Here is a 57,671-nt window from a genome sequence, read left to right as displayed (position 1 = left end):
TTGGCAATAGTTCAACGAGCCGAGTATCCATACAGCTTATGATGACCATACGTTTCTCAGGGAACTTATCCGTTCTATACTTAACATAATCACCTTTTTCTACAAACTGTTCATTAAAATTAAGAATCTCATTAAGTAAACTCATATTTACCACCTTTTATTATGTAATCAATCTATGTATCCTTCTATAATTATATCAAATATTAAAAGGATTTGCTAAAGGATAACACTAGTCAATTTGAACGATGATTTAGAGTGGCTGCACAAAACCCAAAGACGATGATTTTAGGGATTTCATCAACATTGGATGAAAAAGAAAGTATGGGGGTATTTGTCTTGAATCGTCTCCCCCATTCCATAGGCATCCAACCTTCTTGGTATGAAACGATCTTTTCCCCATCTTTTGTGGCTATCTCAAAAGAATTCACACTCCCCGGCGTTTGAATGGGCATCCATTCTGTGCCGTCTTCCTTATATATCATTCCATTGATCTTCACGAATGAACGATTTTCTTGATACGATCCAATAAGGCCGCCTTGATCATCCATGATCGTCATTTTATTGAAAAGCCCTCTTTTGATATGGTACTTGGCTAACAAGCGCCCCTCATTGTCCACCAGTTCATATCGCTTGGCCAGGAGCATCGACAAGAAATTGGGAATCATCCACATGAACCACTTCATATTCAAATCACGTATCTCGCCCATTAGAGACCCATCAGGTGCAAAGAGAAGCAGCCGCAATGTCGGTGCTGGCATAAAAGTCAATAAAACATGTTCATTTTTTAATAACCCGTCATTCGTCCCGACGAATTCATCAGGCAATTCCTTAATTCTACTTTCATATATCCTGTGACTGATAAATTGGACAATACTAAATAAAATAAAAGGAAACGTTATCAATAATATATTGCCAGGTATCAACGAAAAAATATGGCAAATGAAAAATACAACGGCCAAAACAAGAGATATCCAAGAGGCATTGAAATTTGAATTGCTCGTTTTTTGATAATATTCACGTATATTCATATTCTGCTCTTTTCCTCACCCCTTACAAGAAAGTTTGCCGCCTTAAGCGAACATTAATTAGCAGTACTACAAGCCGCCCGTCTTTCACTTAATAAAGTGCATTGAAGTTGTTATCATATTACTTTATTCGCTTTAATATGATCTATTCCCTTTTTAATGAAGGGCAATTCCCAACATGGTTCATATAAAAAAGGACTCCGAATACGGAATCCTTTTACATCATTCTATAAAATCCTAAAAATTAAGGGGAACCTGTAATCCGTTCCTTCATAGGCCCTTACAGCAGCAATGATGGTGAATACGACTAAAGCTATCCCGATAACCGGCAATAGCAAGAATCCAATCAATACTATAGTAAGTATCCCTGCAACTATTGAATATACAGTGTAGGAAATGAAAAAATTCAGGTATTCCCTTCCATGATAATCCACAAATTGTGACGAGTCCTTTTTCAATAACCAAATCACTAAAGGACCGATAAATGCTGTAAAAAAGCTGATTACATAAATAAGGGCAGCAAACACTTTCTCATCTTTAGTAGGCATAGTGTCTTCTCCTCCTCTCTCATATTAATAATTACGAATCAGTTGAAAAATAGTTTCATTTTCCTTTCATTATATTCGAAAAAAGTAAAAATGGACTGCCTTTTCTTCATGAAACCCCATTGGCAATACATTTAACGAAAAATCCGAACATGTTCATCCGTCTTGTGCATACAGATTAAATAATGGATTGTCCCATACCTTCTAGAATGGAGTGATGTTTTTTTGCTGAACGATTTTCAAGCCTTCATCCTTGGAATCATTCAAGGCTTGACTGAGTTTTTACCTATTTCAAGTACTGGACATTTATATTTAGGACGGCATATATTCCATCTTGACGAGGCCGGCATTTTTCTTGATACCATGCTCCATATCGGTACATTGCTGGCATTATTGGTCGTCTACAAGAATGACATTATTTCGGTTTTGAAAAACCCTTTCTCCAAAATGACTCTGCTTCTCATTGCAGGGACGATCCCTGCAGTGATTGCCGGCATTTTACTTGGGGATTGGTTTGATGGCCTTTCAAAAACAGGGGTGACCATTGGCTGGGAATTTTTAGTGACCGGGCTGATTTTATGGGTAGCGGACGGTGTAAAAAAAGGTGGCAAGTCAATTAATGAAATTTCCATTAAGGATGCCCTGATCATCGGTACTTTCCAAGCTGCCGCCATCATGCCTGCTCTTTCGCGTTCCGGCCTAACGATAGCCGCAGGGCTCTTCTGCAGGCTTGATAGGGCCACGGCAGCTTATTTTTCCTTCTTGCTTTCAATTCCAGCCATTACGGGGGGCATTGTATTTCAGATGAAACCAATAATTACAGGAGAAGTTCAACGGCTTCCAGTCACTGCGCTTTTCGTTGGTACCCTAGCCGCAGCAATCTTTGGTTATATTGCTGTAGTATGGATGATTGATTTCTTAAAAAAGCGTTCACTGAAAATATTCTCCATTTATGTATGGGCCCTCGGGGCAATCATTTTATTCATGCAATTCACAGGGAAGTTTTAAAGGAAGCATCAAGTTACCCTTGAAAAATCGGGCGAAGAAATCAGTTTTTCATGAAAAAAAGCAAGCGTTTGCCTTCAAATTTCACCCTTCATAAAAAAGTTGAAATTTGACGAAAAAAAAAGGCAAAAAACCTATTCCCAAACCGATTTTTTTTTAGTATTATACCTTCGTAAGGGTCTTTTGATTTGTATAATTTCTGACAATAAAAATAGGGAAGGCAAATGGTGCGCCACCGGTTTCCGGTTCTAGTGGGTTCGATTCCCACCCCGAAATTTTTTGATGAACGACTTAAAAAATTTCGAGGGTGGGCAGCGACTACGCATAAGAACTGCCCTCAAACGGAGGGACGGAAATGTTAAAAAAGAGAGATTTCACAGATTGTTTTTCTCTTTATGAACAAATGACGCATCCAGATGTCTTCCCTTTCGTGCGCCATAAAGTAGATTCATATGAAGAATATGTTTTCATTACTAAGCAAACGATCGAGGCAGAAGATTCTGGGGAACTCATTTCACGAACAATCTTGGATGAATGGGAAAATCCCATCGGTTGTATTTCTTTATACGATATTGAAGATGGTGCAGGTTTCTTAGGCACATGGCTTGGCAAGCCTTTTCACGGGAAAGGGTATAATGCCATTGCAAAGGACGCTTTCTTTAAAGAGCTTTTTTTCGAGCTCGGTTTGGAAACAGTATTCATGCGTATTCGCAAAAAAAATATTCGCTCGATTAAAGCCGCGGAAAAGCTTCCCTATGCTGTTAATGCCAACGAAACAAGAAAGTCCCTCTATGATCAGATCAATCATGAAGGAGATATCTTCGATTTGTATGAAATCCCGAAAGATTTATACACCTTTCATATCCTTAGACAGCATGATGATGACGAACAGCAGTTACTTGAAGCATAAAACGAAAAGCATTTTAAGATGGCTTTGTTTATCTTTTCATATAATGGTCAGGAGCTTCCAATATTGGAAAGCTCTTTTTTCCATTTTCACAGGATGTTTAGGAAAGATTACTACAATTCCCTATTCATTTCAGGGATATTTTTTTATAATGAATACAATTGACCCATTCCAAAATATATTCAAAGAGTCATTGAAAGGACCTAATCATGAAAAAAACATTTGCTTTTATCGTGCAGCTTATCATGCTGCTCATCATTTGCAAGCTCGGCTATTATTTAGCCCCTTTACTTCATTTACCTATTCCAGGCAACGTCATCGGCATGATTCTGTTATTTAGTTTATTACAGATGAAGGTTATAAAAGTTGAGTGGATCGATCTTACTTCAGGATTTTTGGTAAAGCACCTAGCCTTTTTCTTCATTCCAATTTCAATCAGTTTAATGACCATGGGATGGCTTTTCATTGAATTCGGTTTGCCATTGGCACTTACATTGGGAGTCAGCCTGATATTTGGATTCATCGTTTCGGCTTGGGCTGTTCAAAAGTTATCCAATAGAGGAGAGGTTAAGCGACATGACAGCGCTCATCACAACATATAGCATCTTGATAACCATCCTTTCCTATTACATAGGAAGGAAAATATATGCTAAACATCCATCACCTTTTACTACGCCAGTATTTTTCAGTACGGTTACAATCATTCTCGTACTGCTGATCAGCGGTTTGAACTTCGAAGATTATTCACCGGGAAAAGACATCATCACCTATTTCTTGGGGCCAGCTACCGTTGCTTTGGCCGTACCACTTTATAAAAACAGGAAGATAATCGTTAAATATGCAATGCCGGCAATCAGCGGCATGATTTTTGGTCTTATGGTCACATTGATCATTGCCTTAGCCATTGCTAAAGCATTTTCACTTCCGCAGTTCATACTCCAAGGATTGGCGGTTAAATCAATTACAGTGCCAATCGCAGTAGAAATCACGGAACTTTATGGTGGTAATTCTAATATTTCAGCAGCCTTCGTCATTTTGACTGGGGTGCTGGGTACGATGATCGCTCCAAAAATGATGGATAAATTAAACATTACGATGCCCTTTGCGCGTGGTATCGCATACGGTACGATCGCTCATGGCCTTGGAACGGCTCAAGCCGCTCAGGAAAGTGAGTTTACTGGGGCAGTCGCAGGTGCGGCAATGGCTATTGCAGGTATCCTCATTTCCTGTTTCTTTCCGTTTATAAGTCATTTCCTATAAAAGAACCGCAACGTCAATGACGTTGCGGTTCTTTTATGATTTATCCTTTTGCAGGTCTTCATATAAACGTCTTAGAATATATGATTTATACAGCTCCAGCTTTTTTTTCTCGATTGGATGATAGTTAATCCCTGCGGCTTTTAATTGCTGAATGAACCATCCTTTAGAATATTCATAAGCCATTCTACCCCCTCCTCTGTTCGAAAAAGATATGCTTCAATGAGGGGATTGATACTTATTTTTTTGCAGTCATTACTTCAAGTAATAATTCATACATTTCCGCTGCCGTTTTGAATGGGCGTTTTTGACGCATTTTCTCCTGATAACCTTCCGATTGATTCACTAAATCCGCTAATGTAGCATGAAAGATCCCCTCATTTAGATCCTCTTCTTGAATGACTTTACAAAATCCCTGTTTTTCAAAGCTTGAAGCATTTAAGATTTGATCTCCACGGGATGCATTGGCACTTAGAGGGATAAGCAACATAGGCTTTTGTAAACCTAGGAATTCAAATATTGAATTTGAACCTGCCCTTGATACGACGACATCAGCAGCAGCCAATAGATCGAATAATTCTTCATGTACGAATTCAAAGGGAGCATATCCCCTTTGTTTCAATTCGTTTTTCACATTTCCCTTACCACAAATGTGAATAATTTGGTATTCCTTTAGTAGGGCATCAAGGTTATCTGTAATCAAGTTATTGATTTTTACAGCTCCTAGGCTGCCGCCCATAACGAGTAAAACCGGTTTGTTATTCGTGAATCCACAAAATGCCTTTCCAGCGGAAGGATTTCCCGTAAAAATCCCATCGCGCAATACAGCTCCTAGATACATGGCCTTCTCCTTCGGAAGATCTTTTTCCGTTTCCTGGAAGGTAGTGAAAATCTTCGATGCAAGTGGCATGGCAATTTTATTGGCCAGTCCAGGTGTATAATCCGATTCATGGATTGCAATCGGAATTCTGAGCATTCTGCCTGCCAAAACGACCGGAACGGATACGAATCCACCTTTAGAGAAAATGAAATCCGGCTTGGTCTTTTTTAGGATTTTTCGTGCATCAAAAATCCCTTTTATGACCCGGAAAGGGTCTTTCATATTTTCGACAGAAAGATAACGTCGGAATTTCCCGACTGAAATCGTTTCATAACGGACCTCGGGAAATTCCTTTTCGATGATATTTTTTTCAATGCCTTTTTTTGAACCAATATAAGTAACATCCCAATCATGCTCTAAAAATTCCGGGATGATTGCTGCATTAACAGATACATGACCGGCAGAACCGCCTCCGGTAAATACTATTTTCTTAGTCAATATTTCCACCTTCCAAACTTAAAAAATCACTTTGCATCCATATTACCATATATCCATGCCATTAATAACTTGAAAAAGCAGTAAGTGAACCTTAAAATACCATGATGAATGTAATTATCGATTATTTTTTCCTTTTTTAACATGAATATATTATAATCTTAGTATTCTACAATACTACAAGATACATTGGAGGAGTAATACATTGCAAGAAGTTTCTGAATCTCTCCATCAATTTGATGGAATCGAAGCCTGGACCCAATTAGGAATTTCCATAGGTATTTTTCTAATCTTCCTTTTGCTTCGGAAAGTATTTACTAAATATATATTCAAATTCTTTCTTCGAATGGCAGAAAAACGTAAAGTTGAATTTGCGGCCAACTTAATGCTCGCTATCGAACAGCCGGTAAGATTGCTTATCGTTTTGATTGGTGTTATTATTTCGATGCACTATTTCCCGCTTGACTCGCCTTCGACTGAATTAAGATTGAAAATATACAGATCATTTTTTGTCTTCTTATTCTTTTGGACGATTTTCAATATCAGTTCGATCTTAACTATTTTATTTCCGAAATTAGTAAGTAAATTTGGACTTGAAGTCGATCAAATCGTCATGCCGTTCTTTACGAAAATCATAAAGTTAATCATCATTGCTTTTGGTGCCTCCATTATTGCGGAGGAATGGGGTTTTAATGTCGATGGATTTGTTGCAGGGCTTGGTTTGGGCGGATTGGCTTTCGCTCTTGCTGCTAAAGATACCGTCAGCAATTTTTTCGGGGGTATCGTCATCGTCACCGAAAAACCTTTTACAATAGGGGATTGGATCAAAACTCCAAGTGTGGAGGGAACCATTGAAGACATCACATTCCGAAGTACCAAAGTTCGGACTTTCGCCCAAGCTTTAGTTACGGTTCCAAATGCGACCCTTTCGAATGAACCGATCATTAACTGGTCAAAGATGGGTAAAAGACAGATTGCCTTCCATTTGGATGTGAATGTTACAACGCCAAAAGAAAAATTGGAAAATGTCATTAGAGGCATAGAAAAAATGCTGATTGATCATTCAGAAGTACATCCGGAAACGATTCTTGTTAAGTTTGATGAGTTTAGTCATTCCGGCTTCAACCTTTACCTCTATTTCTTCACGAATGCGACTGACTTTGGAGGATATTTATCAATTAAAGAAGATGTGAACTTTAAAATAATGGAGATATTAGAGCAGGAAGATGTGCAAATTGCCATCCCTTCCCAGGCTTTCATTCTTCAAAAAGATTCAAATATAGAAGCCATGAATGATTTTGAATCCATGCGCGACTGACAAAAAGACTTGCCCTAAAACGGCAAGTCTTTTTCATTTCAAATAAAAGCTTAAAACATCACGCGCTTCTGTGATATAATTCTTTCATTGTGTTGAAAATTTCAAATATTTATATTGAGGTACTTTGATGAACCAGACTTATACTAAATCGCAAAAGATCCGTATGTTATTTTATATATTGATACCTATCCTGATAACTCAAATCGGCCTATATGCCATGACTTTTTTTGATGTAATGATGTCAGGGCAATACAGTACGCAGGACGTTGCTGGCGTCTCGATCGGCAGTTCGCTTTGGACACCCGTGTACACGGGGCTAAGTGGGATATTGATTGCCTTAACGCCGGTGGTTTCACAGCTCGTTGGTTCCAGGCAGTCCAAATCCGTTTCCTATTCTGTGATGCAGGCCATTTATTTAGCTGTCGCTTTAGCCTTGGTCATTTTAATCATTGGGGCGTTTTCATTGAATCCCATATTGAATGCCATGGATCTTGAAGATAATGTCCACCGGGTGGCGCATGATTATTTGATCGCCCTTTCTATCGGGATCATTCCTTTATTCGTTTATAATGCGTTGAGGTCATTCATAGATGCACTCGGGCAGACGAGGATCTCCATGATCATTACCTTGTGTGCACTTCCAATTAACGTCATATTTAATTACCTGTTAATATACGGGAAGTTTGGATTCCCGGAACTTGGAGGAGTCGGTTCCGGATACGCTACTGCCATTACTTATTGGTTAATTGCACTGGTTGCCATCATTGTAGTGGTGAAAATCAACCCATTTTCGACATATAAGGTTTTCAATGAATTTTTCCGGGTTTCCTGGAAAGAATGGCGTGCCCTATTATTGATTGGGGTGCCTATCGGTCTGGCCATCTTTTTTGAAACTAGCATTTTTTCGGCCGTTACCCTTTTGATGAGTAAGTATGATACCGTGACAATTGCTTCTCATCAGATTGCCATGAATTTTGCGTCACTGCTTTATATGATGCCGCTAAGTATATCCATGGCATTGACGATCGTCATTGGATTCGAAATTGGGGCATCCCGTTATAAAGATGCCAAAGAGTACAGCTGGATTGGCATCTCGATGGCATTGACGATGTCGCTCGTTTTGTCGACCATCCTATTCCTCTTCCGCGAACCTGTCGCCTCTGTTTACACTAAAGATCATGAGGTAATGATGCTGACATCACATTTTTTAATCTATGCCATCTTCTTTCAGATATCAGATGCCCTGCAGGCACCTATACAGGGTATATTGCGTGGATATAAAGATGTAAATGTCACGTTTGCGATGTCCCTTGTCTCATATTGGATTCTTGGGCTTCCCGTTGGCTATTTCTTTGCACAGTATACGGATATGGGGGCCTTTGGGTATTGGATCGGCTTAATTTCCGGCTTGGCCCTCGGAGCGATAGGGTTGGCTGCTCGTTTAAGGTTCATACAGCAAGTAAAGTATAAAAAAATGGCATAAAAAAGAGTGGGGCTGGATTACACCGGCCCCACCTTTTTACCCTAAACCACTAGGCTTTATATAATTTCCCAAGAACATCCTTAGCTCCTGTTACCGGTATGACGCTACCGGTAATGAAATCTGATTTTTCATCACATAGGAACGTGATGACCCTCGCTATATCCTCCCCTGTACCTGGTCTTCCGACTGGAACCGTATCATCCTTTTCTCCTCTTGCGACCCTAATTTCCTCTTCTTTCCAATCACCTATGATATCTCCAGGACAGACCATATTCACGGTGATCCCATGTTTAGCTTCTTCGGCAGCCAAAGTTCTAGTTAAGGAGGTCAACCCGCTCTTTGCAGCGGCAAAAGCAGAACGATATATCCAGCCTGGTGCAGTTTCACACCTCTCAAACCCTAAAGTGATGACTCTGCCCCATCTTCTACTGCGCATTTGCGGAATAAGCTTCTTGGCAAAATAGAAAAAACCATTTAAATTTCCATCCATGATGTACTTCCATTCATCACTGTCATATTCAGACATGGGCTTGCGATCATGCATATAAGGCCCTGCGTTATGAATGAAGATATCAACATGGCCAAAAGCCTCCAAGACCAACTGCAAAATATTTCGGCAATCTTTCTCACTCGACGAGTCACCTTGAATCGCAAGTGCCTTTACATTGTACTTTTCCTGCAATTCATCCACTAATGCTAAGGCTGCCTTGTTACTTTTTCGATAAGTAATGATAATGGACATACCATTATCCGCAAGTGAAATTGCCATCCTTTTGCCGATTCCCGTTGCTCCACCAGTAATAAAAGCTACTTTTTCATCCACAGGATTACCCTCTTTATCTAATGGATTTTACTTAATTATACATAAGTTTGACCCGTTTTCTATAATTTAGTAATTATAAAAACGAACCTATAGGCTTTAGCCTGCATAAAATATAAGAAATAAACCTGTCAGCCAATAAGCAGGAGAGAGGAATTCAATATGTTTCCCTGGAATTCACTTTTTTCTTTAAAAAATAACCCGAACCAAAAGGACTTCATGAAAAATATGCAGCAAAGTGATGTACAATCGTTCATTGAAAAAGTATTTTCACAGGTCATCCCTGACAATATGCAAGGTATGATGAACCATAGTGAAGGCGGGGCACAAAAAGAACATGCCAAATCCGAACATCCTTTACATGCAGATGTTTTTGAAACCCATTTAAATGTCTTTGTAAGAATTCCCATAGAAGATGAATCTTGGCTAAAGAAAATGAAACTTTACCATACCTCTAACCAATCCATCATTGAGGGGATTCCAGAGGAGTCAGATCGGCATGTCATAACGCTGCCCGCTCTTGTTAAGAAAAAAGGGGCATCTGCCCAATATAAAGAATCAACATTGGAAATACGCCTTCAAAAAAGTTTCAATACCCAGTATTCAGAAATCGATGTATCCGAGATTTGATTTGGCTTCAAGGGACCACACTAATTTTCTGGTGCGGTCCTTCTTTCTCTTGTTGCCAACAACCACTAGTCCATACAATTAGGTTTCGGCACATTACAAAAATCAATGGCACAAATCATGCCATTCCATTAGAAGTAATTGATCAATTGCGTGCAAAAAAAGCACACCCCATGTTAATGGGATGCACTCTTCTATTAATCTATTATTTTCCGATGAATTGTTGAGTCCAGTAGTTACCAGATGCTACGTAACCTACTCCAATATGAGTAAAGCTAGGATTCATGATGTTTTCACGGTGTCCTTCGCTATTCATCCAAGCTTGTACCACTTCTTCAGGTGTTTGTTGACCTTGTGCGATGTTTTCGCCAGCTGATGTATAGCTGATTCCGAATTGTTTCATCATATCGAATGGTGAGCCGTAAGTTGGGCTATTGTGATCAAAGTAATTTTTATCTTTCATGTCTTGAGACTTGATACGGGCAACTTTGCTCAACTTAGTGTCGATTTTAAGTGCTGCCAAACCTTGTTTTTCACGTTCTGCATTCGTTAATTTAACAACTTCTTGTTCATAAGCACTTAATTCAGAGCTTGTCTCTGCTTTTTTATCAGTAGATTTATCAGGTGTTACTTCTGGTGCTTCAGGTTTTGCTTCAGGTTTTGCTTCAGGTTTTGCTTGGTTCGTTGTTCCAACTTCTTGAACTGGTGTTTGAACTGGTGTTTGTTGTGCCTGTGCTGCAGGTAATGTGAAATTGTATTTAGTTAAGTATTGGTTAAGGACATTTTGCATATCCTCTTTATTCATAGTTTGATAAGTTACTTGTTTTACAGTATCACAGTTGGCTGCTTCTGCTTGGTTAACTCCTACTCCTGTGAATATAATAGCTGCAGCTGCTGCTGCTGACATAAACATTTTCTTTTTCATTCGTATTTCCTCCTGTGATGTTCATTTTGTGTTGTGTTTTGCTTCTGGAATTATCATATCATGCATTTTTCGTAATATATGCACCATCAATTTCCATCAAATTCACAGGATGCGAATGAGAAAATATTTTTATCCAAGTTTCAGAGAAGTCTTGCAAAAATGCTTTAACTATCTATGTTTCTGTAAGTAGTATAAATACCCATATTTTCCTAGCCACTCCTTGTCAATGGTAGTTACATAGAACCATTTCCATGGAATACTAATAACTTTTCGTTGACATATCGTTTCCAAGCTACTTATTATGACTTTCATTACTTTTATGTTACATTTTTTTCGTTTTAAATTCGACATTAGACTTCATCATTCACCCCTATCCCCCCATGAGGATTTTACAAATAAAAAAACAATCCGGATTCCACCGAATTGTTTTGGTTTGGATTTTGCATTCATCATTTCATTTCATCATCATTCATCTCGTCCATATCCTTTTTTCCACCATTTTGTTCAGGAGGGCTTGGTTTGCCTATGACGAATTTTTCCTTTGGCATGTTGTGCATATCCCTTGCTGTTACGTGGGCATATACATAATAGGTTCCTTCTTCTTCAAAAGTCTTTTCCAATTCATAAATGCCGTTTTCTTTATGTTTTGCAGGAATCTTTTCATGGTCTTTGCTATTTGCAAGCCAAATTTCAAAGCTGACATCATCCGCATCTGTCACTTCTTCATCCCCATAAGTAACTTTTGCCTGAAACTTCACAGGCTCATTCACTTTGCCATGAATTGGATCGACAGCTAAATCGACATTCAACATTTTCGGAATTTCCTCTTCCTTGCCGCATCCAGCCAATAAAATTAACGTCATGCAAAATAACATGATTCTTTTCATTTTTGAACGTATCCCCTTTTTATGAATTCAATTCTTCTCCTATTATAGGTAGCACTACCCTGACTTTTGTTCCTATTTTTTCTTTACTTTCTATTTCGATATTGCCATTTTGCAATTCCACCAATTTTTTGACGATGGACAGCCCAAGCCCTGACCCGCCATCAAAACGGCTGCGTGCTTTGTTCACCCGGTAAAAGCGATTCATTACATATGGTAGATCCGCTTCAGGAATCCCATTACCCGTGTCAGTAACCACCAGTTCGCAATTTTCTTTATGCTGAATCAAGGTAATATTGATTGATCCTCCAGGCTCCGTATACTGAATGGCATTGTCAAAAATGTTATGTAAGATTTGTTCCATCCTGCCTTCATCCCCAATAATAATCGGGTCCGGATCCAGATCAATTTGCAAGTCCAATTGCTTTTCTTTTATTATAGGTTCATAAATCACAAGCACATCTTCAATGAATTGAGCAAAGGCAATCGGGGTTTTAAATAACATGAGTGGATCACTATCCATTTTTGATAAATCCATCAAATCTCCTACAAGCCGCTGCAGCCTAAGAGCTTCCCTTGAAATTAGTTGAAGGTATTTACGTTCCTCTTCATCATTTTTCACTACACCATCCAAAATGGCCTGCGTGTATCCCTTTACGTAACTAAGCGGGGTTCTAAGCTCATGTGCAACATTTTCAAGAAACTCTTTTTTTCTTTCTTCTTCCAAATGGATGGAGTTAGCCATATCATTAAAGGCTTTTGCCAGTTTACCTATTTCATCATGACTCCTTACCTGAACCTGTATGTCATAATTGCCCTCTGAGACTCGATGGGCAGCAGTCTCGATGTCCTTGATTGGACTGATTAGCTTTTTCAACCATTTCGTAGTAAAAAAAATCGCGACAATCAAGAATAAAAGAACCGCTGCCATCCACTTTGCAGCAAATTCCTTAAGCAAGACCGTAATAGAATCCACTGGAATATACGTATAGATGATGCCTTCGAGGCGATCTCCGTCAATCAGGGGTATGATGGCCGCTACGATGTTCTTTTTAAACCTTTTCTCGTACCCCTCTTTTTCAACGGCTTTCCCGTCTAAAAGCATTTGCCGTTCCTCTTCAGAAATGAGGGTGTCATAATTGATTTCAAAAGGGAGACAGGCACTCAATTCCCTGGGATTGCTGACGACAAAGACCTCGCTGTCATTCTTACTGTTAAACCATTCAACTTTTTGCTTGAAGTCTTCACTGATTTCACCGCCGGTATAATCCTCACCAAGCAATGACGCTTCATTGACTAAATCTGTTTTAAGCTTCTCCACATAAAGGTTTTTATAATAATATTGGGAAAGGGAGTAAGCGAACAGCACGGACAGGATGATGGCGGTGATGATGGTAAGCCATAATTTAAAAGAGAGGGACCTCCATTTATTAATCATTTCTTTTCCTCTATCTTATACCCGATTCCCCAGACGGTTTGAATGTAATCGGCCGCGCTTAATTTCATTCGTAAAGTTTTGATATGGGTATCCACGGTACGTAAAGACCCCCCATACTCCCCGCTCCATACATTTTCAAGCAGTTGTTCACGGCTAAGTGCCTGACTTTTATGACGCATGAGGAATAAGAGCAACTCGAATTCTTTCAAGGTTAAATTGATAGGGGTCCCTTCCACCAAAACCGTTCTGGATTGTAAGTTTAAGCTAATTTTACCGAATCGCACTTGGTTTAGATCCTCTTCTTTCAATGATAGTTTGCCTGTCCTTCGCAATACCGCTTCGACCCTAGCGACCAATTCTCCTGGATTGAACGGTTTGACGATATAATCGTCCCCGCCGAGCTTCAGCCCTTTCACCATATCCCACTCTTCACCTTTCGCACTGACAAATATTACAGGGATCTCCCAATTATCACGAATCTTTTCACATACCGAGAAACCGTCCATACCTGGCATCATGATATCCAGTAGGATTAAATCCACTTCATGTGTTTCAACCATACTAATGGCTTCTTTTCCATTCGTAGCTTGAAGGCATCGATAACCTGAGTTCAGCAAATACATTTCAACTAGATTCCGCATATCCTCTTCATCATCCACGACTAAAATGGTGTAAACATGCATGTCAACTACTCCCTCAACATCAATTGGAATGGACCTTCGCCGACTTTGATCGTTTTTTTAACATCGACTGTTCCAGCATCCACTACATACACTTCATCACTATCATATCCAGCTACGACCACATCTTCGTTAAAGTTTGCCATTTCAAAAGGGTTGACGCCGACCACCTTGCTTTTCACTTCCTCATATTGATCATTCAATTTATATAAGGAGCTTGTGCCATGACTAAGGACAAAAATGCCTTCAGCATTCTCCAGGAACTTTATCGGCATGGTGGGAGCCTTCAACTTTTTCTTCAACTCTCCCGTTTTTGCCGAATAAATATATAGATCTTCTTCCACTTGATCTCCATGACCGTGTCCTCCGATCCATATTTCATCCTTTTCTTCCCTCAATAATGAGCCAGTGCTGGAACTATGTATGGGAAATTCGAATTCAACCTTTTTCGTTTCAAGATTTATCACTGAACATTTGGTATCCCCAAAATTAATTACATACAAGCGATTCGCTTGCACACCCTGAAGAACGGTCAAAGGGCTTTTACCGACACTGACTATATCCTGTTCCTCACCTTCATCATTTAAAAAATAAATGGAGTGATTCGATTGATTGACTGCCACGATGCTTTTTCCATCATGTAATAACTGCATATTGACGATCCCTTTCCCAATTTCCCAACTGTTTATCAGTTTTCCTTCTGATAAAGAGTACACTTGGACTTTCTCCATATCCTTTCCATAAAGCAAGATAGTATCTTTGTCTGCCAGGAGCAGGGCTCCGGTAAATGGTTCTGAAATATCCCATTTGGCAAATGGATGATAGTTTTCATCTATGAAAGTCAGGGAGGTATCCTTGATATTGACTGTCGCCAAGAAAGATTTACTTTTATTTATTTTTGTAAATGTATTACTGCCATTACACCCAGTAAGCAGTAAGATGGCAAGAAAAAGCCCAATGCCCCACTTCATATTTTAAGCTCCTTATTCATTAAATATCTATTTTTTTAAAATTTTAACAATGATTTGTGAAAAAAGTATGAAGCGGAAAAGAATATTCTCTAAACAAGCATCCGTATCACAACTGGAATCATAACCTTTCCAATTCAGTGACATAGGATATGACGATCGCGTTTTTCATTTCTTCTGAAAGCGCAGAACCCATCACGCGTTTAATACAGAGGTAAAACTTTTCCAGTACTGGTTTCCGGGCACGGGGGTGTGCATTTTCATCTAAAAGCTCGCGGCGAATTAGTTCCGATAATACTTCCCTTCCACCTCCATCCGGCACCTTACGATTATTCCATAAACTTAAATAAGCCTCCAGTACTGCTTCTTGCCTGACATTATCTTTCATATTATCCCTTCCATCCATCACTAATTTATACATATTATTAATCAAGTTTGTAAAGACTAACTTAATATTACGATTACGCAATAAAAAATTCATAAAAAGGAGTGAGTAAATTGTCTCAAGTATACCGCTGTCCGAATTGCCGGACAAATAAATCTCGCTTCAATCTCATTAAGCAAGTATCAACCCCCATTAAAAAGGATCCGCAATCCGGTGAGATCGTTGAACAATATTCGAACGATTCGCTTCAGCCTTTCCATCTAGCATATAATGGTCCAGAAATTCGGGTGCAATGTGCTGCGTGCGGATTAATTGAAGACGAAAAGACATTTGCCGCCTTTGGATTGCAACAATGAAAATGGTCAGACCCATTTATGGTCTGACCATTTTTTCAATCTTTTCCCACCGACATTTTAGCTGCGGTCTATGGCAATTGGAATGAATTTTCCATCCCCATATCCATCATCCAATAATGCATTCTCGATTTCAATGGCCTTTTCCCTAAATCTTCATCTAGATTTTTCATCGAATTCGGATAATCATTCTTATTCCATGGCAATATTACCGCCTCCTTGATAAGAAAGTCTCCTTTTATGTTTCTCTTTAATGGACGGCAGACGTTTATTGGGCCGCTTTCGCTTCCAAAGCCTTCAACTGGCCGATGATAATTTCCCTATCCAACTTTTCACCGATAATGACGATATTCAATGGCATTTTCATCATTTCATTCATATACATCGGCATTCCGTATGAGTATTGGAATAAATGGGGGAGTTGTGAATGTGTAAAGGAAATGTATCCTTTCATTCGATAGACCGTTTCCGGAAGGCCCCTAAGCCAATCTTCAAAGTCAGTTTGTGCCACGGCACCCTCAAATGTGTGGACCACTGCAGTTAAATGCAAATGGTCGTGTACATCAAGCTTTTGATGGCCATTTTGCCGTTTTCTTTGCATCTGCTGCAACGATATCAAGGAAATGGCCGCATACTCCGTCAATAAACAAACAGCATCGGTGTTAAGCGCCTGTATCGAATATATCAGCTGTGCGGCCTCCATCTCACTTACAAGGTCCACTTTATTCAATAATATGAAATCCGCATGGTGGATTTGCTCAGCAAGCAACTGCCGAAGCTGCGGAGACAGTTCTTCCCGATCGCGCCACCGTAGTAAATCGACGACCGTTATAATCCCTTTATAATCCAGTCTTTTGGCGAAAAGCGGCGACATGATGCCATCCAATACTTCAACTGGATGGGCTGCGCCCGTCGTTTCAATATAAACGGCGTCCAGGTTGTTTTCAGTTAGCAATTCATGAAGCTGAACCTCCAGCTTATCCTGAATGGTGCAGCAAATGCACCCGTCAAACAACTCCTTCAATGGCACTTCATCACCAATCAGGCCGCTGTCCACCGATACACTGCCGAGCTCATTCAAAAGGACGGCCACTTTCCTATTTGCTTCACTTTCCTGTTTTAATATATTTCGTAGAAGCGTCGTTTTCCCGCTGCCGAGAAATCCTCCTAATATGTAAACTTCGGTTGTTTTCATTTGTATCTGCTCCCATGATCCTGTAAAATTCGATTCCGTTAAATTTTATCATACTTATCTTTTAAAAGCACTTGCCCGAACCACATAAAAAACCAGCCCGTAAGCTGGTTTTTCGACAATGATTCATGCTTGAACTTCGTCTTTTTCGTAAATCGGCACCCATCCTGCCGCTGTAACGAAAATACGGACAGCTACAGTTTTTCTATCTTCTGCCAGCGTGAAATAATGCCGTGTGGATTCTGGTACACTAATAAGATCTCCTGGATTAAGCCGTACATCAAACCACTGCTTATCCCTGCCCTCAATGGCAAAAATACTGGTTCCGCCTGCTATGAAACGCACTTCATCATCTTCATGGTGGTGTTCCTGCTTAAAGTTTTCAAGCATTTGATCCAAGTTTGGATTTGCATCGGATAATGTGATGATATCTTGAGCTTTATAGCCTCTTCTTTCGGAAATTTCCGCTATCTCAGATTTGAAAGTTAAAAGGATTTCCTCTTTGTCAGCATCTGTCAGATCGTATTTTTCCACAAGATGGGCCGGTAATTTCGAAATGTCCCATTGTTCATAAATAACCCCTTGTGTTTCTAAAAAGCCTTTTACCTGTTCACCGTTTTCAATAACCTCGTTTGTTTCATGGAACCTAATCATCGCCATCATTCATCCTCCTCTAGGATCTTTTATCTTAAAGAACCTGCAAACGCCTTTTGTTGATTAAGCAACAGTTGATATTGAAATAAAAATTCGCAAGCTTCAAGTATTCTTTTTGCTTCGAGTCCGCTTATACCCCAGACCGTAATTCCATGATTGCGGATCAGCACGGCGCCAGAGTCTTCTTCGACATGTTGCTTGAACTTATCGGATAACTGTTGAATGTCAGCGTGATTATATATTATTGGAATCCGAAGCTCTGAATCTTCATCCCACCGTCCGGTCGCTTTTATGATTTCATGATTATGAAAAGAAACCTGACCTTCATCTCCGTACAATTCGGATATCACATTATTTTCAACTGTATGGACATGGAGTACACAGTTCGCATTGGTTTTCCCGTAAATAACGGTATGAAGCAAAGTTTCGGCCGATGGCCTTAGCTCCGTTTCTTCAACTGGTTTTCCTTTTAAATCCACCAATAAAAAGTCCGAATCCGATTGCTTCCTTTTATCCTTACCGCTTGCCGAAATATAAAAGAAAGGACTTTTGGGCTCGCGGATGGACAAGTTCCCGCTTGTTCCCATAAACCAATCCCTTTGGGCCAGTTCAGCTTTAATATCGGCTAGCTCCAGCCATTCTTCAGTATGTGTGTTCACGCCTTTACCTCCTCCCGCCGCTTTAAAATATCAATTACATCATAAAACGTCTCAAAACCTTGATGAGGAATCCCTTCTCTATCACAATTCTCAAGCAGCATGTCACGGGCTATGACAAAATCGGCCTGTTTTGCCGCTTCAAAATCCGTTACTGAATCTCCAATAACGAGCTTAAAATCACCCGCACTCGCAATTCCCCTCATAATTGATGGCTTACAGCAACCGCAATCCTTATTACATTGGTCATCACAAGCGTGGGGCCACTCAATATAAATCTTTTCCTTATTGAAAAATGCATTGTTGCAATAAACGGAATCTGCTGGCAAGATATCATTAAAAAGAGGTGCAATGAAAAAATCCATGCCTCCACTTACAATATATAAAGGGATGTTGGCTTTTTTCGTATACTCAACGAATTCATTAAATCCTGGACGAATGCCGGCCGTCTCGCATACATATTGAATGATGTCATCCTTCAAGCCACTATCAAGCAAGGAAAACATATCACCGACCCCTGAAGATATACTGATTTTTTGCTGAAGGACATCGTCTTTCAACTTTTCCCACTCCGGTGGCGCAAATTTTTTCATGATAGAAATGATATTATCTATGTTGGTGATCGTTCCATCGAAATCGCAAAAGATGATCGGTTTCATTATTTCTTACAAGCCTCCCCATAAAACAAGAGCTTTTTTTAGTCCTTCTTCCTCAGCCGCCGCTTCTGATAGGTCCTTTCCTGCTAGTACGGCTTCAACAGCAGAACGGAAAGCCTTGGCCCCGCCCTCTGCTCCGTCAGGGTGTCCGTGAATTCCACCTCCGGCATTAATGACACTGTCCAGCCCAAAATCCTTGATCAGGTCGGGAACCATGCCTGGATGAATGCCTGCAGAAGGTACAGGGAAGGCCTTTTTCCATGAAAATTCATCTTTTGTAAGAGCTTCAGCAATCGCTAATGTTTCCTTTTTTTCAAGTGCGACATTTCCATAAGGTGATGGGAACAAGGATAAATCCGCTCCTGATAACCTCACTAATTTACCAAGCAATAATGGATAGCCTATCCCATAAAATGATGAAGATGCCAATGCCCCGCTATATGCGGGGTGCGCCATGATCGGTAGTTTGATATGATCATGTTCACTTAAGGCTTGCAATACATCCAAACCATATGTATGAACGTTGAACAATAAAGCATCTGCCCCTGCTTCAGCCGCTTGCTTCGCCTTATCCAATAAATCAAATGTTTTCCCTGATAGATTGACAGCATATAAAGTTCGGTGGCCAGTCGTTTCAAAGACTTCATTCAAAATTCTTTTTCCCGTTTTTATTCTATCGAAAAATGGAGTCTGTTCCTGGTCAAAGAGAATCTCATCATCTTTAACTAGGTCAACACCTCCTACCGCTTGTTGCTTCAGTTGCTCATTATGGAAGGTTAGATCCCTTCCCAATACACCTTTAAAGATGCTCATCACCAGGGGCCTGTTAAATACCTCAATCTTTTCCCTTATGCCTGTAATGCCAAATTGCGGTCCCGGGAACGCTTTTTGAATAGCACCGACAAAATCCAGGTCGATCAGTTTTATTTCACCGTCCAATGAAAGTTTGCCGAAGACCGTCGTAAGGATTGCAGGTAAATCATTAGAGAAATTCCCAGCCGGATAGGCAATTTTAATTAGCGAACGGTACACTTTACGATTAAAGTAGCCGTTTGCCCTCTCTTCTTCAGATAGTGGCGTTACGGATACTACACGTCCCTTATGCTTTTCCAGTTGCTTCTGGACCAATTGGGGCAGGTCCGTCCATGTCCCCACAGTCAAACCTAAGGCAATGCTCTCTGCTTTTTTCTCATGATTTCCATTAAAGTCATGAATTAAATAAGTAGCGACTATCTCGCTCATCTGATCACTCCTATTACACGTTAGTAAACTCTCGAAGTCATTAACCTGGCATTGCTCTAAATGGCAAAAGCCCCTTCATATAAGAAGAGGCTTAAAAAGCCATCTTCTTATCCCCCAGCCATTGGCTGCAAGAATTAGCACCGTGCCTTGTGGATTTCATTAAAAATCCGGCGAAGAATTCCGCCCCATTTTACAATGGAATTACGGTCGGTTGCTGGGCTTCATAGGGCTAGTCCCTCCACCTGCTCAAAATAAGAAAACGCTGATATATAGTTACAAGTATCGAAAGATTTAGAATTTATTTTGTATTCTGACAGGTATTCCATACTTTGTCAATACGTTTTTAACCATTTAACGGTGGGATACATTGGATACCTCAATCCTTCGTTAAAACAAGTTTAGTGTGCGAATTCGTTCCACAGCCTCTTTTAACCGCTCTTCCGAAGTCAGAAGCCCTACCCTTACGTAACCCTCGCCAAATTCACCGAATCCATTTCCTGCGGCAACAGCTACGTGGGCATGCGTTAATAAATAGTCTGCAAAACTCTCTGACGTAAAACCTTTTGGTACCTTGAGCCAGGCAAAAAACGATGCTTCAGGAGCTTTGACTTCCCAGCCGATTGCCCTTAATCCCTCAATGAAAACATTCCTGCGCCCCTCATACATCTTCACTAATTCCTCTACACAGCTCTGCGAGTCAAGCAATGCACTTGCCGCTGCTTCCTGTATCGCCGGGAAGAGACTCACATAAAGATGGTCTTGTAATAGTTCAAGAGCCTCTATGACACTTTTATTCCCCATTGCGAAGCCAACTCTCCACCCTGCCATATTGTATGTTTTCGATAGTGTGTATATTTCTATTCCTACATCCTTCGCTCCCTTTGCCTGGAGAAAGCTTGTCGGTTTTTTTCCGTCGAACCCTATCGCTCCATAAGCGAAATCGTGGACCACACAAATTGAATGCTCTCTTGCGTGGGAGACGGTTTCATCAAAAAAACTTTCAGTTGCAGAAGCACCAGTGGGGTTATTCGGATAGTTCAAGAACATCATTTTGGCTTTATCAAGCACGTCTTTATGTATAACTTTGTAATTCGGAAGAAAACCATTTTCTTCTGTCAAGGGCATGAATTCGGTTTTTGCCTGGGCTAACACTACACCTGAAAGATAATCCGGATAGCCGGGATCAGGAACCAGGATCGTATCACCTGGATTTAATAAACACTGCGGCAGTTCGACAAGACCTGCCTTTCCTCCAAAGAGAATCGCCACTTCACTATTTGGATCCAGCTTGACTCCATATTCACGTTCATAAAAGACGGCAGCGGCATCCTTTAAATATTGATGTCCCCGGAATGGTGAATATTTATGATTAATCGATCTTTCAGCAGCAGTCTGTAAACTTTTCACGATATGTTCAGGCGTAGGTTGATCAGGATTTCCCTGGCCTAAATTAATGACATCATGTCCTTGCGCCGTAATCGCATTGACTTTTGCGACAAGTGAGGCAAAAAACTGCTTTGGCAGGTCCTGAAGCTTTCCGGATTTTTCGAATTGCAACATTTATACACCTTCTCTGAAATTTCTTGAAATTATAGTCACAAATGATATATGTTTATCATAGTCTTGTAAAGCATTTTTTACATGTGGGGGTTTTAAACGATGAAGTGGAAAATAGCCTGTATTCAAATGGATATAGCATTCGGGCAACCGGATATCAATTTTCAGGTTGCTGAACAATGGTTGGAAGAAGCAGCACGGTCAGAACCCGATATCGTCATTTTACCAGAGCTTTGGACAACTGGATACGACTTGACCAGGTTAAATGAGATTGCTGATCAAGAGGCGGAAAAAACGATTGAATTCCTTAAAACACAGGCAAGGAAACACGAGATTCACATCGTAGGCGGTTCCATTGCCAAAAAAACGAGCAAGGGTATCTATAACACCATGATCATCATCAATAAGGATGGAAAACTCATTAAAGAGTATGATAAGCTTCACTTATTTCAATTGATGGATGAACATCGCTACCTGCAGCCAGGTGAAAAAAAAGGTTTATTCACTCTTGATGAAAAAATATGTGCTGGATTCATTTGTTATGACATCCGCTTCCCGGAATGGCAGCGAGCCCATGCTGTTCAAGGTGCCGAAGTTCTATTCGTAACCGCAGAATGGCCTAAGCCCAGACTCGATCACTGGAGAGCCTTATTGATTAGTCGTGCCATCGAGAACCAAGCCTATGTTGTAGCCGTTAATCGTTCAGGTTCGGATATCAATAATATATTTGCTGGTCATTCCTTGATTATTGATCCATGGGGAGTTATCGTAAGTGAAGCGGGAGAAGAAAACGAACTATTGACAGGCACCTTGGACTTCACTAAAGTTACGGAAGCACGTAACAAAATACCTGTATTCGAAGATCGCCGGCCGGACTTTTATTAATTTCCCCATTGACAAACTATTTAAAAAGTTGATATTATTTTCCCGAAGATTAAAATTTCAGAATACATATACTCTTATCAAGAGCAGGCTGAGGGATAAAGGCCCTATGAAGCCCAGCAACCGACTGTAATACCATTGTGAAATGGGGCGGATCCACCGCCGGATTATAAAATCCACAGAGCACGGTGCTAATTCCACCAGAATTCATTTTTCTGGGAGATGAGAGGTCCGAAGCCAAAACTTCTGCCTCTTTCTATATGAAAGAGGCTTTTTTATTCTTATTTTGAACCTGGAGGGAAAAAAATGACTCAAAACCATTCGAATTTTAAAAGATTGACAAACGAAACAGCTATAACCTTTGCAAAAAAACTTGGGTTGGTCAATGCGGATGCCAGTTTAAACTGTAAAGAAATCGGAGATGGTAACTTAAATTATGTTTTTCATATTACAGAAACTGATACAAATAAAGGAATAATAATCAAACAGGCTGTCCCATATGCCAAGGTAATTGGCGAAAGCTGGCCGCTGACATTGAAAAGGGCTGCCATTGAAGCGAATGCACTTATTCATTTCAAAAGCTATTGCCCCGAATTCGTACCGCAAGTCTATTATTCGGATGAACAGCTTGCGATCACAGTCATGGAAGATTTATCGCACTTGAAAATCGTTAGAACAGGATTAATCGATGGTGATCCATATCCATTGCTTTCACAGCATATCGGTGAGTATGTAGCGAAGACGGCATTTTATACATCCGATTATCATTTAGAACCCTCTGCGAAAAAAGAAGTGGCCCGACACTTCACGAATCCGGAGCTTTGCAGAATCACTGAAGTCTACATTTTCACGGATCCTTTTTTCGAGGAGCTCCCCGGAGATTTCGAGGTGGAATTGACTGATGCCGCCAAAAGTATTTGGAATGATCAAGATGTGATACTTGAAGTCGCCAAGCTGAAACAAAGCTTTGAAACCGAGCAGGAATCCTTGCTTCATGGAGATTTACATACAGGAAGTATATTTGCAAGTGAAACTGAAACAAAGGTTATTGATGCAGAATTTGCTTTTTATGGCCCAGTTGGTTTTGACCTAGGTCAATACACAGCCAACCTTCTTTTTCAGGCAGTCACACGTAATGGCCCTGGAAAGGAAGAGATTTTCACACACCTCCATCAATTTTGGAATGCCTTTGAAGAAGCATATACTGAACTATGGAACACCCAAAATATAAGCCCATTCCGCAATGTGAAGGGTTATCTACCTTATTTACTGGCTAAATTCAAAAGGGACGCATTCGGTTTTGCCGGATGCGAATTGATTCGGCGAACCATTGGCCTTTCCCATGTTGCCGATCTAAATGTCATTGAAGATAAAGAATCTAGGATCGCTGCGAAAACGACAACATTGAAGATTGGTGCTTTTTTAATTAAAAAACGGGAAGAATTGGATGTTCCAGCTGTCATTGATGCGTTGAAAAACCATACACTTCCATTTTATTCAACCCTTTAAAAGGAGACCTGTACATGACGACACTAGCACCCTTACCATATTCAGTCCAATGGGATGATACCCATATTACATTATTAAATCAACAGGCCCTGCCTTCCTTAACTGAATTCATTGAACTTCATTCAGTTGATGATGTATACGACAGCATTTTGACATTAAAGGTACGCGGCGCCCCAGCAATCGGACTGACGGCAGCATTTGGCGTTGCACTTGGTGCCAAACAGGAAACAACCACTGAATTAGGGGAATTCAAGAAGAATGTAACGGGGCATATTGAAAAGCTCGCCTCTTCCAGGCCTACTGCGGTCAACCTTTTTTGGGCATTACGGAGGATGGAAAGCACCTTGCAAGCAGCACAAAGCATTTCAGCTGCCAAGGAAGCACTTGTAACGGAGGCCAAAGCCATCTTTACTGAGGATGAAGAAATGTGCAGGAAAATTGGGGAACATGGTTTATCCTTATTCGCTAAAGGTGATTCCATCCTAACGCATTGCAACGCTGGTGGGATTGCCACAGCCCGTTATGGAACAGCCTTGGCTCCATTCCACCTTGCAAAAGAAAGGGGCTTTCCGCTAAAAGTGTACGCTTGTGAAACCAGACCTGTCCTGCAAGGGGCGCGTTTGACTGCTTGGGAACTGATGCAATCAGGGGTTGACGTCACATTAATATCTGATAATATGGCTGCACATACGATTCTTCAGAAACGGATCAATGGAATTATAGTTGGGGCCGACAGAATTGCGGCTAATGGTGATACAGCAAATAAAATCGGGACATTGGGATTGGCCATATTAGCTAGGCACTTTAGTATCCCTTTTTATGTGGCTGCTCCATCAAGCACATTCGACTTTTCTATCAAATCCGGCTCATCCATCCCGATCGAAGAACGGGATGAAGCGGAAATCACCTTCATTCAAGGTGTACGGATCGCTCCGGAAAACGTGAAGACATTCAATCCAGCCTTTGACGTTACACCAAATCAGCTAATTACCGGCATCATTACAGAAAACGGCATCATTGGATCTGATTTTGTAAAAAACATTCCGCATTTTGTTAAGTGATCCAGGTCATTTTATTGATATAAAAAGACGAGACGGATTTAAGTATCCCTCTCGTTTTTTAAAAGAAGATCAAATAGTAATATTCTTGCGAGGTCTATTATAAAATAATTTAAGTGATTTGAACAAATCACCTCTTTCGATTGATGTTTTCGATAACAAATGATGAATAGTTATTCTTATTTTGTAAAAAATTCTTGAAGTGCCTTCTTATTTTTAGTATAGTCCATTTCCAACACGGCTCCGGTATGGGGATATATTTCATCTTTATAGCTTCCTTCTACGGGGATCCTTAGAGTTTCAACGGTGTCCGGTGTATGGAAGACGGCTTCTGGACCCATTTCCATTATCGTTTTCACCCCAATATCAGTATTTAAATAGGAAAGTCCTTGTTCGATTATACTAGGAAGGGCCGCTATACCTTCGAAGGACGAGATTTGATTTATAAACGCTGATTTTAATTGAACCAATACTTCCTGTTGACGCTCTACCCTTCCAAAATCACTTTCATCGTCATGTCTAAAACGGACATATTTCAATATTTCCTCACCATGTAAAACATTTTTACCAACGCTTGCTTGAATACTCATATCATCAATAATTTCCTGATCCACATCCACCACTACCCCCTCAGGGGCAAGCAAATCCACCATCTTCACAAATCCCTGAAAGTCAATTACTGCAACATGATCGACCTTGACATCAAGGTTTTCCTGAATGGTTTTCTTTAGCAGCTCCTTTCCACCATAATAATAAGCAGCATTTATTTTGTTATATGCTGATTTATCCCCAGGGATTTTCACATAACTATCACGCATAATGGAAGCCAGCTTTAGTTTTTCCTGCTCTGGAAAGTATTTTGCCAGTATAATCGCATCTGATCGAGATTTTTCCTCCCCGCGAGAATCAACACCAATTAACAGAAATGTTTTCACGCCTTCTTGGATCATTTCTTTGGTTATCTTTTTTTCCGTACCTGCATTTCCATTTTGTTTGGGTAAAGGCGCATAGGTGCAACCTGCCAGAATCCAGACCATTAGATATATGAACAGTACCTTTTCTTTCATTACCTCACCTCATCGGAAAATTAACCATATCTTTTACCTTATATTGGAATACTATTCATTGAACGACAAAAAAGCCTGCCATCGATAATCGCTGACAGGCTTTTCCATTTATTTGATTTCTTTCTTTAATACTTCAACCGCTTTTTTCACTTGTGTGTCGTTTTTTAGTATTTTTTCCCGTATGACCTGCATCAATTTCACGGTAGTATCATCTTTGATGGTACCAGTTTCTTTAATTTTTTGTTCCCTTTGGAACGCTTTAACCGCATTTGTAGTTGCTTCATCAAAGAATCCATCTATCTTACCAGGATCATGGCCTGCTACCTTCAGCATCTCTTCGGCTGCTTTCACTTCACTGGAGGAATCAGATGCTTTCAATTCCTTATCAGGCGAAATGTACGGAAGGCTGGCATAGTCAGGAAGCTTCACAGTAATATCCGGCTTGATCCCTTTCTTATGAATCCAATTGCCTTTAGGAGTCAACCATTTGGCTGCCGTATATTTGAAGTTAGACCCATCATCAAAGTCTTGGGCAGTCTGCACAGTCCCTTTTCCAAATGATTTGACACCGATCAAAGGAATGTCCGCAGATTCACTGACAGCGGCCGCAACAATTTCAGAAGCGCTGGCACTGCCATCATCAATCAACACGACTACCGGTATCTTCAGCTCTCCATCATTCTTCGATTTATAGACTTCTTTTTTCCCGTTGCGATCCTCAACTTGAAGGACCACTTTCCCATTAGGTATGAACAGGCTTGCCATTTCTATTGCTTGGTCAAGCAGTCCCCCTGGGTTTCCTCGCAAATCCAATACCAGACCCTTCATATCCTTCTTCGACATCTCTTCAAGCGACGTTTTCAGCTCTTGGACTGTATGTTCGGAAAAACTGGTCACTTGAATTTTTGCAACTCCATCATCAAGCATTTCCGCATAAACTGTTTCAATCGGAATTGTATCACGTTTAATCGTGAGCTCAATCGGTTCCGACTCACCAGCTCTTGAGATGGACAAATCCACTTTCGTACCCTTTTTGCCCCTGATTTTCAGGACAGCTTCAGAAGAGCTTAGTCCTTCAACGCTTTTACCGTTCACACTCAAAATGATATCATTCGGCTTTACCCCTGCTTTTTCTGCTGGGGACCCTTTTATTGGTGAGACGACCATGATTTTTCCATCTTGCTCCTGAATCTCTGCACCGATTCCTTCAAAAGATGAAGAGATGCTCTCATGGAAACTAGATGCTTCCTTTTTATCCATATATGCAGAGTAAGGGTCATCCAATGATTTAATCATTCCATTAATTGCCCCGTCAACCAGCTTGTCTTGATCAATCTTTTCATAGTAATTACCCTTTATTGTATCGTATGTAGAATACAGCTTTTCAAATTCCGCATGTTTATCAGGTGCTAATGACTCTACTTTTTCATCTCCAAAGGTCAAGGCTATTGTAGTAATCCCTGCTGTTAGAAATATGACTAAGAAAATCCCCATAATGAACGTAAACTTCTTTATTTTAATGAATTTCCCTGCCTCTTTTGGCTGTTTTTGATTTTCTTCTTCCACTTAGCCTCACCACTTTCATTCTTCATGACGATATAAACGATTTCATTCTATTTTATCAGCTTTCATGCCAATCGAAAAATAATTGTTATCAAAAATAACAACTTATGATCATATGTATTTTTTTAACCCTCAGTAAACGGTAAATCAAATGGAACACTAAGGACACCCAGGCAATTCCTGAATGAGCCTCGACATTACAAAAATGCGGATACCAAGGAATGAATGAGCCTCTATCCCAACTTTCATTATCCAGCATCACTTATTCCTGGTCACCCGCCGTAACACAGCCAATTATCAGTCTTGGATAGCTGCTTCCAATGCCACTTCAACCATTTCGTTAAAAGTTGACTGGCGCTCATCCGACGATGTTTCCTCACCGGTTAAGATGTGATCGGAAATGGTTAATACAGATAAAGCTTGGCGGCCAAATTTAGCAGCAAGCGTGTATAGGGCTGCTGATTCCATTTCTATCGCAAGGATTTGGTATTTTGCCCATTTTTCCAATTCACTATTATCGTTATAAAACTGATCGGCCGTAAATACATTGCCGACCTTCAATTGCAAGCCCTTAGCTGTACCCGCATCATAAGCTTTTCTTAGTAAATCGAAATCCGCGGTTGGGGCAAAGTCCACTCCTCCGAAAGTCATACGGTTCATTTGGGAATCGGTGGAAGCACTCATCGCAAGGATTACATCCCTGACTTTTACATCTTTTTGAATGGCCCCTGCAGTTCCCACACGAATCAGTTTCTGGACATTATAGCTGTTCATCAATTCATTTACGTAGATGGAAATGGATGGGACACCCATGCCTGTGCCTTGGACAGAAATTCGTTTCCCTTTATACGTTCCTGTATATCCAAACATGTTACGAACTTCATTGTAAAGTTTAGCATCTTCTAAAAATGTTTCAGCAATATATTTTGCACGCAACGGATCCCCAGGAAGTAAGACCGTTTCCGCAATTTCATTTTCTTTTGCACCAATATGTACGCTCATACAACTATGTCCTCCTTAACTTGTGGTTGAAATGATATTCAAAAACTACTATACCATATCAGCCACAAGTTAGGAAAATTGAACCTTATCCTAGAGACTTAAAAGATAAGGAAAACTGGTAATCAAGAAAAGGCTTTTGGCACCCTCTTCTAAATTGCAAACAAAACGGCGGAGGTCCGCCGTCTTTTTTTAATGGTTTTTAAAATTAAGGGAAAGGAAGCTGCTAACCGTCGTATGACAGGTTACTCATCGACTTCTTCATCAATTATGCATTTTTCAAGAAGATACTCGAATGTGATGTCAGCAAGATCTTCAACTTCAGCTTCTGTTGGAAGATAGCCCCGTCTTATCAATTCTTGAAAAAAGAATTCCGCTATCTCTTCTGTATCAATAAAAACCTCAATTTCTCGCAAATCATCGCCCCCTTAATTAAAGGTCTATGAGTGTGTAGAGACAAATATTCCAGTAAGGCATTCCATTATGGAAAATCATTTTAAGGACCTACATTTACCATGGTCCCTTCTCGGCCAATTATATGGTTTTTTAAGAAACTTGGAAATTGACCCTTTAAAAGTTTGGCATACTTTTCACTTCGTTTGCTTTTTTTTATGATCTGGGTAAATTTCCTCTGCCGCTTTTTCAATTTTAGCAAGGGCAATCTTCATGATATGACGATATTCATCATCGCCAAAATGTTCATAGAGCTTACAATAATCATTATATAAATCCAACAGTCCATCAATCATTTCCTTTTTTTCATTTTTTGTCATTGTCATTTCTCGCTCACCTTTACCAGGGTTGTTTTGTTTAGCAATGATAGCAAGCTCATTATTCTTTTTAGAAAGGAGCAGTCCTAACTTTTTAATGATCCCATCTGCACGTTTAGCATCGGCTATCAAAGTCAGTTCTTCTTCATGCGCTTCAAGCCATTCACCATCCGAGATTCTTGATAACTCATAGATTACATCCTCCCAGGCATTTTCCTTATAGCGCCAAATCTCCGTTCGATAACCGATTATCTTGAAATAATCCTGTTCATATCCATCTACCTGGACTAAGTCACCTAATAAATATTTATATTCAATATCGATTTGTTCTTTTTGATAAAGGATTTCTCCTTCATATTCATTTATGGATTGCAATGTTTTTTCGATATAAAGACCTTCACTATAGTTCACTTCATACACATAAGCACCATCGAGAAATTTGACATCGGTTATTTTCCCGACTGTCCCATACATTGTTATTACGACTGTATCGCCTAATTTATATTTCGGCTGTTTTTTTTTGCCCATAAGAGACATCCCCCAATATGGTCCTTATCGTTGATTAGTAAATTATATGCACAAACAAACATGGAGGTTAATGGAAAAGAGAGGGCATTTTGCTCATTTAGATAAGTAACTTGCCATTTTATTAAAGAGGAATGAAAAACCCTGTACATTATTTTACTACAACCAAAAAGCCGTCTCATTTTATGAGACGGTTCGTAGTAGGGATTATGAGCGTCACTTTCGTTCCTTCGTCGTAAACGCTCTCAATTTGGAATCTCCCTTTTAATTCCTCCATTATCTGGATGCAGGTCGCTACACCTAAGCCGTTTCCATCAGGTTTAGTGGTATAAAAGGGCATGCCGATTTTTTTAAAATTCTCGGGACTGATGCCTTTTCCATCATCTCTGATCATTAATTTTACATATTGGGACACGGCAGTCAGGTGTAGTTCAATCTGGCCTTTTGCTTCGATAGCTTCAGAAGAATTATTCAGGACATTCAAGAGGACCTGTCTTAACCGGTTTTTGTCTGAATAAACAAAGACGGATTGTGTCACTCCATTAATTAATTTTACAGGAGAACTAGGAATTGAAGAAGTATAGGTATCTATAATTTCATCAAGGAAATCTTTTAAATCTATTTTCTCCCATTCTAATTGATGAGGTTTAGCCAAATCAAGAAGTTGTGTCACGAATACATTGACCCGATCAACTTCATGCAGCATGACATCACTATATTTTTCTATTAATGTTTTATCATGATCCTGGCTCTTCAATAGTTGGAAAAAGCCCTTTATTGTCGTCAGCGGGTTCCTGATTTCATGGGCGACCCCGGCAGCAAGCTGGCCAACATATTTTAATTTTTCTGTACGGACGATTTCCTTTTCACGATCTTCTATCGTTTCCATCATTCTTAGAAAGGCGAGATTCAATTTTTCCATTTCTTCGAAGCTTCTTTTATGGGAAACGACGAATTCCTTCCCTTCAATGAAATCTTCAGTCGCTTCGACAAGATCTTGAACTGGACGCACAAGAGTCTTTGTAAGTAAATAGACTGCCAGAATGATAGAAACAAATACGATGCTGTATATGGTCAGATACCGTGATAAAAGGTCATTCAAAGGCTGAAACACCTGTTTCTTATCTGCCCCAACAACAACAAACCACTTATTCTCCGTTTGTGCTATCGTATGGACAGGCTGGATAGAATGGATTTTTTCCCCATTCTCTGCACTGTACAATTCATCCGATAACGAAGCTTCCATCAGTTGTTCCTTCGTTAATCCCATTTCCTCCAAGGCTGAATCCTGAATGACGCCATGTGGTTTTTTTTTCGAAATCATGGTACCGTCCTGATTAATCATGAATAAGTCCACTGGGTATTTATCGCTAATTTCATTAGCCTTTTTCTCCATCATCTCCCAAAGCCCTTCCAACCGGAAAGCTGGAGACACAACACCGGTCATCTTCCCTGTACTATCATATACCGGCGCACTTAAAGCAATTATGGGTTCTGAGTAAGCCTGGGTTTTATATACGTCAGAAAGGAATTCATGACCTTCTTTGGCCTCTTTGAACCATATTCTCTTCGCGAGGTTATCCCCGATCATTTTATTGGAGGTATCTGCAATGACATTGCCTTCCATATCCAAATGCAAGACACCGTAATAATTTCCTTTTGCATCGATAAACTTTTTTAGTTCAACTGACTTCTCTTCTTTTGAAGAGTCAGGATTGATGATTACCGAATTCGTACTCATTAACTTCACATCACTGATCCGTTCGTTCAAATAGCTATATGCTTCATTTACAATATTCATCGAACCTGCATTCAAGGCATTTTTTGCTTCCTTTTCCAGCAGGGACCGTTGTGATTCATAGGATATGATTCCCAATATCAGAACAGGAACACTTGCTATAAGTAAAGAATAAAGCAAAATTCGGGTTTGAAGGCTTTTAAGCATCCTTCCGATCCTCCCTATTCCTGATCTCCCAATAGGAGTCCTTCTTCTATTTGGACATATTGTTCCCATGCATGATCGAATACTGACATACTTTCGAGATAGTCTGCATTCAATTCTAAATAACTGCTCACTTCATTATAATCAGTCGACTGTTTTGGAAAGCCATGATCCTGATAGGCATGATTGGCAAATTTAGTGATTGAATCAATTTCCTTTGGTTGTCGAAATTTCATTAAATATAAATAAAATGGTCTCATAATGTCGAGCCCCCCTAAAATAACTATGATTTCTGCTTTAATATATCGGAAACTTTCGCTTCCGTCCACTTTTTTAGAAATCAATTTGGTTTTTTCTTCCTCAATTTATAAAAATATACGATTTTTCTACAAGAACCGCATTCGATATAAGCTGAAAATACAATATAAATATCCTTCTCATTCCTTATTAATTCCATCCTTGTAAAGACGGGAAATTTTTTGTACTCATTCACGCTTTAGCCTTTTATGTTCATCATTAAAAGCATGGTCATTCATGCCGCATAATGGGCGGTATTACTTCAAATATTCAATGACCCGATTGTTTACTTTTAGTGATTGGGAAAATCCCCTTCATCAAAGATAGAAAAAGCGATTTACGCTTTTTCTGCCTAAAATGAGGGGATTGGTAATTTATCCTTTATTCTAAAGGCTGTTTTCACATACTTTGTTGCTATTTATCAGGTAGTGAGTTGTGGTTGATTTCCCCTCCAGATGCTCGCTTTCCGCGGGGCGGGCGGTGAGCCTCCTCGGCGTAAACGCCTGTGGGGTCTCACCTGTCCCTCTGCTCCCGCAGGAGTCTCGCACTTCCTCTCCAATCAACCTTAAATAGTTTCGTTTTAAAAACAACAATCTTTACGAAAAGAGCCATTCTAAAAGTCAAAGTAGTTAAGTTTCAACAGCCATTTCATGTTCATTAGCTCACTGTACTTCGTTTGTTTCAAACTGTTTCGAATCAGTTCCCAATACACCGTCCCCTTTACCGATGCAAGCTCCCTTTCTCACACCATGGACACATCTCCATGATATTCATCTCCCTTTGGAGTGCTCTTTTTTGCTGTGCCTGGAATTTCTCTTCTTTTAACATATCTCTCTTTCCAAGCTGGTTTTTCAATGAAGCATGCTCTGGGTTAGTCACGTAATTTTCACGTCGATGCATAGGTTTCAGTCCTTCAGGCACTAAATTGAATTGCTTGTCGTTCATTAAACCGAATACACCTATATCTGATCGTTTATCTTCCATATCAGGATATACCCCAATAATCATCCGCAAGTCCAGGAGTATAATGCTCAGGTTCAGGATATGTTGTTATCGCACCTTCAAAATTTCGCAGCACCGTTTTTGTTGGAGATTGTGAAAGGATATAATTCGGCTGCAGTGTGATTTTCCCTCTCCCACTGGAGCATCAAAACGAATGTAGGGACGCCGTTTTTTATTGTAAGTATGGGATGTGTGTCTTATCTAAAGAAAACATGCGAAAAGAAGCCAAAAGACACACGGTTGTTCAACAGATTCCTTAGTTATTTTGCTAGCACCATCTGTTACTTTAATAAACAAAAAGAACTTAGCTATTGTTTAACTTACTTTATAAGTGAGTACATATAAATTAAAAGGCAAGTATAGAATAATCATCTCTACTTGCCTTTCAATTGGACCTATTGTTAGTTTTTCCATATTATTTATTGCTTTTATTTGCTGTAATAAATCCAGTCTTTTCACTATCGCCTTACACCTACACATTTTTTGATATTGGGGTTCTTACGATTAGTATGAAGAACATATAACTCACGAGTAGGATTTTCACGATGAAGTTCTTGATAAGCTTTCATTGCATCTGGAGAAATAGGAATTTCTTTTTAATACCCTTTACATCAAACACCTTGCTATTACTTTTCCCCAAGCACTATCAGTGGCTATTTCCCCCAGCAAATCGGTTGTTTCTGTCACTAAAGACCCCCATTAGTTAGATTCCATAAGCAAAACATTAAATACAAATACTAAAATAACAATGCATCCATTAGAGTAGAGTGTATTATTTAATTTGAATAGCGAGAATGTTTAAACGTTGGAAATAACCTTAAAAGGGAATACAAAAGCCATACCCTTTAAATGAAGGTCGCTTTTTAAAAATTGGAATTTATCAGCAGTTATATTGTGATAGTGCATTCTAAACTTTTCCCTATTCATGGCTCATTGTCCCTATCTCCAACTTCAATTACTCATCATTCGCCTTCTGTTTCCCAACTGTTTCATATCAATAACTCCAACCCCAGATCATACATAATATTGTACCGAAGACAGTAATTAGAGCTAGGAATATAGCGCAATATAGAGTCATAAAAATTGATTTGCTATCATCAGTTTCTCGAGCGTGCATAAACACAACTAGTTGAACAGCTGCTTGTATGAATGCTGTCAATATAAAAATCGTCATGCCTGTTGCTTTTGACATATTGAAGAAGTAAACCAAAAGAGCTACAACCGTCAAAATCAATGAAAATACAAAACCCCATACTTGTTTAGCCGGGAAAAATTCCTTCATGTTTATGTCATTCCTTTCATGTAGATAAAGGTGAAGATGAAGATCCAAACGATATCCAGGAAATGCCAGTAAAGAGAAAAAATGAAGGATTTATTGGCTGTTTCAGGTGTCAATCCGCGGTTTTTCACTTGAAGGATAATGAATGACCCCCAGAAAAGTCCTAATGTAACATGTGCTCCATGTGTCCCTAATGTTGTAAAAAGCATCGATGTAAATGCACTAGTTTGCAGTGTAGCTCCTTCGCGATAATAGGTAATGAACTCAGTAATTTCAAATCCTATGAATCCTACTCCAAGAAGAAGAGTGATTACGAAGAATGTCAACATGGCTTTCTTGTTGCCAAGTCGCATTGCATGAATTCCAAGCCCGATGACAAAACTGCTTGTTAAGAGCAAAAATGTTTCAGCAAGTACTGGAGTGATTTCAAAAATTTCTGCTCCAATAGGACCGTTACCCGTACGATCAACTAATGTAAAATATGATGCAAAGAGTGTTCCAAAAAGCATAATTTCGGCTCCAAGGAAAATCCAGAAGCCTAAAATATTTAGACGATTTTGTTCCGTACTATATTCAAGAGGTTGCGAGTGATCTATTTCCATTTACTAACACCCCCAAATTTTGCTTCTGTCTCTTTAATTTCTTCTACAGAAATGTAATGCCCATGATCTATTTCGAATGAACGATAAGCCATGCAAACAAAGATACCGATTAACCCAATAATCGCAAGAAACCAGATGCTGAATACTAACGCAAACCCAAAGACAAAGAAGATGCAGGACATGATAAACGGTCCGCCGGTGTTATTGGGCATATGAATTTTTTCATAGTCACCCTTGAATAATTCATGACCCTTATATTTAGCATCCCAAAACGTTTCCCTTGAGTTCACTTGTGGAATAATAGCAAAGTTATATTCTGGTACGGGGTTATGAGTAGCCCATTCAAGGGAACGTGCATCCCACGGATCATCACTAACATCTCTTGGAGCATGGCGAATGCTATAATAAATCGTATATACGATTAATACAAAGCTGATTGCCATTAAAGCTGCCCCGATAAACGAAATCATATTCAATGGTCCAAATCCAGTCGATTCAGAGTATGTGTATATACGACGTGCTTGACCATCTAAACCAGTGATATACATAGGGAAGAATGCTAAGCAAAAACCAATGGTTAGAAACCAGAACGCCCATTTCCCAATCCTTTCATTCAACATGAAACCAAACATTTTCGGCCAGTAGTAAGTTCCGGCACCAAGCACAGCAAATACTACACCCGGAATAATGACATTGTGGAAGTGAGCTACTAAAAACATTGTATTATGGTATTGATAATCCGCCGCTGACATCGCAAGCATAACCCCGGTAACTCCACCGATTGTGAAAAGAGGTATGAAACCTATTGAATAAAGCATAGGTACGGTAAATCTGATTCTACCTTTCCACATCGTGAACAACCAGTTAAAGATCTTGATTCCAGTCGGAATAGCAATGACCATCGTTGTAATCGAGAAAATACTATTAACATATGCTGCTTGCCCCATTGTAAAGAAATGGTGCGTCCAAACGAAGAATGAATATATAGAGATAAATACCATTGAAGCAACCATTGATCGATAGCCATATAGGTTACGCCGTGAAAAGGTTGGGATAATCTCACTAAATAGACCAAATGCAGGCAAGATTAAGATATATACTTCAGGATGTCCCCAAACCCAGAACAGGTTAGCCCAAAGCATATCCATACCGCCATCAGTCATTGTGAAAAACTTGGTTGCGAATAGTCGATCCATTGTTCCCATGATCAGCGCCACTGTTAATACAGGGAATGCGAAAATGATAATAATGCTTGTGACTAAAGCAGACCATGTAAACATTGGCATTTTCATTAATGTCATACCGGGTGCTCTCATTTTAAGAATAGTCGTCAAAAAGTTAATCCCCGTCATTAATGTACCTATTCCGGCTATCTGAATACCAATCATATAATAATTCGTTCCAACATGCGGGCTAAATTCATTACCTGCAAGCGGGAAATAAGATGTCCACCCTGCATCAGGCGAACCACCAATTACAAAAGAGATGTTGAATAGCATCGCACCCATAAAAAATAACCAGAAACTTATGGCATTTAAACGTGGGAATGCTACATCTCGGGCTCCAATTTGTAATGGCACTACGAAATTCATTAAGGCCATAATGTACGGCATCGCCATAAAGAGAATCATCACAACCCCGTGTGTTGAAAAAATTTCATTATAGTGCTGTGAATCTAATAATTTGTTATCCGGTACGGCAAGTTGCGCACGCATCATCACAGCATCTACCCCACCACGAAATAGCATCAACAAAGCAGATATTAGATACATAATACCTATTCTTTTATGATCGACTGTTGTTAGCCAGCCACTCCATAAATAAAACCATTTTTTAAAGTGGGTTAAACCAACAATGATCAAGAGAACAGTAACACCAATGGCCACCATTGATGAGTAAAGAACGGGACTAGGATTAGGTATAAGAAATCTAGAGAAAAAACCCATACTATTGTGTTTCCTTTCTGAAAATATTTTTCTTGAGATAGACTAAGAAATTATTCATGATTGTGTGCTGATTTTTCTTCACTATTACTTGACTTATGATCATGCTCCATATGTTCACCTTTTGAATTCGCGTTAGAGTCACTTGAGCCATGATGATGTCCAGCATTTTCACCTTCTGGAGCTGGTGAGAAGCCTAAATGTGTTCCAGTAAACGTTAACTGTCCCTCATGACCCGGTTTTAATAATTCATTGAATCTTACTTCAGTAATAGGATTCGCAGTTTCTTTAACTTCCTTTACCCATTCATCAAACTTATCTTGAGATATCGCTTCGACGTGGAACGTATTTTCTGCGAAGCCTTTCCCACTAAAGTTTGCATTTCGTCCCATCATTTCCCCTGATTCGTCCGCTGCTAAGTGTAATGTGGTCACCATGTTAGACATGGCATATTTTTGACCGCCAAGTTGTGGAATCCAGAAACTCGTGATAGGTCCGAATGAATAAAGTTTAAATTCAAGTGGTCGATTTGTTGGAATATACAAGTAGTTTATTGTCTCGATATCGTTTTCTGGATAACTAAAATGCCACTTCCAGTCAGATGACGAAGCGTAAATAACTAATGGATCTTGACCTTTGTACCCTTCCGGAGTGGCTTCCACTTTATTGTTGGAAATTACAGAAACAACGGAGAAGAAAATGACGATTAAAATTGGCACCCCCACAATAATCGATTCAACAACATGATTCCCTTCAATGTAGGGTGGTTCATAATCTTTAGGTAGTTTAGAGTCACGGTATTTCGCTAACACAAAGACTAAAATAGCACAAACAACAATAACAATAACCGTCATGATCGCAATTGATAGCCAAATCACATTGGCTTGCGTTTGGGCTTGAGGTCCTTTAGGATCTAAGACCGCTAATGATTCACAGCCAGAAAGCAGATTGACTATGGAAGAAAGAATAGCAAATAAAACCCATTTTGTTTTCATATATGTATCCTTTCATTTAAGATTTAAGATTTCATTTTTAAGTTATCCACAAAAAATGAAGTTATCCCAAAAAATGCGTATTAAGAATGGTAATTTCTCACAATTACATTTTTAGGCGGGATGAATATGTATGAATTCAATTAGAGAATGTTCAGAGAAACAGGTAATCTAAATACCTACTTGCTTTGAAAAGGAATTTGAATATGTGAGGAGTTACTGCATGGATTTTTTTTCCTAGTGGTCATAATAAGGGTAGTGAAGAAGAAAATTTAAAAAGGTGCAATTGTCCTTAATAGGGGTTGGCTGCACTATTTGTACTGGATTTTTTTCGCAGCTATTGGAACCTATATTGTATACAGCTTATTAGCTAAAATGACGGCTGAAGATCCTCAAGTTGGATCTTTCTGCTACTATGCAAACAAAGCTTATGGGCGTTGGGTCAAATTTAGCGCGGCTGGAACTATTGGAGTTCAAACATCCTCATTTTGGGTGGCCAATTAACGGCTCTTTCGACCTTATCAAGATTTTGGTTTCCAAATGTTCCTCTTTGGCTCTTTGCAGCTGGATACGCCATTCTCACGATTATTGTCGTTTTAATCGGCAATGAGGGTTTTATTTACTGACCGTTATCAAAACGGCGGCTATTGTTATTTTTATTATTCTTGCAGCGGCTGCCGTGTCGGATGGATTCACGGGGATGTAAAACATGCTGGGTTGCCTAATTTTAGTCAATGAACTATTTCCCGAAAGGTTGGAAAGGTTTTTGGTCATTCTTAATCTATGACTTTTACGATTATGGAGGAATAGAAGTAATTGGACTTATGGCCATGAGACTTAAAATGAAGGAAGATGCTCCCCAAGCGGTTATCATTATGTTAATAGTACTAGTGGTGATTTATATCATTTCACTCCGACTTGCAGTTTATATGGCTGCACATGGGGCGTTTAATAAAAGGAAAGTCCTTTTGTAACGGCACTGGATAAATAACGCAACTATTATCTTGGCTGGTTTTTCAACGATGACCGTTTCATTTATTTAGGGTAACAACACTCCTTTTGAACCTCGCAGATGGCGGTGACTATTATCACTGCGTTGCTGTTACCTGGTAAGATTTACAAGAACATTACGACAGCCGCATGGATCTTAATTTTGTTAATTAGCCTTTCATTATTATTTCTGCTCTTCGTATTTTGAAAATAAAAATTAGTTGTTTTATTGAAGAAATTTCAAAAGACCTCTCCAAAAGGGGCTTCTAAATAATCCATCTCAATTCACTTCAGAATTCCGCGTCACCACGGAAAGCCACCGCTACTAATGCCTTCACCGTTCGAGATGTGCACCTATAGACCGCACCGCCGGGCGCACAGAAAAACCTCACCAAAAAAAGTAGATGAGGCAACTTCTAATTATTTTGTTATTCCCCAAAGTCAAAATAATTCCGCTTTAACACCCGCTTCATCTTCAATAACCCGTCATACGTAGTCTGTTTCCCTAACTGTTTCGTATCAATTAAAAACAGCTGGTCTTCAATCTCTTTAGTCGTTTCATCACTCTGAAATAGCGCATGGCAATTATCACAATGGAACGATGGCGTTTCATCAATTTCAACAGCCCTCGAACCATCCGGCAGTTCCCAATACACCGTCCCCTTTACCGATGCAAGCTTCCCTTTCTCACACCATGGACACGTCTCCATGCTATTCATCTCCCTTTGGAGTGCTCTTTTTTTGCTGTGCCTGGAATTTCTTTTCTTTTAACAGATCTCTCTTTTCACGCTGGTTTTTCAATGAAGCATGCTCTGGGTTGGTCCCATAATTTTCCCGTCGATTCATTCGTTTCAGTCCTTCAGGGACCAAATTAAATTGCTTGTCGTTCATCAAACCAGCAATTCCTATATCTGACCGTTTTTCTTCCATTTCAGGGTATATCCCTTTGAAATAATCATCTGCAAGCCCTGGTGTGTAATGCTCAGGTTCGGGATATGTTGTAATCACTCCTTCAAAATTACGAAGCACTGTTTTTGTCGGTGATTGTGAAAGGATATAATTCGGTTGTAATGTGATTTTCCCGCCACCCCCTGGTGCATCGACAACAAAGGTTGGTACGGCATACCCGGATGTATGGCCACGTAGTCCCTCGATGATTTCAATCCCTTTTGATATGGGAGCCCTGAAATGACCGATGCCTTCCGATAGATCGCACTGATAAATATAGTAAGGTCGAACCCGAATCTTGACAAGGTCATGCATCAGCTTTTTCATGATAGCGACACTGTCATTTATCCCCGCTAAAATAACGGCCTGATTACCCACAGGTACCCCTGCATCGGCAAGCATCTCACATGCTTTCTTTGACTCTTCGGTAATTTCGATCGAGGTATTGAAATGAGTATTCAGCCAAACCGGATGATACTTTTTTAAAATGGTACATAAATTTCCAGTGATTCTTTGAGGAAAAACAACCGGAGCCCGTGTACCTATCCTGATTATTTCAACATGAGGAATTTCCCTTAAATTTTTGAGGATATATTCAAGGATCGTATCATTGATCAATAATCCGTCACCGCCGGAAATAAGGACATCCCGAACTGCCGGTGTGTCACGTATATAACCGATTGCAGCGTCCAATTGTTTTTTGGGCACGCCCATTCCAATTTGGCCTGAAAAGCGTCTTCTCGTACAATAACGGCAGTACATGGAGCACTGATTCGTCACCAAAAAAAGGACACGATCCGGATATCTATGGGTCAGTCCCGGTACAGGGGAGTCCTCATCCTCATGAAGGGGGTCTTCCATGTCATATTTGGTTTTATGCATTTCTTCCGAGATGGGAACCGATTGCATTCTAATTGGACACCTTGGGTCATCTTTATTCATTAACGAAGCATAATATGGGGTGATATTCAATGGGATGGTTTTTATGGAAATCCTCACACCTTCCTCTTCATCCGGAGTCAGGTTTATCACTTTTTTCAAATCATCAACAGTTCGGATCGTATTCGTAAGCTGCCACAGCCAGTTGTTCCATTGTTCTTCGGTTACATCTTTCCAGAGCTCTATATCTTTCCAATTGCGATCTGGCTTATATAAGTCAAATAACATGGTTATACCTCCTGAGTTATGATAGTAGTATTAAATGCAAGAAGTGTGCCAAAATGACACCAAAATTCGAAGGCACCTAAAAAAAAAAACCGGACAGCTGGCTGCATCCGGTTGTTTCAGATTCAAATATGTTTTTTTATTTTATATTGTAAGGTCTGCCTTGGAATCTGCAATAGCCTCGATGCCTGAAAAACATTTCCGTTCGTTTGAAGAAGGGCCTCGGTAATCAATTTTGTTTCCATTTCAATCATGGCCTCACGAAGGGGAATTATTTTTTCTGATGAGGAAGGGGAACGCTTTTTTAAAAACTGGGGCAGATCTTCCATGTTCAAAACATCTTTCTCGGTATGGTTCATCATGAATTCAATCGTATGTTTTAGCTCCCTTACGTTTCCAGGCCAATGATATTCCTGAAAAAAAACCTTTGCCTTCTCATCGATGCCCTTAATGGACAGTCCTAATTTACTGTTAAAAATGGAAATGAAATGTTCTGTAAGAAGGGGTATGTCATCAGTCCGTTCCTTTAGCGGAGGCAGCTCGTAGCTCAATACGTTTAATCTGTAAAATAAATCTGGCCTCAGCCTGTTTTCCGATACCGCCTTTATAGGATTTATATTCATCGCTGCCATGATCCTGACATCCACATGAACACTCTTTGTACCGCCTATCCTCCTTATGAATCCATCTTCAAGCACACGCAGAAGCTTTGCTTGCAAGTCAATCGGCATCGATTGCAATTCATCCAAAAACAAGGTCCCGCCGTTGGCTAATTCAAACAATCCCTGGCGTTCCATGGCACCAGTGTAACTTCCTTTAGCGGTACCGAATAGGAGAGATTCCAATAAATGTTCTGGCAAGGCAGCACAATTTTGCGCAATGAATGGTTCTTTACTGCGGCTCGAATCCTGGTGGATGCTTTGAACAAAAAGCTCTTTTCCTACACCACTTTCCCCATAAACCAATACCGATGAAGAGGAGCGGGCAGCCTTTTTCCCTTGTGATATCAAACCTTTAAACCCCGTATCATTTGTCAGGATTTCAGTGAAAGAATACAATCGGCCGTTCCCAGGCGTTTTTTTTTCAGGACTTTTGATTGTTTTGATCGAGCTTTCCAGGTCAGCTAATCTTTCAGATAATTGCTTCAAGCTTGAATAATCCTTGGCAATTTCAATTGCACCTATCATAAACCCATCCACATATATGGGGAGCGTCGTATTTAGCGTCTCAATGATTCGCCCATGTGCATTTACATATGATTGACTATGGTTATAGATTGGTTTTTCAGATTTAATGACCCGGAGTAATGTCGATGATTTGTGATTCAAAGAAGGGAAGGCTTCAAGCAACGGTTTTCCAAGCACCTCACTTCTTTTCATCCCATCATGATTGGCCGCCACTCCGTTATAAAAGATGGTCTGTCCTTTTGGATCTATCACATGAATGCCTTCATCAATGGTTTCTAATATCGCTTCCAACACTTCACTTGTATTAAAAAATTCACTTGGCAAGATATCCCTCCTCTAGACCTTATTCCTAGATGTATATGAGGAAATGCCAAAAACTTGTCATGAACCGCCTAAAAATGAGCATTCAAGTAAAATTTTTCACCCAAAGGTTCATATCTTCCAGTTTATCGAAGATATAACAATTATTGGCCAAACGTCCGCGGTACGAGTATCCATGCTGATGCAATGCAGCATTCATACCGAATGAGAGCGACCGGGCAATTGAATAGATACAAAAAATCCCATGCGAAATAAGATAGTCTTCTAGTGCGGAAATCAAGTGTTTCATCAAACCATACTGCCGATGTTCCGGCAATGTTGCACAATCAGTGATTTCCGCATTATGATAAAAAGAATCAATTTCTGCGGAAGCAGCACTGACGATCCTCCCTTCATGAACAAAAACATAAAAAACCGTTCCCTTTTCCATGCACTTTTTAACATATGACGGATCATTCATCGGAGTAGGATACACTTCGAAGACTTTCCCATACAATTGTGACAGCTGAAGTGCATCGGTAACTTCCGCCATACGGCCTTGATAAGCTGAAGGTGGATCATCTAGTCCGGTTTTTATCGGCAGACTCTGAATATCCGAGAGGATTTGATCTTCCTTTTCCCATTCTTCACTGTTTCGCCTTTCATTCCTCTTATATTTAACAAGGAAGAAACAATCGCTTCCCAAAAAGAATTTATCAATGCTTCCTTCATATAAAAAGCCCTGGGCAAGTAATTCCAGAACGTTTTCCTTGCGTGACTTGAAGATGATTTTCTCCGCTGACATACCTTTAGCCACCTTCAGAGACTCCTCTACGCATTCCTGAAAATGACCTAGATAATCATCAACCCTGACCCGCTTATTAAATTGGTCGATCGTGATATGTATTGTGCACCTTTGCTTTTGAATTCTTTTTTCAATCATTCCCGTCTCCATTTGTCTCGCTCCTTTCACATCAATCGATCATTGTAAAAGAAGGCCTGACCCCTTCTAGAATCAGACCCCGGGGAAAATAATTATTGCGGTTCCACGCCACACCATTCAATTATGGTCAATGCGATGATTTCTGCAACCTCCATCATTTTATCCACTTCTATATATTCGTTGGAATCATGTGCCATTTTCGTTTCCCCTGGTCCAAATACAACTACGGGAGTCGAACCAACCCCTGAAAGATACCCTCCATCCGTCGCCCAAGGGGACGCTTCGACAAGCGGGGCTTTCCCCACCACTTTTTCATAGTATGTGCCAATGGTTTTCATAAGCGGATGATCCATTTCGAGATTGCCAGGGAGCCATCTGGCCCCAAACCATTCTAATTCAATAGGTTTTTCTTTGAACCATTCATCACTCTGGTTTAAAGCATCTATTCGCTGTATTAGTGATTTCTGTGCCTCTTCCATGGTCTCTTTAGGTGCGACACCGAATCTTCCTTCAAGTACGGCTATATCCGGCACGGAAGAAGGCCAATTCCCACTTTGAATGCTACCTATGTTGATCGGAATGGGGATGGGTACATTTTTATAGAGTGAATGACGGAGTGACTCATTCCGTTCTTGTTCAAGCCTCTTGATTTCTTTCATTACACTAACCGATTTATCAATTGCACTGACTCCTTCATACCTCGTGCCTCCATGTGCAGACTTGCCCTTTATTTTCAGTCGAAACCACATCGAACCTTGCTGTAAAGGAAATAGTTTCATATTGGTAGGCTCCGGAATGATTGCCCCATCAGCTTCGTACCCTCGGATGACTGCCGCAAGTGTACCGGCACCACCGCTTTCCTCCTCAATCACACTCTGAAAAATCAAATCCCCCTTTAATTGGATTCCAGATTCGACAATCGCTTCAATGGCTAGCAATAAAGAAACATTGCCGCCTTTCATATCTGTCGTTCCCCGCCCGAACACTTTTCCGCCCATTAACTTGCCGCTATACGGATCATCATGCCATGCTGCATGATCTCCTTCAGGAACTACATCAATATGGCCGTTTAAAATGAGGGATTTCCCCTTGCCGGTTCCTCTTTTAATAGCCACAAGATTCGGATTCCCTTTAAAATCCCTGCGGTCACAATAAAAATGGGGATGTTTCCTTAATTGTTCATCCCCGATTTCCCATAGATCTATTTCAAGACCCAGTTGTCTGCACTTCTCGACCACTATGGCTTGTGCACTTCCTTCTTGCCCCCTTTTGCTCGGTTCTTGAACCAGCTTTTGCAAAAGCTGAATCCCATTCGTCCTTGAATCATTCAACCATTTTCTTATTTTTTCCTCATACATATCCATTCTCCTCTCTCATTCTTTTAAAATATGGATGTTTTCTGAGACGGTAAACAAGGCTTCGGTCCGATTCCTGATTTCCTGAATACTGAACGGTTCAAATACATCAGTTAATAAAAGGCCTTCCGAATTTACAGAAAACACCCCTAGCTCAGTGATGATCATATGTACGCATTTCTTGGCGGTTAACGGCAACGTACATTTTTTGACTAATTTAGACATGCCCGCTTTATCGGTATGTTCCATTAAGACGATGACCTTTTTTGCCTTTGCAGCCAATTCCATGGCACCGCCCATGCCTGGCACCCGCTTTCCCGGGACAATCCAATTAGCGAGATCCCCCACTTCACTTACTTGAAGGGCTCCAAGAATCGTGATATCCACCCTGCCGCGCCGTATCATCCCAAATGCAACCGTACTGTCGCAGTAGGAAGCCCCCGCTCTAATGGTGATCGGCAGCCCCCCAGCATTGCAAAGATGGGCATCTTCTTTACCCTTTTCAGGAGAACTGCCAATACCTACAAGGCCATTTTCAGCATGAAACATAACCTTATGGTCATTCAAAAGATGATTCGGTACAAGGGATGGAATGCCAATTCCCAAATTGACCAGCATCCCATCGCTTATTTCTGATGCTGCCCGTTTCGCTATTCGATTTCTATCTTCGGTTCCCAAACCCATTTCCAATCGACTCCTTTTGATGGAATGATATAATCCACAAAGGCACCCGGTACAATGATGTCCTCTGGATCCAAAGAGCCAAGCGGAACGATTTGCATGGCTTCGACTATAGTGATTTGTCCGGCCGTAGCTACAAGTGGATTCGTATTCCTGGCGCTTTTATCAAAGATGAGATTTCCATAAGGATCTGCCATTTCTGCATAAACAATGGCAATATCGGCAGTTAATGCAGATTCCACCAGATAATTTTTCTCACCTAGCTTTACGGTTTGCTTGCCGTCCCGGACGAAATCAGCCTCAATTCCAATATCAGTCAATACCCCACCTAGCCCCATCCCCCCGGCCCTGATGCGTTCGACAAGCGTCCCTTGCGGAGAGAACTCCACTTCGAGCTCTCCATTGTTCATCAATAGTCCTGCATTTGGATTGGAACCGATATGGGAAACGATGATTTTTTTCGCACGGCGTTGGGTGACAATTTTTCCAATTCCTATATCAGGGAAACCTGTATCGTTCCCAATCAAGGTTAAACCCTTTATACCTGACTCCAAAATCAAATTGATCAATCCTGGGGGTGTCCCTATGCCACCGAACCCCCCATACAGGATGGACTGATTATCTTTAAAGAGATGGCGGACATCCTCCAAATGACAAATCTTCTGGAATGTATTTTCCGGCACTATGACTCACTTCCTTGTTGTGCTGGCCGTTTTCCTTTGAATTCATTGAATTGCTGAAAAGTTATATCGATCCTCATTAACAATTCTGCACACTCCTCTTCCGATATAGTTAACGGGGGGGAGATGATGATGGCTGCCCCGGTCACACCGTCAAGGCCTGCCGCCGCGGGATACAGCAGTATTCCATTCCTCATTCCCAATTCAATGATTTCATTGGTCACATCGGCCTCCTTCGGAAATGGGGACTTCGTGGCTTTATCCTGAACAAATTCGATGCCAATCAATAAACCCCTGCCACGTATATCACCGATAAAGGAATACTTCCCAGCTAACTTCTTCAGGCCCCTAATTAGGTCCTTTCCCCTATCGGCTGATTTTTCGACAAGTTCATTCCTCTCGACATATTCTAAAACGGCCAAAGAAACCGCACACGATAATGGATTTGCACTAAGCGTATGGCCTCCGATAATTGACTTCGAGCCTTTGATTATTGGCTCCATCACGTTTTTGGTCATTACTGCGGCCGCTATCGGGGTATACCCGCCACTCATACCTTTACCAAATGTTACGATATCAGGTTCCACATCCCAATATTCGGAAGCAAGCATCCTACCGGTACGTCCAAATCCAGTCATGACTTCATCGGCAATGAATAAAATATCATTCTCTTCGCAGATTTTCTTGAGTTTTTGAAAATAACCATCAGGAGGGATAATGGCACCTCCGGCTGCTCCAATAACAGGTTCTGCGATGAAAGCCGCTATATTTTCACTGCCAATACGCCGGATCGACGCTTCCAATTCAGAAGCACAGGCCATACCACACGTATGGGGATCAAGTTGGAGTGGACACCGGTAACAATATGGAGGAGATACAGAAGGATATGATTCAAGTAAAGGAGTAAATCGTTCCCGGCGAATCGGATGGCCAGACATTGAAAGAGCCCCCATCGTGATACCATGGTAGCTCATCCACCTCGATATGACTCTCTGTTTCTTGGGCTTCCCTTTTTCCTGCCAATGCTGGATGGCAATTTTCAATGCAGTTTCAGTCGCTTCGGAGCCGCTGTTTACAAAAAAGCTATATGTCAGATCCCCTTTGGTCAATTCAGCAATTTTTCCGGCAAGATTCTCTGCAGCTTCACTGGTAAATTGGGAACGATATACAAATGAAACCTGTTGAGCCTGTTTTACCATCGCCTCCATGATTTCCTGGACGCCATGGCCAATATTGGCAGTAACAGCACCGGAAGAAGCATCAAGGTAATCCTTTCCTTCTTTGTCGTATAAAAACACACCCTGACCATGACTGATAGTCGGGTAGGTTCCTCCCAGGACCGGCTTTATCAATGAAGACTGCTCCATAAACCCACACACTCCTTCTCTTTATAAACAAATGCATTATTGTAAAGTGTATGTCCAGATGAAGGCAATCTTGCTAAGGAAATTGACCTATGCATGTAAACGGATAAATTTCTTGGTTTCATGTTCAGGAAAAAAATAGGAACAAAAAAAGTGTATCCACAAGAGATACACTTTTTTCTTACAATACGCTATTTAGTTTATCTTCACGAATTGACTCCAAAAAACTTTCATCCTTTAAAACAGCCAGCACATTTTTATAAAAAGCAGTTTTATCGATAACTGAAGTATGTACATATTCATACTCTTTTAAAGACGGATGACGCAAAACATTTTTCATGCAGGAATGACAAACTTTTTTGGTTCCTAACTTATAGTAGTTCAAGTTACTTGCATCCCCATTAGAAGTGTCTTCGTTACAGACGAAACATGTATGGCTCACACGGCCTTTTTTATTATACTCGGCCAAAGCCCCTTCTAAACGAATGGATGCGGGAATTGTTAATAACACATAATCACCTTTTCTATTTTAAATCTCTTAGTATTATATCAGAAAAATATAGAATTTGAACAATTAGACTCATATTCCCTAATAATGCTTGTAAAATAGGACTATTTCCAGTGTTGGTAAGCGGAAAGACTCCTAAAATACTCCAAAATGAAAAATACATTTTACATACCCTGAACAGATAAAACACCGTCCACTTTTTGAACGGCGTCATCAAATTGTATCATGAATGGATCTGGATCGTTGCTTTTCCGTTCTCCACCTTCATTACTGCATTTGCACCAACCGGCACCGTCACAAATGGATGTACATGACCAAAATTGGCATTAGCAATCACAGGTATCCCATTTATCTCCTTTTTGGAAGCAATGATTTCCTGCAAAGCATATTCAGTCATTCCCGAATCCTTTTGGAAACGGCCTATGACGATTCCTTTAATCCCACTTGCATCTGGCTGATGCAGCAAGGATTGTAAATCCCGGTCAAAGCTAAATGGATGGCTTTCTTCGTCATCTTCTATGAAAAGGATACTGTCCTTTAAAGAAGGCATAAACTCTGTACCTTGCAATAGATTGAGTGTACAAAGGTTTCCCCCAATGATCGTCCCAGCCGCTTCGCCTTCCTGAATGACCATATATCCAGCATTCGGGTGGAAAGTTCGGTCATCCTGTTCTAAATGCCAAGAGTCATCACTCCACGTTTCACTTGGATCAAGATAAAAGCCTTCATTTTCAATAACAGCCTTTTTAAAATATTCCATTGTATATTCCAGACCAGCCTTCATCCCGAACGTCGAGAAATGAGGACCTGAGTATGTAGTTAAGCCTGTTTTTTTATGAATGGCCAGTAAAATTGCGGTTATATCACTATACCCCATCAACACTTTTGGATTTTCCTTTATCAACTCGTAATCGATATATCGTAACAATTGGTTAGCGTTATACCCCCCGATGGCTGTAAAGATTCCCTTAACATTCGGATCCCTGAAGGCCTCATGCAAATCCTCGACCCGGTCTTCAATCGAATTCGAGAAAAAGTCATCATGGAACAAAGCCGTTTTACCATATGTCACTTTAAAACCAAGCTCAGTCAATCTTTCTTCTGCCAATCTGCGCTGTTCCCCTTTGACAATCGCCAAACTTCTTGAGGGAGCAATAACGCGAATTTCATCCCCTGCTTGTAAATGGGAAGGTTTCATATCTTTATCCCCCTAAATTAATTACATCTGTCGTTATTTTAGCAGAAATGGTGAATAAAGAACAACCAAGACTCTTAAGTACTGAAATTCCCTTTTCCAATCTTCCCTGCAAAAAAACTGGGAGTCATAATTTCCTTTCGAATCCTTTTGGCGCCGTTTTCCTCATCATTGGCATCCTCTCGTCATTCCCGTTGTACCGTATTGGAAAAAGGAATGGTTATGTATTGCCTGTACTGTATATATCCTTATCCTATCAGTAAACAATTATGGATTCTGTGAAGATTCCCAGTCAAACCACCAAATTCCCTGCATAAAGAAAAGACCAGCTTTATCAACTGGTCTTTTAGTTATTCAATTAGCAACAGAATGAAGCACCGATGATAATCAACAGAATGAACAAGACAACGATTAATGCGAAGCCTGATCCAAATCCGCAACCGCCACCGCAGCCGCCACCGAATCCACCACCATAACCAAATCCTCCACCATATCCACCATATCCGTACATTAAGTTCCACTCCTTTTAGAATTCTGATTTCTCTTTACACCTTACCATATGTCATTACGCCCGCCTCGGTCTGTGCATTTGCCTATTTTTTTGAATTTAAGAAAAAACTTCTCGAATCAACACCTTCAGAACCGTTATACATACAATAGGCGAACCACCAAGAGCAACATGAAAAATGTCAAAAAAACGTTTTATATTTATTGTGTTAAAATTGGGATATAATAAGGAAAAAACATTTCTTAGCCTCTTTAAGCTATCTCATTCCTATATAGATACATAAAAGGTTAATACGGGGGAACATAATTTTGAAAAAGAACGCAAAATCCTTCATCCCTTTCGCTGCAATCGCCACGATCCTTCTCATCTGCTATGTCCTTCAGAAAGCTCCTAAAACATATGGATCAGATGATTCAGTAAATGTTTATCAAAAATTCCAATCAGGCCAGCCCATTCAGTATCTCGTTATTGGTGACAGTATCGGAAGAGGGTCAGGAGCTGAAAATCCTAATCTAACATGGTTCAAACAGTTAGAAAATATGATGATCAAAACCAATGATATTCCTTTACACGGAGAGTACGTTGTCCAAAGCGGATCCACTGCTTTTGAAGGTCTATTTAAGCTTTCCCAAAGAAGGCAGCATGATCATAAAGATTTGATATTCTTCATTTTCGGTGAAAATGACCGCAAATATATGAATGTCGATGATTTTACCATGACATATGAAGCTTTAATGAGAAAGGCAAAACGTCTCAACCCTAATGCCGAATTATTCACAATAACAGAGAGTTCCTTGAAATATGAGGAATTTGCATCAGCCATCGGACTTTTATCCAAACATTATGGTGCAACTAATGTGGATATGCGTCCAATATTCAAAGATTCAGGATATACGGAAAAGCAATTGACCAGAGATCTGATTCATCCAAATGGGCTGGGTTATCAATTTTATGCTAATGCAATTTATGAACGCTTCCTGGATAATATAAAACGTGGGAAGACTGTTGCAGCCCTTCCATCTAAGCTTCATGCCCATTCTGATATTAAATTATCGGAGATTGACCACTATGAAAAAATGAACGGTTTCCGTCCAAGGGGCGGCTATTTTACTAGTAGTGAAAAGGGCAGTGTGATTGAATATAACTTCAATGGAAGTATGCTTGGAGTGAAGCTGCTCAGGAGTCCCGATGGCGGGGAAGTTAAAGTATGGATCGATGGAAATGAAACCACGACTTTGAATACGTGGTGGCCGTTTGCCCGTGAAAGATATTTATTTGTCACAAATGGGCTTCCTCCCGGTTCACATAAGGTCCGTTTTGAGGTGACTGGCAGAACTAAAGCAATGGATCTTACCATCATTCCATATGTCCGGATCGCATCGATCATCACCGATTGAATCCTATCCAATAATAAAGACCCCCCTATCATTAACAGGTAGGGGGGTTCCATTCAATCAAAAAGCTTTTTGTATTCTCCGAATCCTTCTTTTTCCAGATCTTGGAGCGGGATGAACTTCAATGAGGCAGAATTGATGCAATAGCGTAATCCCGATGGTCCCGGTCCATCATTGAAAACATGACCAAGATGAGAATCGGCAGTTTTTGAGCGGACCTCGATTCTTCTCATACCGTAACTCGTATCGAGGTTTTCCACCACTTCCTCTTCCTTTAGCGGTTTAGTAAAGCTTGGCCAACCGCAGCCTGAATCAAACTTTTCCTTTGAAGTGAAAAGAGGTTTACCTGAAACGATGTCCACATATAACCCTTCCTCCTTCAAGTTCCAATATTCATTGTTAAATGCTGGTTCCGTACCATTATTTTGCGTTACCTCAAATTGAATCGCTGAAAGTTTCTGTTTTAATTCTTCTTTACTTTTCATTTTTTTCCCCCCAGTGATGTTTTATAAATGCTTTTCGGCCTGAGCCAATCGAATATCTTTCATAATGCTCAGGTTGCTTTTTATAATAATGCTGGTGATATGTCTCAGCTGGATAAAACGCTTGAGCTGGTATAATCGGCGTTACAATCGGTTTGGAAAATTTCCCGCCTGCCTGCAGCTTAGCTTTGGATCCTTCAGCAATTTCACGTTGGTTTTCGTCATGATAAAAAATGGCCGTTTGATAAGAACTTCCCCGGTCATGAAACTGCCCTCCAGCATCTGTCGGGTCAATTTGCTGCCAAAACATCTCGATTATTTTTTCATATGGATATACGCTTGGATCAAAGGTGATCTGAACAGCCTCATAATGTCCCGTGGTTTCAGAACAAACTTCTTTGTAAGTAGGATTTTCCGTAGTCCCGCCCGTATAACCCGAGATAACGGATTCGATGCCAGGCTGCTCATCGAACGGTTTCACCATGCACCAAAAACATCCACCTGCGAATGTTGCTTTCCCTAATTGCTTTGTCAAATGAAAATCCCCCTTTTTTACAAACAAACCATTGAATGCATTTTAACGCTTTTATTTTGCCCTGTAAAATAATATGCCGATAAGTCCCTATTAACGAAAATGGTCCAGACACACGTCCAAGCATATCACCATATGATGAGATCATTATGGAAAAATGAGAGGTGTAAGAAATGAGCGATAAACAATCATATTTACAAAAAGCGATAACTTATGATTTACTATCGTCTTATTATAAATACAGCAATCCGCATTTGCATGATTATTATTACCATAAGCATTTGAAAAGTCTCGAAAAAGAAGCACAACAATTGAGATTTGAACAAATGAATGTCATACTGCCTGCACAAGTTCGCATTATTCATGCTGCCCCAACAGCTCCATCGTTTGATGTTTATTTAAATGAAATGCGTATTCTTAAAAATTTCTCATTTAAAGAGAACAATGATTATTCGACATTCCCCCCCGGCAATTACCAATTGGGTATTTACCGCAGCGGGCAAGGCACCTCACTTTTGAGCCGTAAAGTGACGCTCGAAAGCGGGAGGTCCTATACCATAGCCGCTACCTTGGCTAACGGGTCGTTGAATATGTTAACTTTCGAAGATAATCCGTTTGTTCCTCAAAATGAAGCCAAGGTTCGATTCATCCATCTTTCAGATGATTTACCCTCGGTAGATATTGCCGTCAAAGATGGTGATGTCGTTTTTGAAAATCTCCATTTCAGGAAAGCAAGCGATTATCTTAATTTACATCCCATGATAGTCGACTTTGAAGTGAGGAAAGCTGGGACTAAAGAGATTGCGCTTCATTTGCCAAATAATAGTTTCCGCAAAAATACTCCCTCAACCATTTATTTAATCGGATTGAATCGGGAACCATCCACGCTGGAAACCGTAACACTCTCTCCATAAATGAATAAAAAACCAGGATGAAATGATCCTGGTTTTTTATTCATTTACTCCCTATCACTGTAATGATGATGGGATGGTCAATAAAAATGAAATGTCGTCATTTTTAAGATCGAATTTTTTCGCCTTGACCCTAATGTCGCTTTTCAATTCCATATCCTGTAATGAGACATAAATACTTTCGTCATTTGGGTTGATGCTTACCCAATCCGGCATGTTATAACGCTCATTTATTATATTCATTACATATGAAACAGGTAAGTTCATTTGTCCGATGGCAATTGATTTTTGCTTTAAGATCAAATCCCCATTCTTTTGGGCGATTGGTTCAAAAGTCAATTTCATTTCCACTTCACGATTGAAAAATGGCATTGTACCGTATAACTCGACTTCATCCGTTAAATATACTTCGTAATGAAAGGATCCCGTCAGGCCTTCTTTATCAAGATACTGGTTAATTAATCTTGTCAGATCTTCCCGATTCGTGTGAATTTGAAATTGGATATCTTCTTCGTGGCTTACTTTTGGTATCAGTTCTTTATCTTTAGTCGGCAAATTAACTAAAATCAAAACAAACACGATGACCAGGATGTTTAGGGCTAATAGGGAAATAAACATAGTCTTCCATTTGATATTTGTCATTCTTGGTCATCATCTCCTTTGGCACTCGCTTCCAATGTGTCCTTTCCGATAGTGGTAATATCCATATCATTGTAGATTCTTGTCGCGATTAATTCATATCCGCGGTCATTTGGATGAAAATAATCCTCATCATAAAGCAAATCCTCTTTGGAATCCTTGAAAATATCTGCTATTTCAATAAAATAGGCTGAATCATATTCTTCAATAATCTCTTTCCCGCTTTCATTCCAATCATTCATGATCATATCAAGTTCATAAAAATCTGCGAACCATTTGGAAAAGGGATTATATACGCCCACCAGGTAAATTTGGGCATGATCATTTTCGGAACGGATCTTATCGAGTATTTGCCTCAATCTTTTTTCATACCCTAATTTAGCCGAATCAAACTGATTCAGTTCCAAATTGGAGAAATTCTGTTTAAAGACCTTCATGATATCATTTCCACCGATCGTGACAACAATCGAGTCAGCTTGTTTTATGTCTTCTTTAATCCTAGCTTTATCCAGTCTTTTCAATAGTTGGTCGGTCCTATTTCCACGTATGCCATGATTAATCATCTCAACGGAAGTAATCGATGGTTCTTTTACCAGCTTATTTTGTAAATAAGGAAGATACCCGCCATTATCTTTACTATCACCGACACCTTGAGTCAAGGAATCGCCTATCGATACGATTTTCACAGGGTCCGGAAAAAAGCTGGCAGGAATTGTTTCCTTTTTACTCAGCTCAACTCTGCTTTTCTGCTGAATAGTTGGCTGATTTGAGGCCGTTTCACTTTGGCCGCAGCCTGAAATCCAAACTAGGCATATGAAAAGACAGGTGATTCTGTACCTCATGACCCTCACCTTCCTACCCATGTATTATATCATGAAGAAAACGAATAATTGCAAACAATATACCTTACTTGAGCATTCCTTACTATACAATATGAAAAATGCAAGGAATAAAAGCTAGTCCTATAAAATTTAGCATGTACTGAGCATGTAAAATCATTCTTCACTTCTCCTGATTCTTCAAAACCACTTACCTCATTTTCACCAGCGTTAATGGGCCCTACCAGAAATCCGTATGAATAGATGAAAACAGAAAGAACAGGTCATTTAACCTGTTCAATAATTCTGTAAAATTTTAATATGCTTAATAATTTCATCAAAGGGAATATCCTGCAGACCTGTATAATCCTTCATGATCTTTCCTTTTTGATCAATTAGAAAAAAGCTGGTCCCATGAATCACCTGATCTCCCGTCTCTGGTTTTTTGACGATTAGTTTAAAGTTATCCCGTGCAAACCGCTCAATTTCTTCCTGACCATAACCGGTTAGAAAATGCCAATTGCTGTAATCGACATTAAATTGGTCACCATACTTTTTTAAAACATCAGGCTTGTCAATCTCCGGGTCGACAGAAAATGAAACGAACTCAACATCAGATATACCTTCATCCTTCAATTGCTGCTGCAGTTTCGTCATATTGGAAGTCATGGGCAGACAGACCGTCTTGCAGCTGGTGAATATAAAATCCGCAACCCAAACCTTACCTTTTAGATCACTTTTTGAAAAAGCTTTACCTTCCTGATCAATGTAACTAAAATCCTCAAGATCCCAATTTTTGGCATCAGGTACACCATTGGAACCGCATGCTGTCAACAGCAATAAAATTGATGCCCCCATAGCTGCCATACGCAAACGCAGCTTTCTCATCCCTACCCCGTCCTTTATGTATAAAATATTCTGTTACTTTATTTATTCTAACAGACCAATAGGAATGAGGACAGCAACACTTTTACGAATTTAAGACAATTTTACAAATGAAAGACATCTCCAGTACGCAATCATGCAGCTTTATCCTTATCAGTCCCAATAATACATGATTGCCATGGCGCCTTCACCTGTATGGGTACTGACAACGGCAGTGGTTGCTTCTATCTTTATGTCTTGATACCCTGTTAAATCTGCAATGGCCTGGCGGACTTTATCTGCGATTTCAAAACCATTTGCATGTACAAAACCAATGCCGCTAATTTTTTTGCCTTGTGTATCTTCTTTGAATTTCTTAATGATGAACTTCACTACCTGTGACTGGCTCCTGGCTTTGGATACAGGATTCAGGACACCATCGTCCAGAAGTGCAATCGGCTTTATGTGCAGCAGTGAACCGATAAATGCAGAAACTTTGCCAATCCTTCCGCCTTTAACGAGGTTATCAAGTGTTTCTATGACAATGATTAAACTTGACTGCTTTTTAATGTGTTTCAAGCGATCGATTATCTCTGCTACGGATTTCCCTTCCTTCGCCATCTTCGCTGCCTCGATCACCTGGAATGACATTGCTTTTGAAATGAATTTCGAGTCAAAAACGGTAACCTTCGATTCAGACATGCTTGCTGCACTTTCCGCTGAGCGTACAGTGCCGCTCATGCCACCTGTCATATGAATGGAAATAATCTCACTGCCGTCTTTTCCAAGTTCATTATATACCTCCACAAAGGTACCTGCGGCTGGTTGTGAGCTTTTTGGAAGTTCTTTTGATCGGTTCATCCTTTTCAGGAATTCTTCTTGTTCTATTTCAACCTTATCCAAAAAAGTTTCCCCATCTATATAGATCGATAAAGGAACCATTGTTATATCATAATATTCTAGTTCTTCCGGTGTCATATCAACTGTTGAGTCTGTTACTATTTTTACTTTATTCATGATTACACATCCCTAATTAACATATCTATTGTATTATACCTATTAAAGGTACGCATTCAAACCAAATGTTATCTTTTTCAAGTGAGAGAATACTCATCTATTGAAATGATCACAAAAAAAAACCGACCCATGAGCTAACCCGAACGCATGCCGATTAACACGGCATTCGTGGTATCTCTTTTATCGGAGAAGTTAGCTATGGGTCAGTCCGCATCACGCATTATTGAGTAAGCCCCCAAAGAAAATCTTGTTATAAACGGGCCATTTGAGTACGGATGCTAAGTAATGCTTAAATGAGTAATTTTCTTTATGATCTTTATTAGCAAAAACTTTCTTTACAAATACTTCCAAACGCACGGTCAACATAAAAAAATTCGGATCACTAGGCAGTAAGACAGGTATTTCTGAAATCGTGACCTTATGTCCAAAACAATCTTTGAATTCCAAGCATTTGAACATCAATATATCAATCCTCATTTTTAACCGATTGCTTACATTATACACAATAAATCCAAAATTATAAATATTCAAATGTGTAAAAAACAGACAAATCAAGCTTGACATCGATTAAAAAAAAGACCCATAAGTGATATTATCCCCTTAAAGTAGAAAGTGTAAAAAGTCCATGAAAAAACATGGATGTTACACTATTACTTGGAGGGGACTTTATTATGGCTAAAAAAGGGGGATGAATTTTAACTTATTCCAAGGAATTCAAGATCCAGGTTGTCCAAAGTTATATAAATAATTGGGGCAGCCAATCTGCTATTGAAGGAAATATGATCTTAAAAGTAGGCTGTTTTCACATACTTTGTTGCTATTTACCAGGTAGTGAGTTGTGGTTGATTTCCCCTCCAGATGCTCGCTTT

General features: G+C 40.0%; 61 protein-coding genes, 2 pseudogenes and 2 riboswitches (1 of these 65 running past the window's edge). Of the genes and pseudogenes, 14 read left to right on the top strand and 49 right to left on the bottom strand.

Going from position 1 to position 57,671, the window contains the following annotated elements; all coding sequences use genetic code 11:
* The 3 genes from ACFX4L_RS10490 to ACFX4L_RS10480 all read right to left on the bottom strand — a co-directional run.
* On the bottom strand, positions 1-145 hold the start of the coding sequence (locus ACFX4L_RS10490) for a beta-class carbonic anhydrase (RefSeq protein ID WP_061463560.1). It extends 428 nt beyond the left edge of the window; 145 of the gene's 573 nt are visible here — the first part of the coding sequence; the start codon lies at positions 143-145; its stop codon lies off the left edge, out of view.
* 88 nt (positions 146-233) lie between these two features.
* The gene (locus ACFX4L_RS10485; protein ID WP_377405026.1) at positions 234-1,028 is read right to left on the bottom strand and encodes a hypothetical protein; all 795 of its coding nucleotides are present in this window, start codon (positions 1,026-1,028) and stop codon (positions 234-236) included.
* A gap of 224 nt (positions 1,029-1,252) precedes the next feature.
* Positions 1,253-1,573, bottom strand: coding sequence for a DUF4870 domain-containing protein (locus ACFX4L_RS10480; RefSeq protein ID WP_061463562.1), 321 nt, complete (start codon positions 1,571-1,573; stop codon positions 1,253-1,255).
* A gap of 225 nt (positions 1,574-1,798) precedes the next feature.
* On the opposite strand from ACFX4L_RS10480, the gene ACFX4L_RS10475 reads away from it, so the two are divergent.
* The 4 genes from ACFX4L_RS10475 to ACFX4L_RS10460 all read left to right on the top strand — a co-directional run bounded on the left by ACFX4L_RS10475 (position 1,799) and on the right by ACFX4L_RS10460 (position 4,742).
* Entirely contained in the window at positions 1,799-2,578 is a 780-nt protein-coding gene (locus tag ACFX4L_RS10475) for an undecaprenyl-diphosphate phosphatase (RefSeq protein ID WP_089364059.1), read from the top strand.
* A 352-nt stretch (positions 2,579-2,930) separates the two neighbouring features.
* The gene (locus ACFX4L_RS10470; protein ID WP_061463563.1) at positions 2,931-3,485 is read left to right on the top strand and encodes a GNAT family N-acetyltransferase; all 555 of its coding nucleotides are present in this window, start codon (positions 2,931-2,933) and stop codon (positions 3,483-3,485) included.
* A gap of 206 nt (positions 3,486-3,691) precedes the next feature.
* The gene (locus ACFX4L_RS10465) at positions 3,692-4,084 is read left to right on the top strand and encodes a CidA/LrgA family protein (protein ID WP_377381885.1); all 393 of its coding nucleotides are present in this window, start codon (positions 3,692-3,694) and stop codon (positions 4,082-4,084) included.
* Positions 4,059-4,742, top strand: a complete 684-nt coding sequence (locus ACFX4L_RS10460; protein ID WP_081108829.1) for an LrgB family protein — start codon at positions 4,059-4,061, stop codon at positions 4,740-4,742. Before ACFX4L_RS10465 ends, ACFX4L_RS10460 begins: the two co-directional genes overlap by 26 nt.
* Positions 4,743-4,775: 33 nt before the next feature.
* On the opposite strand, the gene ACFX4L_RS10455 is transcribed toward ACFX4L_RS10460, so the two are convergent.
* Positions 4,776-4,925, bottom strand: coding sequence for a DUF2639 domain-containing protein (locus tag ACFX4L_RS10455; RefSeq protein ID WP_081108830.1), 150 nt, complete (start codon positions 4,923-4,925; stop codon positions 4,776-4,778).
* Between the two features lie 52 nt (positions 4,926-4,977).
* Positions 4,978-6,066 (bottom strand): undecaprenyldiphospho-muramoylpentapeptide beta-N-acetylglucosaminyltransferase, encoded by a 1,089-nt coding sequence (locus tag ACFX4L_RS10450; RefSeq protein WP_284470466.1) that lies wholly within the window; start codon positions 6,064-6,066, stop codon positions 4,978-4,980.
* 193 nt (positions 6,067-6,259) lie between these two features.
* On the opposite strand from ACFX4L_RS10450, the gene ACFX4L_RS10445 reads away from it, so the two are divergent.
* Together ACFX4L_RS10445 and ACFX4L_RS10440 are read left to right on the top strand one after the other, a co-directional pair.
* Positions 6,260-7,372 carry a mechanosensitive ion channel family protein gene (locus ACFX4L_RS10445; RefSeq protein WP_284470465.1) on the top strand — a complete coding sequence of 371 codons (1,113 nt, stop codon included), beginning with the start codon at positions 6,260-6,262 and terminating at the stop codon, positions 7,370-7,372.
* A 127-nt stretch (positions 7,373-7,499) separates the two neighbouring features.
* Entirely contained in the window at positions 7,500-8,855 is a 1,356-nt protein-coding gene (locus ACFX4L_RS10440) for an MATE family efflux transporter (protein ID WP_284470464.1), read from the top strand.
* Between the two features lie 49 nt (positions 8,856-8,904).
* Here ACFX4L_RS10440 and ACFX4L_RS10435 read toward each other — a convergent pair whose 3' ends face one another.
* A complete protein-coding gene (locus tag ACFX4L_RS10435) occupies positions 8,905-9,678 on the bottom strand; it encodes an SDR family oxidoreductase (protein WP_377405023.1) in 774 nt (257 codons plus the stop codon).
* Between the two features lie 159 nt (positions 9,679-9,837).
* Here ACFX4L_RS10435 and ACFX4L_RS10430 point away from each other — a divergent pair, with 159 nt between their 5' ends.
* Positions 9,838-10,305 (top strand): Hsp20/alpha crystallin family protein, encoded by a 468-nt coding sequence (locus ACFX4L_RS10430; RefSeq protein WP_284470462.1) that lies wholly within the window; start codon positions 9,838-9,840, stop codon positions 10,303-10,305.
* A gap of 202 nt (positions 10,306-10,507) precedes the next feature.
* Here the strand turns inward: ACFX4L_RS10430 and ACFX4L_RS10425 are convergent, their stop codons facing one another.
* The 6 genes from ACFX4L_RS10425 to ACFX4L_RS10400 all read right to left on the bottom strand — a co-directional run bounded on the left by ACFX4L_RS10425 (position 10,508) and on the right by ACFX4L_RS10400 (position 15,585).
* Entirely contained in the window at positions 10,508-11,227 is a 720-nt protein-coding gene (locus ACFX4L_RS10425; protein WP_377405020.1) for a CAP domain-containing protein, read from the bottom strand.
* A 449-nt stretch (positions 11,228-11,676) separates the two neighbouring features.
* Positions 11,677-12,114, bottom strand: a complete 438-nt coding sequence (locus tag ACFX4L_RS10420) for a FixH family protein (RefSeq protein WP_284470460.1) — start codon at positions 12,112-12,114, stop codon at positions 11,677-11,679.
* 19 nt (positions 12,115-12,133) lie between these two features.
* Positions 12,134-13,549, bottom strand: a complete 1,416-nt coding sequence (locus ACFX4L_RS10415) for a sensor histidine kinase (protein WP_377381894.1) — start codon at positions 13,547-13,549, stop codon at positions 12,134-12,136.
* A complete protein-coding gene (locus ACFX4L_RS10410; protein WP_377405017.1) occupies positions 13,546-14,232 on the bottom strand; it encodes a response regulator transcription factor in 687 nt (228 codons plus the stop codon). Before ACFX4L_RS10410 ends, ACFX4L_RS10415 begins: the two co-directional genes overlap by 4 nt.
* A gap of 5 nt (positions 14,233-14,237) precedes the next feature.
* Positions 14,238-15,200 carry a YncE family protein gene (locus ACFX4L_RS10405; RefSeq protein ID WP_317776997.1) on the bottom strand — a complete coding sequence of 321 codons (963 nt, stop codon included), beginning with the start codon at positions 15,198-15,200 and terminating at the stop codon, positions 14,238-14,240.
* A gap of 118 nt (positions 15,201-15,318) precedes the next feature.
* Positions 15,319-15,585, bottom strand: a complete 267-nt coding sequence (locus ACFX4L_RS10400) for a hypothetical protein (protein ID WP_089364061.1) — start codon at positions 15,583-15,585, stop codon at positions 15,319-15,321.
* Between the two features lie 110 nt (positions 15,586-15,695).
* On the opposite strand from ACFX4L_RS10400, the gene ACFX4L_RS10395 reads away from it, so the two are divergent.
* A complete protein-coding gene (locus ACFX4L_RS10395; RefSeq protein WP_061463574.1) occupies positions 15,696-15,938 on the top strand; it encodes a hypothetical protein in 243 nt (80 codons plus the stop codon).
* Positions 15,939-16,006: 68 nt separating this feature from the next.
* On the opposite strand, the gene ACFX4L_RS10390 is transcribed toward ACFX4L_RS10395, so the two are convergent.
* The 7 genes from ACFX4L_RS10390 to ACFX4L_RS10360 form a co-directional block, all read right to left on the bottom strand.
* Positions 16,007-16,141, bottom strand: coding sequence for a hypothetical protein (locus ACFX4L_RS10390; protein ID WP_377405014.1), 135 nt, complete (start codon positions 16,139-16,141; stop codon positions 16,007-16,009).
* 62 nt (positions 16,142-16,203) lie between these two features.
* Positions 16,204-17,130, bottom strand: a complete 927-nt coding sequence (locus ACFX4L_RS10385; protein WP_284470456.1) for a CobW family GTP-binding protein — start codon at positions 17,128-17,130, stop codon at positions 16,204-16,206.
* 123 nt (positions 17,131-17,253) lie between these two features.
* Entirely contained in the window at positions 17,254-17,787 is a 534-nt protein-coding gene (locus tag ACFX4L_RS10380) for a cupin domain-containing protein (RefSeq protein ID WP_377405010.1), read from the bottom strand.
* A 23-nt stretch (positions 17,788-17,810) separates the two neighbouring features.
* The gene (locus tag ACFX4L_RS10375) at positions 17,811-18,440 is read right to left on the bottom strand and encodes a methylthioribulose 1-phosphate dehydratase (protein ID WP_377381902.1); all 630 of its coding nucleotides are present in this window, start codon (positions 18,438-18,440) and stop codon (positions 17,811-17,813) included.
* Entirely contained in the window at positions 18,437-19,096 is a 660-nt protein-coding gene (locus ACFX4L_RS10370; RefSeq protein ID WP_377405007.1) for a 2-hydroxy-3-keto-5-methylthiopentenyl-1-phosphate phosphatase, read from the bottom strand. Before ACFX4L_RS10370 ends, ACFX4L_RS10375 begins: the two co-directional genes overlap by 4 nt.
* A 6-nt stretch (positions 19,097-19,102) precedes the next feature.
* On the bottom strand, positions 19,103-20,335 hold the full coding sequence (mtnW, locus tag ACFX4L_RS10365) for a 2,3-diketo-5-methylthiopentyl-1-phosphate enolase (protein ID WP_377405002.1): 1,233 nt from the start codon (positions 20,333-20,335) through the stop codon (positions 19,103-19,105).
* Between the two features lie 104 nt (positions 20,336-20,439).
* A riboswitch (SAM riboswitch) is annotated at positions 20,440-20,593 on the bottom strand.
* Positions 20,594-20,722: 129 nt separating this feature from the next.
* A complete protein-coding gene (locus ACFX4L_RS10360; RefSeq protein WP_089364029.1) occupies positions 20,723-21,895 on the bottom strand; it encodes a pyridoxal phosphate-dependent aminotransferase in 1,173 nt (390 codons plus the stop codon).
* 99 nt (positions 21,896-21,994) lie between these two features.
* Here ACFX4L_RS10360 and ACFX4L_RS10355 point away from each other — a divergent pair, with 99 nt between their 5' ends.
* The 3 genes from ACFX4L_RS10355 to mtnA all read left to right on the top strand — a co-directional run bounded on the left by ACFX4L_RS10355 (position 21,995) and on the right by mtnA (position 25,344).
* On the top strand, positions 21,995-22,777 hold the full coding sequence (locus ACFX4L_RS10355) for a carbon-nitrogen family hydrolase (RefSeq protein ID WP_377404998.1): 783 nt from the start codon (positions 21,995-21,997) through the stop codon (positions 22,775-22,777).
* A 71-nt stretch (positions 22,778-22,848) separates the two neighbouring features.
* Positions 22,849-23,003: riboswitch (SAM riboswitch) on the top strand.
* Positions 23,004-23,080: 77 nt separating this feature from the next.
* Positions 23,081-24,283: an S-methyl-5-thioribose kinase gene (mtnK, locus tag ACFX4L_RS10350; RefSeq protein WP_377381913.1), complete on the top strand. Its 1,203-nt coding sequence runs from the start codon at positions 23,081-23,083 to the stop codon at positions 24,281-24,283.
* A 14-nt stretch (positions 24,284-24,297) separates the two neighbouring features.
* The gene (gene mtnA / locus ACFX4L_RS10345; protein WP_377404995.1) at positions 24,298-25,344 is read left to right on the top strand and encodes an S-methyl-5-thioribose-1-phosphate isomerase; all 1,047 of its coding nucleotides are present in this window, start codon (positions 24,298-24,300) and stop codon (positions 25,342-25,344) included.
* A gap of 176 nt (positions 25,345-25,520) precedes the next feature.
* On the opposite strand, the gene ACFX4L_RS10340 is transcribed toward mtnA, so the two are convergent.
* The 12 genes and pseudogenes from ACFX4L_RS10340 to qoxA form a co-directional block, all read right to left on the bottom strand.
* Complete coding sequence (locus tag ACFX4L_RS10340; protein ID WP_377381917.1) at positions 25,521-26,408, bottom strand: LCP family protein; 888 nt, start codon at positions 26,406-26,408, stop codon at positions 25,521-25,523.
* A 108-nt stretch (positions 26,409-26,516) separates the two neighbouring features.
* A complete protein-coding gene (locus tag ACFX4L_RS10335; protein WP_284470449.1) occupies positions 26,517-27,974 on the bottom strand; it encodes a lmo1851 family serine protease in 1,458 nt (485 codons plus the stop codon).
* A 294-nt stretch (positions 27,975-28,268) separates the two neighbouring features.
* Positions 28,269-28,973 (bottom strand): purine-nucleoside phosphorylase, encoded by a 705-nt coding sequence (gene deoD / locus ACFX4L_RS10330; protein WP_061463586.1) that lies wholly within the window; start codon positions 28,971-28,973, stop codon positions 28,269-28,271.
* A gap of 242 nt (positions 28,974-29,215) precedes the next feature.
* Positions 29,216-29,386: a YozD family protein gene (locus ACFX4L_RS10325; protein ID WP_064505166.1), complete on the bottom strand. Its 171-nt coding sequence runs from the start codon at positions 29,384-29,386 to the stop codon at positions 29,216-29,218.
* Between the two features lie 174 nt (positions 29,387-29,560).
* The gene (locus tag ACFX4L_RS10320; protein ID WP_061463587.1) at positions 29,561-30,268 is read right to left on the bottom strand and encodes a hypothetical protein; all 708 of its coding nucleotides are present in this window, start codon (positions 30,266-30,268) and stop codon (positions 29,561-29,563) included.
* Positions 30,269-30,443: 175 nt separating this feature from the next.
* The gene (locus ACFX4L_RS10315; protein WP_377381922.1) at positions 30,444-32,210 is read right to left on the bottom strand and encodes an ATP-binding protein; all 1,767 of its coding nucleotides are present in this window, start codon (positions 32,208-32,210) and stop codon (positions 30,444-30,446) included.
* Between the two features lie 14 nt (positions 32,211-32,224).
* The gene (locus tag ACFX4L_RS10310; RefSeq protein ID WP_061463589.1) at positions 32,225-32,467 is read right to left on the bottom strand and encodes a YozE family protein; all 243 of its coding nucleotides are present in this window, start codon (positions 32,465-32,467) and stop codon (positions 32,225-32,227) included.
* Positions 32,468-33,224: 757 nt separating this feature from the next.
* Positions 33,225-33,670, bottom strand: a pseudogene (locus tag ACFX4L_RS10305) (lysine 2,3-aminomutase); the annotation flags it as partial.
* Between the two features lie 830 nt (positions 33,671-34,500).
* Entirely contained in the window at positions 34,501-34,788 is a 288-nt protein-coding gene (gene qoxD / locus ACFX4L_RS10300) for a cytochrome aa3 quinol oxidase subunit IV (protein WP_061463592.1), read from the bottom strand.
* Between the two features lie 2 nt (positions 34,789-34,790).
* Positions 34,791-35,387, bottom strand: coding sequence for a cytochrome aa3 quinol oxidase subunit III (gene qoxC, locus ACFX4L_RS10295; RefSeq protein ID WP_061463593.1), 597 nt, complete (start codon positions 35,385-35,387; stop codon positions 34,791-34,793).
* Entirely contained in the window at positions 35,378-37,333 is a 1,956-nt protein-coding gene (qoxB, locus tag ACFX4L_RS10290) for a cytochrome aa3 quinol oxidase subunit I (RefSeq protein ID WP_377381927.1), read from the bottom strand. The genes qoxC and qoxB overlap by 10 nt, the downstream gene beginning before the upstream one ends.
* A 50-nt stretch (positions 37,334-37,383) precedes the next feature.
* Positions 37,384-38,325, bottom strand: coding sequence for a cytochrome aa3 quinol oxidase subunit II (gene qoxA / locus ACFX4L_RS10285; RefSeq protein ID WP_377381930.1), 942 nt, complete (start codon positions 38,323-38,325; stop codon positions 37,384-37,386).
* A gap of 224 nt (positions 38,326-38,549) precedes the next feature.
* Here qoxA and ACFX4L_RS10280 point away from each other — a divergent pair.
* Positions 38,550-39,582, top strand: a pseudogene (locus tag ACFX4L_RS10280) (amino acid permease).
* A 158-nt stretch (positions 39,583-39,740) separates the two neighbouring features.
* On the opposite strand, the gene ACFX4L_RS10275 reads toward ACFX4L_RS10280, so the two are convergent.
* From ACFX4L_RS10275 to ACFX4L_RS10225, 11 genes are all read right to left on the bottom strand, one after another.
* Positions 39,741-40,022, bottom strand: a complete 282-nt coding sequence (locus ACFX4L_RS10275) for a YokU family protein (RefSeq protein WP_089364039.1) — start codon at positions 40,020-40,022, stop codon at positions 39,741-39,743.
* A gap of 1 nt (position 40,023) precedes the next feature.
* Positions 40,024-41,427, bottom strand: a complete 1,404-nt coding sequence (gene kamA, locus ACFX4L_RS10270; protein ID WP_377404992.1) for a lysine 2,3-aminomutase — start codon at positions 41,425-41,427, stop codon at positions 40,024-40,026.
* Between the two features lie 122 nt (positions 41,428-41,549).
* Positions 41,550-42,935: a sigma-54 interaction domain-containing protein gene (locus tag ACFX4L_RS10265; RefSeq protein WP_377404988.1), complete on the bottom strand. Its 1,386-nt coding sequence runs from the start codon at positions 42,933-42,935 to the stop codon at positions 41,550-41,552.
* A gap of 82 nt (positions 42,936-43,017) precedes the next feature.
* Positions 43,018-43,866, bottom strand: a complete 849-nt coding sequence (ablB, locus tag ACFX4L_RS10260) for a putative beta-lysine N-acetyltransferase (RefSeq protein WP_089364042.1) — start codon at positions 43,864-43,866, stop codon at positions 43,018-43,020.
* Positions 43,867-43,946: 80 nt separating this feature from the next.
* Positions 43,947-45,218, bottom strand: a complete 1,272-nt coding sequence (locus ACFX4L_RS10255; protein ID WP_377404984.1) for a peptidase — start codon at positions 45,216-45,218, stop codon at positions 43,947-43,949.
* A gap of 9 nt (positions 45,219-45,227) precedes the next feature.
* Complete coding sequence (locus ACFX4L_RS10250) at positions 45,228-45,893, bottom strand: 3-oxoacid CoA-transferase subunit B (RefSeq protein ID WP_089364044.1); 666 nt, start codon at positions 45,891-45,893, stop codon at positions 45,228-45,230.
* Entirely contained in the window at positions 45,860-46,549 is a 690-nt protein-coding gene (locus tag ACFX4L_RS10245; RefSeq protein ID WP_377405042.1) for a CoA transferase subunit A, read from the bottom strand. The genes ACFX4L_RS10250 and ACFX4L_RS10245 overlap by 34 nt, the downstream gene beginning before the upstream one ends.
* A 23-nt stretch (positions 46,550-46,572) precedes the next feature.
* A complete protein-coding gene (locus ACFX4L_RS10240) occupies positions 46,573-47,937 on the bottom strand; it encodes an aspartate aminotransferase family protein (RefSeq protein WP_377381943.1) in 1,365 nt (454 codons plus the stop codon).
* A 178-nt stretch (positions 47,938-48,115) separates the two neighbouring features.
* On the bottom strand, positions 48,116-48,445 hold the full coding sequence (locus ACFX4L_RS10235; RefSeq protein ID WP_061463606.1) for a hypothetical protein: 330 nt from the start codon (positions 48,443-48,445) through the stop codon (positions 48,116-48,118).
* 220 nt (positions 48,446-48,665) lie between these two features.
* Entirely contained in the window at positions 48,666-49,640 is a 975-nt protein-coding gene (locus tag ACFX4L_RS10230; RefSeq protein ID WP_284470440.1) for a S66 family peptidase, read from the bottom strand.
* A 355-nt stretch (positions 49,641-49,995) separates the two neighbouring features.
* On the bottom strand, positions 49,996-50,148 hold the full coding sequence (locus tag ACFX4L_RS10225) for a YjcZ family sporulation protein (protein ID WP_081108834.1): 153 nt from the start codon (positions 50,146-50,148) through the stop codon (positions 49,996-49,998).
* 305 nt (positions 50,149-50,453) lie between these two features.
* Here ACFX4L_RS10225 and ACFX4L_RS10220 point away from each other — a divergent pair, with 305 nt between their 5' ends.
* Positions 50,454-51,542, top strand: coding sequence for an SGNH/GDSL hydrolase family protein (locus ACFX4L_RS10220; RefSeq protein ID WP_176431996.1), 1,089 nt, complete (start codon positions 50,454-50,456; stop codon positions 51,540-51,542).
* A 53-nt stretch (positions 51,543-51,595) separates the two neighbouring features.
* On the opposite strand, the gene msrB is transcribed toward ACFX4L_RS10220, so the two are convergent.
* Together msrB and msrA are read right to left on the bottom strand one after the other, a co-directional pair.
* The gene (gene msrB, locus ACFX4L_RS10215) at positions 51,596-52,024 is read right to left on the bottom strand and encodes a peptide-methionine (R)-S-oxide reductase MsrB (protein WP_284470439.1); all 429 of its coding nucleotides are present in this window, start codon (positions 52,022-52,024) and stop codon (positions 51,596-51,598) included.
* The gene (gene msrA, locus ACFX4L_RS10210; protein WP_377405039.1) at positions 52,014-52,505 is read right to left on the bottom strand and encodes a peptide-methionine (S)-S-oxide reductase MsrA; all 492 of its coding nucleotides are present in this window, start codon (positions 52,503-52,505) and stop codon (positions 52,014-52,016) included. The genes msrB and msrA overlap by 11 nt, the downstream gene beginning before the upstream one ends.
* Positions 52,506-52,726: 221 nt before the next feature.
* Here msrA and ACFX4L_RS10205 point away from each other — a divergent pair, with 221 nt between their 5' ends.
* Entirely contained in the window at positions 52,727-53,467 is a 741-nt protein-coding gene (locus tag ACFX4L_RS10205) for a DUF4397 domain-containing protein (RefSeq protein WP_377381951.1), read from the top strand.
* Between the two features lie 54 nt (positions 53,468-53,521).
* On the opposite strand, the gene ACFX4L_RS10200 is transcribed toward ACFX4L_RS10205, so the two are convergent.
* The 5 genes from ACFX4L_RS10200 to ACFX4L_RS10180 all read right to left on the bottom strand — a co-directional run bounded on the left by ACFX4L_RS10200 (position 53,522) and on the right by ACFX4L_RS10180 (position 57,261).
* Positions 53,522-54,106, bottom strand: coding sequence for a YpmS family protein (locus ACFX4L_RS10200; RefSeq protein WP_284470436.1), 585 nt, complete (start codon positions 54,104-54,106; stop codon positions 53,522-53,524).
* The gene (locus tag ACFX4L_RS10195; protein WP_377381954.1) at positions 54,103-54,945 is read right to left on the bottom strand and encodes an SGNH/GDSL hydrolase family protein; all 843 of its coding nucleotides are present in this window, start codon (positions 54,943-54,945) and stop codon (positions 54,103-54,105) included. The genes ACFX4L_RS10200 and ACFX4L_RS10195 overlap by 4 nt, the downstream gene beginning before the upstream one ends.
* A 273-nt stretch (positions 54,946-55,218) precedes the next feature.
* Complete coding sequence (locus tag ACFX4L_RS10190) at positions 55,219-55,809, bottom strand: SCO family protein (RefSeq protein WP_317777014.1); 591 nt, start codon at positions 55,807-55,809, stop codon at positions 55,219-55,221.
* Between the two features lie 150 nt (positions 55,810-55,959).
* The gene (locus tag ACFX4L_RS10185) at positions 55,960-56,802 is read right to left on the bottom strand and encodes a DegV family protein (protein ID WP_061463620.1); all 843 of its coding nucleotides are present in this window, start codon (positions 56,800-56,802) and stop codon (positions 55,960-55,962) included.
* A 213-nt stretch (positions 56,803-57,015) separates the two neighbouring features.
* Complete coding sequence (locus ACFX4L_RS10180) at positions 57,016-57,261, bottom strand: DUF2535 family protein (RefSeq protein WP_309145495.1); 246 nt, start codon at positions 57,259-57,261, stop codon at positions 57,016-57,018.
* Between the last annotated feature and the right edge of the window lie 410 nt (positions 57,262-57,671).

Origin of the sequence: Peribacillus sp. YIM B13482 (genome assembly GCF_042787975.1) — a bacterium.
Taxonomy (GTDB): Bacteria; Bacillota; Bacilli; order Bacillales; family DSM-1321; genus Peribacillus; species Peribacillus simplex_A.
This window is presented reverse-complemented; position numbering and strand designations above follow the sequence as displayed.

What these genes read in the sequence shown, in the direction of transcription:
- ACFX4L_RS10485 (WP_377405026.1), bottom strand. Translation starts at nt 1,028, where the DNA reads ATGAATATACGTGAATATTATCAAAAAACGAGCAATTCAAATTTCAAT.
- ACFX4L_RS10480 (WP_061463562.1), bottom strand. Translation starts at nt 1,573, where the DNA reads ATGCCTACTAAAGATGAGAAAGTGTTTGCTGCCCTTATTTATGTAATC.
- ACFX4L_RS10470 (WP_061463563.1), top strand. Translation starts at nt 2,931, where the DNA reads ATGTTAAAAAAGAGAGATTTCACAGATTGTTTTTCTCTTTATGAACAA.
- ACFX4L_RS10465 (WP_377381885.1), top strand. Translation starts at nt 3,692, where the DNA reads ATGAAAAAAACATTTGCTTTTATCGTGCAGCTTATCATGCTGCTCATC.
- ACFX4L_RS10460 (WP_081108829.1), top strand. Translation starts at nt 4,059, where the DNA reads ATGACAGCGCTCATCACAACATATAGCATCTTGATAACCATCCTTTCC.
- ACFX4L_RS10455 (WP_081108830.1), bottom strand. Translation starts at nt 4,925, where the DNA reads ATGGCTTATGAATATTCTAAAGGATGGTTCATTCAGCAATTAAAAGCC.
- ACFX4L_RS10440 (WP_284470464.1), top strand. Translation starts at nt 7,500, where the DNA reads ATGAACCAGACTTATACTAAATCGCAAAAGATCCGTATGTTATTTTAT.
- ACFX4L_RS10430 (WP_284470462.1), top strand. Translation starts at nt 9,838, where the DNA reads ATGTTTCCCTGGAATTCACTTTTTTCTTTAAAAAATAACCCGAACCAA.
- ACFX4L_RS10425 (WP_377405020.1), bottom strand. Translation starts at nt 11,227, where the DNA reads ATGAAAAAGAAAATGTTTATGTCAGCAGCAGCAGCTGCAGCTATTATA.
- ACFX4L_RS10420 (WP_284470460.1), bottom strand. Translation starts at nt 12,114, where the DNA reads ATGAAAAGAATCATGTTATTTTGCATGACGTTAATTTTATTGGCTGGA.
- ACFX4L_RS10415 (WP_377381894.1), bottom strand. Translation starts at nt 13,549, where the DNA reads ATGATTAATAAATGGAGGTCCCTCTCTTTTAAATTATGGCTTACCATC.
- ACFX4L_RS10410 (WP_377405017.1), bottom strand. Translation starts at nt 14,232, where the DNA reads ATGCATGTTTACACCATTTTAGTCGTGGATGATGAAGAGGATATGCGG.
- ACFX4L_RS10405 (WP_317776997.1), bottom strand. Translation starts at nt 15,200, where the DNA reads ATGAAGTGGGGCATTGGGCTTTTTCTTGCCATCTTACTGCTTACTGGG.
- ACFX4L_RS10400 (WP_089364061.1), bottom strand. Translation starts at nt 15,585, where the DNA reads ATGAAAGATAATGTCAGGCAAGAAGCAGTACTGGAGGCTTATTTAAGT.
- ACFX4L_RS10385 (WP_284470456.1), bottom strand. Translation starts at nt 17,130, where the DNA reads ATGAAAACAACCGAAGTTTACATATTAGGAGGATTTCTCGGCAGCGGG.
- ACFX4L_RS10380 (WP_377405010.1), bottom strand. Translation starts at nt 17,787, where the DNA reads ATGGCGATGATTAGGTTCCATGAAACAAACGAGGTTATTGAAAACGGT.
- ACFX4L_RS10370 (WP_377405007.1), bottom strand. Translation starts at nt 19,096, where the DNA reads ATGAAACCGATCATCTTTTGCGATTTCGATGGAACGATCACCAACATA.
- mtnW (WP_377405002.1), bottom strand. Translation starts at nt 20,335, where the DNA reads ATGAGCGAGATAGTCGCTACTTATTTAATTCATGACTTTAATGGAAAT.
- ACFX4L_RS10360 (WP_089364029.1), bottom strand. Translation starts at nt 21,895, where the DNA reads ATGTTGCAATTCGAAAAATCCGGAAAGCTTCAGGACCTGCCAAAGCAG.
- ACFX4L_RS10355 (WP_377404998.1), top strand. Translation starts at nt 21,995, where the DNA reads ATGAAGTGGAAAATAGCCTGTATTCAAATGGATATAGCATTCGGGCAA.
- mtnK (WP_377381913.1), top strand. Translation starts at nt 23,081, where the DNA reads ATGACTCAAAACCATTCGAATTTTAAAAGATTGACAAACGAAACAGCT.
- mtnA (WP_377404995.1), top strand. Translation starts at nt 24,298, where the DNA reads ATGACGACACTAGCACCCTTACCATATTCAGTCCAATGGGATGATACC.
- ACFX4L_RS10340 (WP_377381917.1), bottom strand. Translation starts at nt 26,408, where the DNA reads ATGAAAGAAAAGGTACTGTTCATATATCTAATGGTCTGGATTCTGGCA.
- deoD (WP_061463586.1), bottom strand. Translation starts at nt 28,973, where the DNA reads ATGAGCGTACATATTGGTGCAAAAGAAAATGAAATTGCGGAAACGGTC.
- ACFX4L_RS10320 (WP_061463587.1), bottom strand. Translation starts at nt 30,268, where the DNA reads ATGGGCAAAAAAAAACAGCCGAAATATAAATTAGGCGATACAGTCGTA.
- ACFX4L_RS10315 (WP_377381922.1), bottom strand. Translation starts at nt 32,210, where the DNA reads ATGCTTAAAAGCCTTCAAACCCGAATTTTGCTTTATTCTTTACTTATA.
- ACFX4L_RS10310 (WP_061463589.1), bottom strand. Translation starts at nt 32,467, where the DNA reads ATGAGACCATTTTATTTATATTTAATGAAATTTCGACAACCAAAGGAA.
- qoxD (WP_061463592.1), bottom strand. Translation starts at nt 34,788, where the DNA reads ATGAAGGAATTTTTCCCGGCTAAACAAGTATGGGGTTTTGTATTTTCA.
- qoxC (WP_061463593.1), bottom strand. Translation starts at nt 35,387, where the DNA reads ATGGAAATAGATCACTCGCAACCTCTTGAATATAGTACGGAACAAAAT.
- qoxB (WP_377381927.1), bottom strand. Translation starts at nt 37,333, where the DNA reads ATGGGTTTTTTCTCTAGATTTCTTATACCTAATCCTAGTCCCGTTCTT.
- qoxA (WP_377381930.1), bottom strand. Translation starts at nt 38,325, where the DNA reads ATGAAAACAAAATGGGTTTTATTTGCTATTCTTTCTTCCATAGTCAAT.
- ACFX4L_RS10275 (WP_089364039.1), bottom strand. Translation starts at nt 40,022, where the DNA reads ATGGAGACGTGTCCATGGTGTGAGAAAGGGAAGCTTGCATCGGTAAAG.
- kamA (WP_377404992.1), bottom strand. Translation starts at nt 41,427, where the DNA reads ATGTTATTTGACTTATATAAGCCAGATCGCAATTGGAAAGATATAGAG.
- ablB (WP_089364042.1), bottom strand. Translation starts at nt 43,866, where the DNA reads ATGGAGACGGGAATGATTGAAAAAAGAATTCAAAAGCAAAGGTGCACA.
- ACFX4L_RS10255 (WP_377404984.1), bottom strand. Translation starts at nt 45,218, where the DNA reads ATGGATATGTATGAGGAAAAAATAAGAAAATGGTTGAATGATTCAAGG.
- ACFX4L_RS10250 (WP_089364044.1), bottom strand. Translation starts at nt 45,893, where the DNA reads ATGGGTTTGGGAACCGAAGATAGAAATCGAATAGCGAAACGGGCAGCA.
- ACFX4L_RS10240 (WP_377381943.1), bottom strand. Translation starts at nt 47,937, where the DNA reads ATGGAGCAGTCTTCATTGATAAAGCCGGTCCTGGGAGGAACCTACCCG.
- ACFX4L_RS10230 (WP_284470440.1), bottom strand. Translation starts at nt 49,640, where the DNA reads ATGAAACCTTCCCATTTACAAGCAGGGGATGAAATTCGCGTTATTGCT.
- ACFX4L_RS10225 (WP_081108834.1), bottom strand. Translation starts at nt 50,148, where the DNA reads ATGTACGGATATGGTGGATATGGTGGAGGATTTGGTTATGGTGGTGGA.
- msrB (WP_284470439.1), bottom strand. Translation starts at nt 52,024, where the DNA reads ATGAAAAGTAAAGAAGAATTAAAACAGAAACTTTCAGCGATTCAATTT.
- msrA (WP_377405039.1), bottom strand. Translation starts at nt 52,505, where the DNA reads ATGGTGAAACCGTTCGATGAGCAGCCTGGCATCGAATCCGTTATCTCG.
- ACFX4L_RS10205 (WP_377381951.1), top strand. Translation starts at nt 52,727, where the DNA reads ATGAGCGATAAACAATCATATTTACAAAAAGCGATAACTTATGATTTA.
- ACFX4L_RS10200 (WP_284470436.1), bottom strand. Translation starts at nt 54,106, where the DNA reads ATGACAAATATCAAATGGAAGACTATGTTTATTTCCCTATTAGCCCTA.
- ACFX4L_RS10195 (WP_377381954.1), bottom strand. Translation starts at nt 54,945, where the DNA reads ATGAGGTACAGAATCACCTGTCTTTTCATATGCCTAGTTTGGATTTCA.
- ACFX4L_RS10190 (WP_317777014.1), bottom strand. Translation starts at nt 55,809, where the DNA reads ATGAGAAAGCTGCGTTTGCGTATGGCAGCTATGGGGGCATCAATTTTA.
- ACFX4L_RS10185 (WP_061463620.1), bottom strand. Translation starts at nt 56,802, where the DNA reads ATGAATAAAGTAAAAATAGTAACAGACTCAACAGTTGATATGACACCG.
- ACFX4L_RS10180 (WP_309145495.1), bottom strand. Translation starts at nt 57,261, where the DNA reads ATGTTCAAATGCTTGGAATTCAAAGATTGTTTTGGACATAAGGTCACG.